General features: G+C 64.2%; 54 protein-coding genes, 2 pseudogenes and 1 other annotated feature (2 of these 57 only partly in view). Of the genes and pseudogenes, 33 read left to right on the forward strand and 23 right to left on the reverse strand.

Going from position 1 to position 56835, the window contains the following annotated elements:
- The 5 genes from VARPA_RS25570 to VARPA_RS25590 all read left to right on the forward strand — a co-directional run.
- Positions 1-715, forward strand: the 3' end of a protein-coding gene (locus tag VARPA_RS25570) for a hybrid sensor histidine kinase/response regulator (protein ID WP_013543491.1). It extends 1130 nt beyond the left edge of the window; 715 of the gene's 1845 nt are visible here — the last part of the coding sequence; the start codon falls outside the window, past its left edge; the stop codon is at positions 713-715.
- 335 nt (positions 716-1050) lie between these two features.
- Positions 1051-1398 (forward strand): hypothetical protein, encoded by a 348-nt coding sequence (locus VARPA_RS25575; RefSeq protein WP_041943050.1) that lies wholly within the window; start codon positions 1051-1053, stop codon positions 1396-1398.
- Positions 1399-1516: 118 nt separating this feature from the next.
- Positions 1517-1906 (forward strand): hypothetical protein, encoded by a 390-nt coding sequence (locus tag VARPA_RS25580; RefSeq protein WP_013543492.1) that lies wholly within the window; start codon positions 1517-1519, stop codon positions 1904-1906.
- A gap of 113 nt (positions 1907-2019) precedes the next feature.
- Complete coding sequence (locus VARPA_RS25585; protein ID WP_013543493.1) at positions 2020-2751, forward strand: hypothetical protein; 732 nt, start codon at positions 2020-2022, stop codon at positions 2749-2751.
- A 58-nt stretch (positions 2752-2809) separates the two neighbouring features.
- A complete protein-coding gene (locus VARPA_RS25590; RefSeq protein ID WP_049794554.1) occupies positions 2810-3043 on the forward strand; it encodes a hypothetical protein in 234 nt (77 codons plus the stop codon).
- Between the two features lie 117 nt (positions 3044-3160).
- Here VARPA_RS25590 and VARPA_RS30815 read toward each other — a convergent pair.
- The 3 genes and pseudogenes from VARPA_RS30815 to VARPA_RS25605 form a co-directional block, all read right to left on the reverse strand.
- Positions 3161-3517 (reverse strand): annotated as a pseudogene (locus VARPA_RS30815) (class I SAM-dependent methyltransferase); the annotation flags it as partial.
- Between the two features lie 31 nt (positions 3518-3548).
- A protein-coding gene (locus VARPA_RS25595; protein ID WP_086011057.1) for an IS3 family transposase occupies positions 3549-4792 on the reverse strand; the annotation gives its coding sequence in 2 pieces (ribosomal slippage) (positions 3549-4495 and positions 4495-4792; 1245 coding nt in all).
- A gap of 103 nt (positions 4793-4895) precedes the next feature.
- Positions 4896-5492: pseudogene (locus VARPA_RS25605) on the reverse strand (class I SAM-dependent methyltransferase); the annotation flags it as partial.
- A gap of 246 nt (positions 5493-5738) precedes the next feature.
- On the opposite strand from VARPA_RS25605, the gene VARPA_RS30335 reads away from it, so the two are divergent.
- Positions 5739-6224: a hypothetical protein gene (locus VARPA_RS30335; protein WP_144299042.1), complete on the forward strand. Its 486-nt coding sequence runs from the start codon at positions 5739-5741 to the stop codon at positions 6222-6224.
- 294 nt (positions 6225-6518) lie between these two features.
- Positions 6519-7750, forward strand: a protein-coding gene (locus VARPA_RS25620; protein ID WP_416367497.1) for an IS3 family transposase whose coding sequence is annotated in 2 segments (ribosomal slippage) — positions 6519-6810 and positions 6810-7750 — 1233 coding nt in all. Because the reading frame shifts where the segments join, the coding sequence is not laid out codon by codon here.
- Positions 6797-6913: a sequence feature (AL1L pseudoknot), on the forward strand. It overlaps the preceding gene by 117 nt.
- Positions 7751-7786: 36 nt before the next feature.
- Here the strand turns inward: VARPA_RS25620 and VARPA_RS25625 are convergent.
- The 10 genes from VARPA_RS25625 to VARPA_RS25670 all read right to left on the reverse strand — a co-directional run bounded on the left by VARPA_RS25625 (position 7787) and on the right by VARPA_RS25670 (position 15753).
- Positions 7787-8353: a hypothetical protein gene (locus VARPA_RS25625; RefSeq protein WP_144299043.1), complete on the reverse strand. Its 567-nt coding sequence runs from the start codon at positions 8351-8353 to the stop codon at positions 7787-7789.
- Between the two features lie 181 nt (positions 8354-8534).
- Positions 8535-8804 (reverse strand): hypothetical protein, encoded by a 270-nt coding sequence (locus VARPA_RS25630; protein WP_041943053.1) that lies wholly within the window; start codon positions 8802-8804, stop codon positions 8535-8537.
- A gap of 242 nt (positions 8805-9046) precedes the next feature.
- Positions 9047-9682 (reverse strand): hypothetical protein, encoded by a 636-nt coding sequence (locus tag VARPA_RS25635; RefSeq protein ID WP_144299044.1) that lies wholly within the window; start codon positions 9680-9682, stop codon positions 9047-9049.
- A gap of 185 nt (positions 9683-9867) precedes the next feature.
- Entirely contained in the window at positions 9868-10434 is a 567-nt protein-coding gene (locus tag VARPA_RS25640; protein WP_144299045.1) for a hypothetical protein, read from the reverse strand.
- A gap of 87 nt (positions 10435-10521) precedes the next feature.
- A complete protein-coding gene (locus VARPA_RS25645; protein ID WP_013543500.1) occupies positions 10522-10842 on the reverse strand; it encodes a hypothetical protein in 321 nt (106 codons plus the stop codon).
- A 163-nt stretch (positions 10843-11005) separates the two neighbouring features.
- Complete coding sequence (locus VARPA_RS25650; RefSeq protein WP_013543501.1) at positions 11006-12013, reverse strand: Bug family tripartite tricarboxylate transporter substrate binding protein; 1008 nt, start codon at positions 12011-12013, stop codon at positions 11006-11008.
- A 165-nt stretch (positions 12014-12178) separates the two neighbouring features.
- Complete coding sequence (locus tag VARPA_RS25655) at positions 12179-13171, reverse strand: Bug family tripartite tricarboxylate transporter substrate binding protein (RefSeq protein ID WP_013543502.1); 993 nt, start codon at positions 13169-13171, stop codon at positions 12179-12181.
- A complete protein-coding gene (gene pcaF, locus VARPA_RS25660; RefSeq protein ID WP_013543503.1) occupies positions 13171-14376 on the reverse strand; it encodes a 3-oxoadipyl-CoA thiolase in 1206 nt (401 codons plus the stop codon). Before pcaF ends, VARPA_RS25655 begins: the two co-directional genes overlap by 1 nt.
- A gap of 31 nt (positions 14377-14407) precedes the next feature.
- Positions 14408-15049 carry a 3-oxoacid CoA-transferase subunit B gene (locus tag VARPA_RS25665; RefSeq protein WP_167330559.1) on the reverse strand — a complete coding sequence of 214 codons (642 nt, stop codon included), beginning with the start codon at positions 15047-15049 and terminating at the stop codon, positions 14408-14410.
- A gap of 2 nt (positions 15050-15051) precedes the next feature.
- Positions 15052-15753 carry a 3-oxoacid CoA-transferase subunit A gene (locus VARPA_RS25670; protein ID WP_013543505.1) on the reverse strand — a complete coding sequence of 234 codons (702 nt, stop codon included), beginning with the start codon at positions 15751-15753 and terminating at the stop codon, positions 15052-15054.
- A gap of 108 nt (positions 15754-15861) precedes the next feature.
- Between VARPA_RS25670 and VARPA_RS25675 the strand changes: the two genes are divergently transcribed.
- A complete protein-coding gene (locus VARPA_RS25675; protein ID WP_013543506.1) occupies positions 15862-16656 on the forward strand; it encodes an IclR family transcriptional regulator domain-containing protein in 795 nt (264 codons plus the stop codon).
- A gap of 78 nt (positions 16657-16734) precedes the next feature.
- Here VARPA_RS25675 and VARPA_RS25680 read toward each other — a convergent pair whose 3' ends face one another.
- On the reverse strand, positions 16735-17742 hold the full coding sequence (locus VARPA_RS25680; RefSeq protein WP_013543507.1) for a Bug family tripartite tricarboxylate transporter substrate binding protein: 1008 nt from the start codon (positions 17740-17742) through the stop codon (positions 16735-16737).
- A 176-nt stretch (positions 17743-17918) separates the two neighbouring features.
- On the opposite strand from VARPA_RS25680, the gene VARPA_RS25685 reads away from it, so the two are divergent.
- From VARPA_RS25685 to VARPA_RS25750, 17 genes are all read left to right on the forward strand, one after another.
- Positions 17919-18419 carry a hypothetical protein gene (locus tag VARPA_RS25685; RefSeq protein ID WP_013543508.1) on the forward strand — a complete coding sequence of 167 codons (501 nt, stop codon included), beginning with the start codon at positions 17919-17921 and terminating at the stop codon, positions 18417-18419.
- Positions 18420-18760: 341 nt separating this feature from the next.
- Positions 18761-19912 (forward strand): nuclear transport factor 2 family protein, encoded by a 1152-nt coding sequence (locus VARPA_RS25690; RefSeq protein WP_013543509.1) that lies wholly within the window; start codon positions 18761-18763, stop codon positions 19910-19912.
- Positions 19879-21405: a L,D-transpeptidase family protein gene (locus tag VARPA_RS25695; protein WP_013543510.1), complete on the forward strand. Its 1527-nt coding sequence runs from the start codon at positions 19879-19881 to the stop codon at positions 21403-21405. Before VARPA_RS25690 ends, VARPA_RS25695 begins: the two co-directional genes overlap by 34 nt.
- A gap of 425 nt (positions 21406-21830) precedes the next feature.
- Positions 21831-22016, forward strand: coding sequence for a Flp family type IVb pilin (locus VARPA_RS30830; RefSeq protein ID WP_013543511.1), 186 nt, complete (start codon positions 21831-21833; stop codon positions 22014-22016).
- A gap of 44 nt (positions 22017-22060) precedes the next feature.
- Positions 22061-22537 carry an A24 family peptidase gene (locus tag VARPA_RS30835; RefSeq protein WP_234975128.1) on the forward strand — a complete coding sequence of 159 codons (477 nt, stop codon included), beginning with the start codon at positions 22061-22063 and terminating at the stop codon, positions 22535-22537.
- 76 nt (positions 22538-22613) lie between these two features.
- Positions 22614-23597 (forward strand): Flp pilus assembly protein CpaB, encoded by a 984-nt coding sequence (gene cpaB / locus VARPA_RS25700; protein WP_013543512.1) that lies wholly within the window; start codon positions 22614-22616, stop codon positions 23595-23597.
- Positions 23598-23635: 38 nt separating this feature from the next.
- On the forward strand, positions 23636-25024 hold the full coding sequence (locus VARPA_RS25705; RefSeq protein ID WP_013543513.1) for a type II and III secretion system protein family protein: 1389 nt from the start codon (positions 23636-23638) through the stop codon (positions 25022-25024).
- 32 nt (positions 25025-25056) lie between these two features.
- Positions 25057-26331, forward strand: a complete 1275-nt coding sequence (locus tag VARPA_RS25710; RefSeq protein ID WP_013543514.1) for an AAA family ATPase — start codon at positions 25057-25059, stop codon at positions 26329-26331.
- A gap of 4 nt (positions 26332-26335) precedes the next feature.
- Positions 26336-27652 (forward strand): CpaF family protein, encoded by a 1317-nt coding sequence (locus tag VARPA_RS25715; protein ID WP_013543515.1) that lies wholly within the window; start codon positions 26336-26338, stop codon positions 27650-27652.
- Complete coding sequence (locus tag VARPA_RS25720) at positions 27645-28637, forward strand: type II secretion system F family protein (protein WP_013543516.1); 993 nt, start codon at positions 27645-27647, stop codon at positions 28635-28637. Before VARPA_RS25715 ends, VARPA_RS25720 begins: the two co-directional genes overlap by 8 nt.
- Complete coding sequence (locus VARPA_RS25725) at positions 28634-29584, forward strand: type II secretion system F family protein (protein ID WP_013543517.1); 951 nt, start codon at positions 28634-28636, stop codon at positions 29582-29584. The genes VARPA_RS25720 and VARPA_RS25725 overlap by 4 nt, the downstream gene beginning before the upstream one ends.
- Complete coding sequence (locus VARPA_RS25730) at positions 29581-30561, forward strand: hypothetical protein (RefSeq protein WP_013543518.1); 981 nt, start codon at positions 29581-29583, stop codon at positions 30559-30561. The genes VARPA_RS25725 and VARPA_RS25730 overlap by 4 nt, the downstream gene beginning before the upstream one ends.
- Positions 30558-31004 carry a DUF3613 domain-containing protein gene (locus tag VARPA_RS25735; protein WP_041943057.1) on the forward strand — a complete coding sequence of 149 codons (447 nt, stop codon included), beginning with the start codon at positions 30558-30560 and terminating at the stop codon, positions 31002-31004. Before VARPA_RS25730 ends, VARPA_RS25735 begins: the two co-directional genes overlap by 4 nt.
- Positions 31005-31042: 38 nt before the next feature.
- Entirely contained in the window at positions 31043-31516 is a 474-nt protein-coding gene (locus tag VARPA_RS25740; protein ID WP_041943058.1) for a TadE/TadG family type IV pilus assembly protein, read from the forward strand.
- The gene (locus VARPA_RS30840) at positions 31513-32004 is read left to right on the forward strand and encodes a TadE family protein (RefSeq protein ID WP_013543520.1); all 492 of its coding nucleotides are present in this window, start codon (positions 31513-31515) and stop codon (positions 32002-32004) included. Before VARPA_RS25740 ends, VARPA_RS30840 begins: the two co-directional genes overlap by 4 nt.
- A 64-nt stretch (positions 32005-32068) precedes the next feature.
- Positions 32069-34135 carry a TadG family pilus assembly protein gene (locus VARPA_RS25745; RefSeq protein WP_167330560.1) on the forward strand — a complete coding sequence of 689 codons (2067 nt, stop codon included), beginning with the start codon at positions 32069-32071 and terminating at the stop codon, positions 34133-34135.
- A gap of 91 nt (positions 34136-34226) precedes the next feature.
- Entirely contained in the window at positions 34227-35657 is a 1431-nt protein-coding gene (locus VARPA_RS25750) for a sigma 54-interacting transcriptional regulator (RefSeq protein ID WP_013543522.1), read from the forward strand.
- 355 nt (positions 35658-36012) lie between these two features.
- On the opposite strand, the gene VARPA_RS25755 is transcribed toward VARPA_RS25750, so the two are convergent.
- From VARPA_RS25755 to VARPA_RS25785, 7 genes are all read right to left on the reverse strand, one after another.
- On the reverse strand, positions 36013-37590 hold the full coding sequence (locus VARPA_RS25755) for a TolC family protein (protein WP_013543523.1): 1578 nt from the start codon (positions 37588-37590) through the stop codon (positions 36013-36015).
- Complete coding sequence (locus tag VARPA_RS25760) at positions 37587-38909, reverse strand: HlyD family type I secretion periplasmic adaptor subunit (RefSeq protein WP_234974856.1); 1323 nt, start codon at positions 38907-38909, stop codon at positions 37587-37589. Before VARPA_RS25760 ends, VARPA_RS25755 begins: the two co-directional genes overlap by 4 nt.
- A 37-nt stretch (positions 38910-38946) precedes the next feature.
- The gene (locus VARPA_RS25765; RefSeq protein ID WP_013543525.1) at positions 38947-40761 is read right to left on the reverse strand and encodes a peptidase domain-containing ABC transporter; all 1815 of its coding nucleotides are present in this window, start codon (positions 40759-40761) and stop codon (positions 38947-38949) included.
- A 91-nt stretch (positions 40762-40852) separates the two neighbouring features.
- Positions 40853-41131, reverse strand: coding sequence for a hypothetical protein (locus VARPA_RS25770; protein ID WP_200861444.1), 279 nt, complete (start codon positions 41129-41131; stop codon positions 40853-40855).
- A gap of 20 nt (positions 41132-41151) precedes the next feature.
- Positions 41152-44238: a glutamate ligase domain-containing protein gene (locus VARPA_RS25775; RefSeq protein WP_013543527.1), complete on the reverse strand. Its 3087-nt coding sequence runs from the start codon at positions 44236-44238 to the stop codon at positions 41152-41154.
- A 120-nt stretch (positions 44239-44358) separates the two neighbouring features.
- Positions 44359-44862, reverse strand: a complete 504-nt coding sequence (gene pal / locus VARPA_RS25780; RefSeq protein ID WP_013543528.1) for a peptidoglycan-associated lipoprotein Pal — start codon at positions 44860-44862, stop codon at positions 44359-44361.
- Between the two features lie 81 nt (positions 44863-44943).
- Positions 44944-49053, reverse strand: coding sequence for a hypothetical protein (locus VARPA_RS25785; RefSeq protein ID WP_013543529.1), 4110 nt, complete (start codon positions 49051-49053; stop codon positions 44944-44946).
- 502 nt (positions 49054-49555) lie between these two features.
- Between VARPA_RS25785 and VARPA_RS25790 the strand changes: the two genes are divergently transcribed.
- Entirely contained in the window at positions 49556-49990 is a 435-nt protein-coding gene (locus VARPA_RS25790; protein WP_013543530.1) for a DUF1841 family protein, read from the forward strand.
- On the opposite strand, the gene VARPA_RS25795 is transcribed toward VARPA_RS25790, so the two are convergent.
- Positions 49991-50974, reverse strand: coding sequence for a LysR substrate-binding domain-containing protein (locus VARPA_RS25795; RefSeq protein WP_013543531.1), 984 nt, complete (start codon positions 50972-50974; stop codon positions 49991-49993). It lies immediately after the preceding gene.
- A 104-nt stretch (positions 50975-51078) separates the two neighbouring features.
- Between VARPA_RS25795 and pcaH the strand changes: the two genes are divergently transcribed.
- Together pcaH and pcaG are read left to right on the forward strand one after the other, a co-directional pair.
- Positions 51079-51804 (forward strand): protocatechuate 3,4-dioxygenase subunit beta, encoded by a 726-nt coding sequence (pcaH, locus tag VARPA_RS25800; RefSeq protein WP_013543532.1) that lies wholly within the window; start codon positions 51079-51081, stop codon positions 51802-51804.
- Between the two features lie 14 nt (positions 51805-51818).
- Complete coding sequence (pcaG, locus tag VARPA_RS25805; RefSeq protein ID WP_013543533.1) at positions 51819-52430, forward strand: protocatechuate 3,4-dioxygenase subunit alpha; 612 nt, start codon at positions 51819-51821, stop codon at positions 52428-52430.
- A gap of 75 nt (positions 52431-52505) precedes the next feature.
- Here pcaG and VARPA_RS25810 read toward each other — a convergent pair whose 3' ends face one another.
- Positions 52506-53201 carry a c-type cytochrome gene (locus VARPA_RS25810; protein ID WP_013543534.1) on the reverse strand — a complete coding sequence of 232 codons (696 nt, stop codon included), beginning with the start codon at positions 53199-53201 and terminating at the stop codon, positions 52506-52508.
- A 162-nt stretch (positions 53202-53363) separates the two neighbouring features.
- Between VARPA_RS25810 and VARPA_RS25815 the strand changes: the two genes are divergently transcribed.
- From VARPA_RS25815 to VARPA_RS25835, 5 genes are all read left to right on the forward strand, one after another.
- Positions 53364-54218, forward strand: a complete 855-nt coding sequence (locus VARPA_RS25815; protein ID WP_013543535.1) for an AAA family ATPase — start codon at positions 53364-53366, stop codon at positions 54216-54218.
- The gene (locus VARPA_RS25820) at positions 54215-54466 is read left to right on the forward strand and encodes a hypothetical protein (protein ID WP_013543536.1); all 252 of its coding nucleotides are present in this window, start codon (positions 54215-54217) and stop codon (positions 54464-54466) included. Before VARPA_RS25815 ends, VARPA_RS25820 begins: the two co-directional genes overlap by 4 nt.
- An 18-nt stretch (positions 54467-54484) precedes the next feature.
- Entirely contained in the window at positions 54485-55072 is a 588-nt protein-coding gene (locus VARPA_RS25825) for a GNAT family N-acetyltransferase (RefSeq protein WP_013543537.1), read from the forward strand.
- 18 nt (positions 55073-55090) lie between these two features.
- Positions 55091-56278: a vWA domain-containing protein gene (locus VARPA_RS25830; protein ID WP_013543538.1), complete on the forward strand. Its 1188-nt coding sequence runs from the start codon at positions 55091-55093 to the stop codon at positions 56276-56278.
- An 85-nt stretch (positions 56279-56363) separates the two neighbouring features.
- Positions 56364-56835, forward strand: the 5' end (the start) of a protein-coding gene (locus tag VARPA_RS25835; protein WP_041943060.1) for an autotransporter assembly complex protein TamA. The gene runs 1460 nt beyond the window's last position; the window shows 472 of its 1932 coding nt (coding positions 1-472); the start codon lies at positions 56364-56366; its stop codon lies beyond the right edge, outside the window.

Genomic DNA, 56835 nt, shown 5'->3' on the forward strand with positions numbered 1-56835 from the left:
GCGCATCATCGGCAGCCGCATCGCCGACGGCCGGCTACGGCTGTCGGTGGAGGACACGGGCATAGGCATCGCTGCCGAACACTTGCCGCAGGTCTTCGAGGAGTTCTTCCAGGTCGACAACCCGGCTGGCGACCGGCGCCTGGGCTACGGCCTGGGGCTGGCCACCGTCAAGCGCTTGAGCGAACTACTCGACCTGCGCGTGACGGCGCGCTCCGTGCCGGGGCGAGGCAGCGTGTTCGAGCTGCAGCTTCCGCTGGCCGATGCGGCCGTGAGTGAGAGTGGGCCAGACACCGCGCGCTTCGATGCATCGGCATCGACCACGGCATTGGCGATGCGCATTCTGGTGGTCGACGACGACCAGAGTTCGCTGCAGGCGCTCGGCGGACTGCTCGCTTCCTGGGGCATGGAGGTGCGCTCGGCGAGCGACGTGCAGGGCGCGCTGGGCGTGATTCAGGCAGGGCAGGCAGGAGGCTTCAGGCCGCAAGCGCTGGTGGTGGACTTGCGGCTGGGGCCGCAGGTCAGCGGCATCCAGGCGATCGAGGACCTGCGCTCGGCGCTGGGCGATGCCGAACTGCCCGCACTGATCGTCACCGGCGACGTGGGAGGCGACTACCTGGACGCGGCGCGCGCGGCGGGCCTGCCCGTCATCGTGAAGCCCGTGCGGCCTTCGCACCTTCGGGCGTTTTTGGGGCATGTGCAGGCGCTTGGGCGGTAGGGGCTTGGCGTCGTACCCAGATGCGCGCGCGCATGGTGGCAGCATCGACAAACGCCAACTTGACGGGCATTGCGCCAACCGCGTACATTGCCCTCGCCTCGTGATGAACGGGGCCGGGTTTGACAGCCCGCCGACATCTGCGACGAAAGCCGCAGCCACCGCACAAGGGTCTGCGGCTTTTTCGTTCGCGCTTCCAATTTTTAGGCGGCTCGAACGGGAGGGCTCGCGCCCTGCCGGTTTTCGCAAGATGTCCCGGTCTGTCAACCCGTTCGAGCTGCCGCCCTCGTTTGACAGCGAGTGCGTCGGTTGTAGCAAATCGACATTCTTGGAGGCCCATGGCCCATGCTTCAAACGCAGGCACCGATACCGGTTGCAATTGCGCGTCTTCTCCTCTTCTCTCCCAGTTCAAACCCTTCGAGTGGGTTCAAACCGAACGCATCGATCCTTCGCAGCAAAGCCAAGCCGCGTTCCTGAACGATGCGCGCGATGTGGTGCAAGGCGCGCAGACGTTGGTGCAGTTGCTCGATTGGGATGAAGACAGGCGTGATGCCACTTCGCCAGATTCGAATACCGCACCGATATTCGATACATGCCAGCGCGCCTCGTTGTTGCGGCTTATCGCGGTATCGCTGGGTCTGCTTCATGCACGCATTGAAGACCAGTTCGAGTCATTGACGGGGTAGGAGGCGACCGACGCGGCCCTGGCGCGTAGAGCTTGCGCGCATCTCGGCCCCATTTCGCGATGGAGGTGCGCCCAGCTACATTCGCGCAACACCGAACCTTCGACTCAACCTCCCGATCATGAAATTTGAGGGCCAGAACTTTGCGGCAGTGAGTACCCCATCCGACCGCGTCCTTGAAAGCAGGCTTCTCGCGCTCAAGAGCTATGGTCGGCATTCGTACGCATCGTTGACTGACGCTCAAGGAAACTACCTTCAGGTGGCCGGCGGAGGCGTTACCTGTATGGTTGAACGTTTCGATGTCTCTACCTCAACAAGACTGCGAGCCTTTCACGACAAGCCGAGCCCGGTGTTCCCTGACGGCACCGTCCTTGCCTTCGGCGCCGGCGAACTGCGCCTCAAGTCGGACGAATGGTTTCACGCGAGCGCCGCCTTGGAAATCTTCCTGTGCTTCAGCCATGGGCGCAGCTATCCAGACACCGTGCATTGGCGTCCGGCGCCGAAGACGTGATGGACGCGACCGGCACAATGCGGCCAGAACCCGCCCCTCACCACGGTGGCCCAGTCCCGACTATCGCAAGCTGGCAAACGACATGACGGCTGCAAAAGCATTACCGAATTCCGATGAAATTCAATGATCTTGCCCGCAAGGCCGCCAAGGGCTCCGGACCGCTGTCCTACGGTGGCTCGGTTCATCCGGAAGACTTGATTCGGTTTTCGCTGGCGTATGGCGCTGACGGCGCTGATGAGATTGAACGGCTCTGCAAGCTGCACGGATGGCACGAAGACGGCCTGCTGGAAGACAGCACAAGGGTAGCGCCGCTCTCGCGTTGGGCTGTGGCCTGCATCGCCTACGGCCACGGCGGCGTTGCTTCGCTGCAGCATTTGCTGACCGATCGGGCGCTCGCGACGTTTGCTATTGCGGTTCTTGGCGAAGTTCGCACTGAGTCTTGCGTAACGGTGCTGTTGGACTACTGCATGTCGACAACCGCCCTTTCGGACCAGCCAGACGATCCGTTCTGGCGAGCGCTTGGCGCGTTGAACGCGTTGACGAGCTTCGACGACGGTCTGGTGCCACCGCAAGAACAGCAGAAGAAGTTGAGAGACTTTGTGATCGAGACATTCGCCAGTGCCACCACGTTGCATCAGCAGACACTTTGCCTGTGTGCACTGAGAGGAGCGCCGATCGAAGGGGCACTGGAGTGGGCGGAGGCCCAGACTGTGACCGACCCTGGTGTGATGCGTGCAAAAGCCGCCGCGATAAAGTCCCTCAGGCGTCGTCTTTCCGGCTCTTACAAGCCGCCCAGTGCCGAGCAGAAACGTCATATCCGCAGGCAGCGAGCGCTTGATGTTTAGCGCTTCCGGCCAGGACCGGTCATTCGCTCCGCCCCTCCAACTGATTCGTACCCCGTATATGTGGCCATTCAAGAAAGTCGCGGCGGTCTCGCCGATAGCGGTCACTCCAACGCCGGAAATGGTTGCGGAAGCTAAGGCCAACCCCGGAGGCTGGGTCTATCAAATCGCGGGAAGCTTCGGCCCGAACGATCACATCCCTCCGGAGTTCATCAAGGGGGCATTCAAGGTCGATGAGCATGGCAACATCACGGGTGAGTTTCAGGCGAACCCGAAATATCGTGGTGAGCCCTGAGGCCCGAAAACGTACAGCGGGAAGCGGCCAGGACCAGTCATTCGACAGCTTGCTTCAATTCACACGAAGGCGCTCCATGGGGCCGTCCGCCCGTGGCGCTAATGCGTAGCGCGCCCTTCAGACCTCAGGTTTAACACCCGGCGGTGCCCGGTACACCAACACCTTCAACGACCGCTCGTCGGACACGTCGGGAAAGGTGCTTGGATTCGCCAGTCTTTCCACGAAATCCAGTTCCGGCGCCAGTGCGCTCATTTGCTCTTGCAGGAATTTTGGTCCCAGTTCTGGGGCATTGAGGCATAGCAGGACAAGGCCGTCGGGCTCCAGCAGGTCAGGCAAGCGCTTAATCAGCCGGGCGTAGTCCTTGGTCGCAACGAAACTTCCCTTTTGATAGCTTGGTGGGTCAACGATGACCAGCCCGTAAGGGCCTCCGCGCGCGATTTTTCCCCACGAACTGAAAAGGTCATGAGGGAGGAAGTGATCTTGCCCCCGTATTTCAGGACACGGGCTATTCGCAATGTAGCGTCTGCTCGATCTGAGCAAGACGCTGGTTGGCAGCGCGATGCTGCCTGAACTCCCTGGGTGATTTCATCTTCAATGCCGAGTGCGGATGCACCTCATTGAAGTGCTCGAAGGCTGCGGCCATCTGCGCCATCACCGTTCTCGCATCGGCAAGGTCCATGCGGCTGACGTAGTCGCGCTTGAACGTGTTCACGAAGCTCTCGGCGATGCCGTTGCTCTGGGGGCTGCACACGGGCGTGTTGACTGGGCTCAGGCCCAGTTGTCGAGCGATCTGCCGGGTCTCGGCAGCGATGTAGGCGCCCCCGTTGTCCGAGAGGAACTCCAAGACGTGGGTACTGGGAACACCCTCGACGCCGCCGAAGCGCTTCTCCACGGCCTCGATGAGCATTTCGCGCACCGGCTCGCCCGGCAGCCCTTTGCCCTCCCATGCCCGATAGGCCAGGATCTCACGGTCGCAGCAGTCCTTGGTGAAGGTCGCGGTCACGGTCTGCCCCGAATCACACTTGATCTCGAAGCCGTCCGAGCACCAGCGCATGTCGCTGTGCGCGACGGCCACCTTGCCCTCATGGGGCCGGCTGGACTGGCGCCGTCTCGGCGCCTTCGGTAGCAGCAATGCATGAGCCGCCATCACGCGGTAGATGCGCTTGGCGTTCACTCGCGTCGCACCGGTGGTGGCTCGATGCCGGTTCACCAACGCGCAGGCACGCCGGTAGCCATAGGTCGGCAACTCGGTGATCTGGGCCTTGATCTCGTCGAGCAAGGCCACGTCGCTTGCAGGCGCCGTGCGTCGTGTCCGGGCGTCGATCCAGGACTCGGAGCGAGCTTGCAAGCGATGAATGTTCGAGCGCGCCAACCCAAGGGCCTGGCAGACGGCCTTCACTGGCCGTCCCCGTCCAGCAAGGGCGAGCGCGCAATCCATTTTTTTTCCGCGGCGTACTCCACAGCTTCCTTGAGGATCTCGTTCTCCAGCGTCTTCTTGCCAAGCACGCGCTGTAGCTTGGCGATCTCGGCACGAGCGGCTGCCAGTTCCGAAGCCGGCACCACAGCCTCGCCCGCCGATACAGCCGTCAGCGCCCCTTGCCGCTCCAGCTTGCGCCACTGGAACAGCAGGCTGGCGGCAACGCCTTCCTGACGTGCGACGAGCGACACGCTCATGCCAGGTTCGTAGCTTCGACGAACCAGCGCGGCCTTCTCTGCAAGGGACCAGCGCCTGCGGCGCTGGTCCCTCATGATCACTTCGACGGTATCCGTATTTCTAGTCGTACTCACAGTCCTACTCCTATCTTTAAAGATAAGCGATAGACCGTGTCCTGTCATTCAAGGGGCCAGCTCAGAAGCTCGCGCCGGCGAGCACGCCGTTGGCGCGGTGGTTCTGTTGCCCCACGGCCAGAGCGCCCTTGCTCATGTCCAGGTTGGTGACGTGCCGGGCCCCTGCCTGCAATGCGACCACCGAAAACGCGCAGGTGTAAGCAAACAGGTTGAGCACCTTGACGCGCGACCGGGCGTCTGGGCGCGCCTTCACAAACGCACGAACCCAGCGCCGTCCTTCGGCCATGTCGAGAAACAGACCGTGGTTCTGGCCCCGGCCCACGTTAACGCGATAGCGAGCGCCCTCCTCGGTGACCCAATGCGGGTCGGGCACCGAACCGCCCATAAGTCGTGTGCTGCTCTGGCCTTCATGCCGGCACTGAAACACCCATTGCAGCGTTTCACCCGGTGCCAACTGTGACCAGCGACGCTCCAGTGCGGCGCCAATTGCAGCCAGTTCGCCGTCGGTCGCAGGCTTGAAGCTGGTCAACACCCAAACCGGCGGGAAAAAGTCGAGCGACAAGTGAGCGCACTCGGGATGAAGCCCACCGCGGCCGTGGAAGATGCGCTGCGCATCCACCGGTGCGGACATTGAAGCGATTGCGTCGAACAGGGGCTGCATCGGCATAGGCTCCAATTCTGACCGGATATCGCGGTGGTCCTGGCCAAGACTTTACTGGGCGAACTGGACCGCCAACGCAGCCGCCGGCTGCAGCAGACCTAGTCGGCTGCGGCACCCTTCAAACAGGCTTCACGCACATCCCGACCATCACCAATGCGGGTGCGCGGCTACAGTCGGCCACTACCAGCCAGTGACCTACTTCGGCTTGCGCGCAGGCCAGCGACTGCTCGGCAACCACTCAAACCCATGCAACGCAAAGACAGCATTCCACGAGAGGCATTGACCCAAGTATTGGGCGCGGTTTACCAAGGCTCACCCGTGGTGATGGAGGGCTATGGCGTGCCCGGCTGCGAATTGATGCAATTCGAGGACCAGCCGGCGCTCGAGCAGTTCATTGCCGCCGAACTTGCAGCCGGCCGCACCACAGCTAATCTGACGCTGCACTATCCCGAGACGGGCGGACTTGCAGTGCAGGAGCGCATCGATCTGAACAATCCCGCCACCAATGGCGCTACTTGGCGCTACACCCTCGGAGGATGGGGCCTCATACAACTGCAACTCGAAATCCGCCAGCCCGGCTTGGTCGGCTGCCGCATCGCTGTTAACAGCGCTGAACGCGCGCGTGCCTGGGCCAAAACCTACCCTCGTTTGGGCGAACCCGACTTGTGGGATTGGCCGGCGATTGAGAAGCACGCACGACGGCTGATCCGAGTGCTGCGTAAGTACGCATGATTGGCCGGGGCAACGGGTGAAGGACAGCTTTGTGCCGCTGACGTCGGGCGACTGAAGGACCGCAACGGGCCCTAAGCAGCCGATCGGCCAACTCTGAAACAGTCATTGGAAAGGTCGCAGCTTTTGACTACCACGTCTGTCACTTGCTACACGTGATGGCGAGTTCGCCTGGCCAGTTACGTCCTGACTTGTAGAACGAAAGCTCGTCGTCTACAGATGGTCTTGACTCCAGACAAATGCGGTCTGAATCGCCCCGGCTTTTGTGGAGGCTCAACACTCTGAGAGGATTGAGCCATGAAGAAGTCGAACAAGTTTTCACCCGAGGTGCGTGAGCGCGCGGTGAGGATGGTGCAGGAGCACCGCGGGGAGTACCCGTCGCTGTGGGCGGCAGTCGAGTCGATCGCACCGAAGATCGGCTGTGTGCCGCAGACGCTGAACGAATGGGTCAAGCGCGACGAGGTCGACAACGGCGTTCGAGAAGGCGTGACGACCAGCGAGGCCCAGCGGATGAAGGAGCTCGAACGCGAGGTCAAGGAGCTGCGCCGAGCCAACGAGATCCTGAAGCTGGCGAGCGCGTTTTTCGCCCAGGCGGAGCTCGACCGCCGGCTGAAGTCCTGAGGGATTTCATCGACAAGCATCGCGGCACCTTCGGGGTCGAGCCGATCTGCAAGGTCTTGCAGGTCGCCCCGTCGGGCTACCGGCGGCACGCGGCGCTGCTGCGTGAGCCGCACAAGCGCTGCGCCAGAGCACACCGCGACGATGTCCTCATGCCGGCGATACAGCGCGTCTGGCAGGCCAACATGCAGGTCTATGGCGCCGACAAGGTCTGGAGGCAACTGGCACGCGAAGGCACGGCTGTGGCCCGCTGCACAGTCGAGCGTCTGATGCGGCGCCTGGGGCTGAGAGGCGTAATGCGCGGCAAGGTGGTGAAGACCACGATCAGCGATGCCAGAGCACCATGCCCGCTGGATCGTGTCAACCGGCAGTTCCGAGCACAGCGCCCGAACCAGCTATGGGTCTCGGATTTCACGTACGTGTCGACATGGCAGGGCTGGCTGTACGTCGCCTTCGTGATCGATGTGTTCGCCCGACGCATCGTGGGCTGGCGGGTCAGCAACTCGATGCGCACGGACTTCGTGCTCGATGCTTTGGAGCAAGCGCTGTACGACCGTCAACCCGAACGCGACGGCAGCTTGATTTGTCACTCCGATCGCGGGTCGCAATACGTCAGCATCCGATACACCGAACGGCTTGCAGAGGCTGGCATCGAGCCATCAGTGGGAAGCAAAGGCGACTCCTATGACAACGCCCTGGCCGAGACGATCAACGGCCTCTATAAGGCCGAGTTGATCCATCGCCGAGCACCGTGGAAGACCAAGGAGGCGGTGGAGTTCGCGACGCTCGAGTGGGTGGCCTGGTTCAACCACCATCGCCTGCTCGAACCCATCGGCTACATCCCGCCTGCAGAAGCTGAGGCAAACTATTACCGGCAACTCGCCAGTCAGACCGCCAAGATGGCGGCTTGACTTAAACCAATCGGCCTCCATGAAAGCCGGGGCGATTCAACCAGAGACGGCTTTGACGTCTGATAGTGGCGTGTAGAGCAGACCACCGCGCTTCGGAAGGGCCACAATGACGCCATCTGGGTGGCTTTTGCTAATGGCTGCCCAGAACTCTCGGTCCAGAAAGTAGCTGCTGTCATAGTCGGGTTCTTTGCCCTTGACTAGCTGCAAGTCGTTCCACGGTACAGAGGTCGGGCTACCGTAAACCCTCTTGAGATTCGCCATTGCGACAGCCAACGCCTTTTCGGGTGATAGGCCGAGGCGCTCCAAGTCCTTCATGTTGGCGCTGTGGACCATGCTTGGGGCATCGAAGACAAATCGGAGATGCGTGTCGCCGATGTATTGAAACCAGGCGGGATATTCCACGAACTTGGTTCCATTCGGCAGCGTTCCTTCGATCTTGGTGATTGCGACAAGTGCATCGGTCTGCCTGTTCTGATTCGGTGACTCTCGCACTACGACCATCAAGTTCTCAAGGGATTGGGCAGGGACTGCTTGACCATGGGCATAGCCTGCGATGAATGTCATCAGCAAAAAGGCGGTCAAACCTCGGCGTCGTTGTGTCATTTGGTGCTGGTGATTCTCAGGCGAATGTCATCGCAGATTTTGTGCCGGTGGCGGGGCATCGACCACCGACGGAAACGTAGTGACGAAATCCTGTTACTTGCTTCATTGTTAACCGCTCCATGCTCAGCATAGCTTCGTTGTATGCCGGTGACGAAGGTCCGCTTCTGGCCGAAGGCCGAAATCAAAGCCAGCGTCGTGACGCTGCGTCAGCGTCTACATCGTTGGGCGTGAGCGATCCGATCAGGGCTGCGGAAAAGTAGAAACCAACGGCCGCAACGAGCATTTGAAGAATTTCGCCCACGGTCGGAATGAGGCGCCAAGGCAAGTTGCAGAGCACCACCGTCGCAAAGAACGAAAACAGTGCCAACCGAGCGCCTTGTCGATACAGCGTCAACGTCCGACCCAGGATGGGAACCCTGAGCATCAAATCCCCCCGAAGCTTCTGCAGCATTGACATCGTCATCCTTGAATTGAATTTGAGGGCGTCCTGAGGGACCGCTCCTGGCCGGCTGTAGCCGCATGAGTTCCCGGCGCAAAGGGTGCGTTGCAGTCCCACGGTCTGCTTCATAGCCGACGTTCAGCCAGGCAAAGCCCAGGCACAGCCCACTTGAAAGTGGCTTAGTCCGAATCGACCTTGTGTATCACCGCAAGTCATCTAGTGGCTCTCGCGTGTAAGCCTCAAATCTCACTTGCTCAGTGCGCCATCCGCGCGAGAAGCGCATTGGAAAATGCGGTATAGCTTTCGACAAAGGGTGAGCTCTTGGGCCCGGCCTCTTCTTTGGCCTCCTGCAACTTCTTGCACAGGAACTCCGACGCGAGGGCGATCTCGCCATCCAAGTACAGGACGATCGGAGCATAGTGATGAAATCGACACATGACAGGCTCTTCAAAGATCCCAGATATGGCGTTATCAATCAACAGGCGAAGGCGCGCGCGGTCGGTGTAATCCTTCATCTTGGAAAGCCCCAGATCGAAAGTTTCCATGAGAGGTTCGAAGCCACGCGTTTCGAAGTCCGCTTCAGATGCGAAGCCCCAACCGCTGGCTGTAGTTCGGTCAACCAAGTGCCGAAGGTCGGCTCCGAGCATCCCAGTTTGTGCCAACAAATCGATGCCCATCGTCTGCGCAAGAACCTTCTCGATGTCATCAAAGCGGACTCCGAGACCGAATTCCAGCCAAAAGCCTCTCGCGTCGCGTCTTGATCGCAGACTTACAAGAAGCTGAACGTCGGGCTCGATCTCTTGAATCCAGAATTCTGGCTCCAGTCGTTCAAGACCTCGGGCGTCGAGAGCAGCGGCGATTTTTTCTAACAACGCAGGTTTCACATCCAAATATGACTTGAGTTAGGACGCCGGGCCACTACTGGGCCTCCAGGCCGGATTTTGCTGCAGCACCGACGCTTGCCCCCCGATCACAGCCCCTGGCAAGCGCGCCAGAGTTCAATCACATCGCCAAGACGGAACGCGTACGTTGATGCTCGAACTGAGCACCGCCGTCGAATGACGGGTTATGGCCGTCAACGGCCAACTTGGCTACCGTGCCGAGCGAGCAAGGTCGCTACCGCGAAGTACAGGACGGCGATAACTACCACTGCCCATGTTCCCCATAGCCACCGCTCGCGCAACAGCTGAGCCTTCTCGGCATAGTCGGTGTAGGGGATGACATCGCCAGCCTGGCTGGACACGGCGAAAATCGCACCGCGGTGAAGCATGATGCGCAAATTCGGTCCCGCTCCCTCCACCGCTTGAGCCTGGGTCCTTGAGATGTCCAGCACGTCAGCGAATGGCACGTACAAAACAGGTTGCAATTTTCTGAGCATCTCGTTGCGTTCGATGTCGTTCTCTACGCCAATTCCGATTCCCGCCTTAAATCGAGTGCTGCCATGCTGTATCCCACTGCGACTCACGACGGTTTCGAGGTCGCCGATGTAGCGCAGGGAAACGTCACGCGCAGATAGCGCTTGCAGCGGCACGACTTCAAGCTCGGATCGGTACTTTGCAGCCAGTCCCGCGACCGCAAGCAAGGCTAAGAAAAGATAAATTCGGTGGTGCACCAGCCATTGCGCGACGGAGTTCTTGAGCATAAGAGTCGATTGTGGCTGGACCATCGGTCAGTGCGCACGCGCTTCGGACGCCGCGTTCGACTGGCCGGTCTCGGCCGGATTTTGCCTCTAGAGCTCGAACGTTCCCTTGAACTGCGCAGGCCAAACGACCACGTACTTCTCGCTCGTCTTCAGGCGCTTTACGACCAGCGCTTCCTTCAGCACTCCGCGAAGCTTGAGAAAGGCGTAGACACGCTCCAAAACTGGCCCCCACGTGCCCGTTGGATAGATGAAGATGTTGAACCGACCTTGGCCGATGTCGTGGCCATCGACCTCAGCGAAGCTGTTCTGAGAGAAGGCCTGCACGAGTGTTTCCTCCACATGTAGCAACGTGTCGAGGCTCGTGGACGCAGTTATGGGTAGCTGGACGATGAGCTGATTGCGAGGCATGCGAAGGATGATTGTGTGCGAACTGGAGGCTCGGGTCGAACGTCCGCTGCTGGCCGATAGTACTCATCCACGACAGCACATCAACCGTCAACAGCCAGACTTCAAGAGACATTCACTGTCACGCCGCTAATCGGCTAGCGCCGTGACCCCCGGAGCCCCTCAATCAATCCAACGAAACATTCGCCTTCTTAATCACATCCCCAAACCGCTGCGTCTCACTCGCCACAAACTGATCGAACTGCGGCCGCGTCGTCGGGAACGGCTCATAGCCGAAGCTCTTGAACTTCTCCAGCACATCGGGTTCCGCCAGCCCCTTCTCGATGTCGCGCTTGATCTTCTCGGTCACCGAAGCGGGCAGGCCCTTGGGCACGGCAATCGCGTTCCAGCCGATCACCTCGAAACCCTTGGGGCCGCCCGATTCGGCGACGGTCGGCACGTCGGGAAAAGCGGCGTTGCGCTGGGGCGCGGCCACAGCCAGAAAGCGCAGCTTGTTCGCGCGCTGCAGCGGGCCGGCGGTGGCGCTGCTGCCGAGGGCAAAGGCCAGTTCGCCCGTGGCCACCGAGGTGTAGAGCTGCGTGGTTTCCTTGTAGATGATGTGTTCCATCTGCGTGCCGGTGGCCGACTCGAAAAGCTCCGAGCCCAGGTGCACCGGGTTGCCGACCGACCATGAGCCGTAGTCGAGCTTGCCGGGGTTGGCCTTGGCGTCGGCGATGAGGTCGCCCACGGTCTTGTACTTGCTGTTGGTGGCAACGGTGAAGAAGAAATACGTCTTGAAGAGCGGCAGCAGCGTGTCGAAGTCCTTGGCGCTGTCGTAGGGCAGCTTCTTGAAGAGCGCCGGGTACGCGGCCAGGTGCACGTTGTCCAGAACGATGATGTCGTGGCCGTCCTTGGCGCCGCGCTTGAAGGCGTCGATGGCGATGAAGCCGTTGCCGCCCGGGCGGTTCTCGACCACCACCGGCTGGCCCCACGCGCGCGAGAGCTTGTCGGCCACGAGGCGGGCCACGCCGTCGGGGCCGCCGCCGACCGGGAACGGCGTGATGATGCGCACGGGCTTGGTGGGGAATGCAGCTTGTGCCGATGCGGTGACGGGCGCCAGCGCGGCGGTGGCGAGCGCGAGTGCTGCGGCCACGCCGATGGCGCGACGCGTTGTGTTGGTGTTCGTGTTCTTCATCTCTCTGATCCTCTTCTTTCGGTTCTCTTGGTTTGAAACTTGTTCTCTGCCCGTGCGATGCGGGCTGCGCGGCGACTGACTGCGTGACTGCTGCCGCTGTTGCTGTTGCTGTTGCTGTTGCTGTTGCTGTTGCTGTTGCTGTTGCTGTTGCTGTTGCTGCCGCTGCTACTGCGCCGTCGCGCCCGAGCTCTTGACAATCGCCGCCCACTTCTCGCTCTCCCGCGAGATGAGCGCTGCGTACTCGGCCGGCCCGCCGAGCAAGGGCACGGCGCCTTCCACGTCGAGGCGCGACTGGAATTCCTTGTCGCCCGCCACCTTGAGCATCTGCGCCGCAAGCTCCTTCACGACCGCATCGGGCGTGCCGCGCGGCGCGAGGAGGCCGTAGGTGAGCGTGCTCTCGAAGCCCGCGAGCTCGCGCAGGCCCGACTCGGCCACGGTGGGCACGTCGGGCAGCGAAGGCAGGCGCTTGTCGCCGGTGACGGCAATGGCGCGCAGCCGCCCGCTCTTGACGAGCGCGAGCGCGGGCGGGATGACGCTGAACATCATCTGCACCTGCCCGCCCGCCAGATCAGTGAGCGCGGGGTTGGTGCCCTTGTAGGGAATGTGATTGAGCCTGGTGCCGGTGCGCTGCGCGAAGAGTTCGCCGGTCAGGTGGCCGCCGGTGCCGCTGCCGCTCGATGCGTAGTCGAGCATGCCGGGCCGCGCCTTGGCTTCGGCCACGAGGTCGGCCACGCTGCGCACCTTCGATGCGGCGGGCACCACGAGCACGAGCGCCGATGACGCGAACATCGCGACGGGCACGAGGTCTTTGCGCGCATCGAACTTCAGGCCCTTGTAGAGCGCGGGGTTGATCGACACGGTGCCCGTGTGGCCGAGCAGGAGCGTGCTGCCGTCGGGCGCGCTGCGCACGACCTGCTCGGTGCCGAGGTTGCCGCCCGCGCCGGGCTTGTTGTCGACGATGACGCCCGACTTGCGCAGCTCGCCGAGGCCCTTGGCCATCTGGCGCGCGAACACGTCGTTGCCGCCGCCGGCCGCGAAGGGCACGACGATGCGGATGGGCCTGGCCGCATCGCTCTGATGCTGCGCATGCGCTGGCAGGCCCGCCGCGGCGAGCAGGCCCAGCAGCAGCTCGCGTCGCGCGAGGCCGACCATCGCCATCAGACGCGTTCCAGGATCACGGCAATGCCCTGCCCCACGCCGATGCACATCGTGCACAGCGCGTAGCGGCCACCGCCCTTGTGCAGCTGGTTCACCGCGGTGGTGGCCAGTCGCGCGCCGCTCGCTCCGAGCGGGTGGCCGAGCGCGATGGCGCCGCCGTTGATGTTCACGCGCGCGTCGTCGTCCTTCAGGCCCAAGAGGCGCAGCACGGCGAGGCCTTGCGCGGCGAAGGCTTCGTTGAGTTCGATGACGTCGATCTGGTCGATGGTGAGCCCGGTGAGTGCCAGCACCTTTTGCGTGGCGGGCGCGGGGCCGATGCCCATCACGCGCGGCGCAACGCCGGCGGTGGCCATGCCGACCACGCGGGCGCGGGGCGTCAAGCCATGCTTCACGGCGCTGGCTTCGTCTGCCAGCAGCAGCGCGCAGGCGCCGTCGTTCACGCCGCTGGCGTTGCCAGCGGTCACGGTGCCGTCGGGGCGCACGATGGGCTTGAGCTTGGCCAGCGCCTCCAGCGTGGTGTCACGCGGATGCTCGTCCTTGTTGACGATGAGCGCGTCGCCCTTTTTCTGGGGCACGCTCACGGGCACGATCTCGGCGTCGAAGAAGCCGGACTTCTGCGAGGCCACGGCGCGCAGTTGCGAGTTGAGCGCCATCAGGTCTTGCGCTTCGCGCTCGATCTTGTAGTCGGTGGCCACGTTCTCTGCCGTCTCGGGCATGGAGTCGACGCCGTACTGCGCCTTCATGAGCTTGTTGACGAAGCGCCAGCCGATGGTGGTGTCGTACACCGCGTTGTTGCGGCTGAAGGCGCTCTCGGCCTTGGGCATGACGAAGGGCGCGCGGCTCATGCTTTCGACGCCGCCGGCGATCATCAAGCCGGCTTCACCGGCGCGGATGGCGCGCGCTGCGGTGCCCACGGCATCGAGGCCCGAACCGCACAGGCGATTGATGGTGCCCCCGCCCACTTCGATCGGCAGGCCCGCGAGCAGCGCCGACATGCGCGCGACGTTGCGGTTGTCTTCGCCGGCCTGGTTGGCGCAGCCGTAGAGCACGTCGCTCACGGCCTGCCAGTCGACGTTCTTGTTGCGTTCCATCAGCGCGCGCAGGGGCACTGCGCCCAGGTCGTCGGTGCGCACGCTGCTGAGCGAGCCGCCGTAGCGGCCGAAGGGGGTGCGAACGGCGTCGCAGATGAAGGCGTGGTTGGTCATGTGATCTGTGTCTCTGTAATGTTTGAACGGGTCAGGCTGCGATGGGCAAACCGACGAGCTTCTCGAGTTCTTCGCGGCTGAGCCCTTCGACGAGGTCGACGAGCTTCAAACCTTGCGGCGTGCATTCGAGCGTGGCGAGGTCGGAGTACACGCGCTTGACGCAGCCAATGCCGGTCAGCGGATAGGTGCATGCCTGCACCAGCTTGCTCGTGCCCTGCCTGGTGAGCAGATCCATCATCACCCACGTCTGCTTCGCGCCGATGGCCAGGTCCATCGCGCCGCCGACGGCGGGAATGGCGTCTTTCTCGCCGGTGTGCCAATTGGCGAGGTCGCCGGTGGCCGACACCTGGAACGCGCCGAGCACGCAGATGTCGAGGTGGCCGCCGCGCATCATCGCGAAGCTGTCGGCGTGGTGAAAGAACGAGCCGCCCGGCAGCAGCGTGACGGGTTGCTTGCCGGCGTTGATGAGGTCGTAGTCTTCTTCGCCGGCCTCGGGCGCGGGGCCCATGCCGAGGATGCCGTTCTCGCTTTGCAGGATGACCTCGCGGCCAGCAGGCAAGTGGTTGGCCACGAGCGTGGGCTGGCCGATGCCGAGGTTGACGACGGCGCCGTCGAAGATGTCCTGCGCGACGCGGGCTGCCAACTGGTCTTTGGTGCGACGTGTGTATGCCATGTTCATGCTGCCTTCTTGAAACCGCCGGCTTGCGTCGCCACGCGTTCGATGCGCACCACCTGGTGCACGAAGATGCCCGGGGTCACGACGGTCTCGGGATCGAGGGTGCCGAGCTCGGCGATGTCGTGCACGGTGGCAATGGTCTTCTTCGAGGCCATGGCCATCACCGGGCCGAAGTTGCGCGCGGCCTTGCGGTAGACCAGGTTGCCCCAGCGGTCGCCGCGCTCGGCCTTGATGAGCGCCACGTCGCCGTGGATGGGGTACTCCAGCACGTACTGCTTGCCATTGATCTCGCGCGTTTCGCGGTTGCCTGCGAGCTGCGTGCCGTAGCCGGTCGGGCAGAAGAAGGCGCCGATGCCGGCGCCCGCGGCGCGGATGCGCTCGGCGAGGTTGCCCTGGGGCACGAGTTCGAGTTCGAGCTTGCCGCTGCGGTAGAGCCCGTCGAACACCTGGCTGTCGGCCTGGCGCGGGAAGCTGCAGATGATCTTGCGCACGCGGCCGGCCTTGAGCAGCGCTGCGAGGCCGGTGTCGCCGTTGCCGGCGTTGTTGTTGACGACGGTGAGGTCCTTGGCGCCCTGCTCGACGAGGCCGTCGATGAGCTCGCCGGGAATGCCGGCGGTGCCGAAGCCGCCGATGAGAACCGTGGCGCCGTCTTGGATGCCCGAGAGGGCATCGGCGACCGAGCGCGCGATCTTGTTGATCATGAAGCTTGTCTCCGGGTGAATCGAAAGGGGATCGAAAAACGGACGACTCGAAATGTTCGTATACAGAACATTTGTTCGTATAATGAATTCTAGAGAGGATCGCTCACCATGGCAACCCAGCCCCCCAAGACCAATAACACCGAAACACCCGCCCCCGGCGACAGCTATGTGCAGTCGTTCGCGCGCGGCCTGCAGGTGATTCGCTCGTTCAGCGAGAGCGCGCCGCGCCAGACGCTGAGCGAGGTCGCCGCGGTCAGCGGCCTCACGCGGGCGGGTGCGCGGCGCATCCTGCTCACGCTGCAGGCGCTGGGCTATGTGGTGACCGACGGCAAGCTCTTCACGCTCACGCCGCGCATCCTCGACCTCGGGTTTGCATACCTCTCGTCGATGCCGATCTGGAACCGCGCCGAGCCGGTGATGGAGGCGCTGGTGCAAGAGGTGCAGGAGTCGTGCTCGGCCGCCGTGCTGGATGCGACCGACATCGTCTATGTGCTGCGCGTGCCGACCAAGAAGATCATGCACATCAGCCTGGGCGTGGGCTCGCGGTTGCCTGCTTACTGCACGTCGCTCGGCCGGCTGCTGCTGTCCGACCTTGAAGACGACGAGGTGCGCGCGCGGCTCGAAGCCTCGAACATCGAGGCGCTCACCAAGCACACGGTGACCGACATCGATGCGCTCATGGCCAAGGTCGCACAGGCACGCAAGCAGCAGTGGTGCCTGGTGAATCAGGAGCTCGAAGAAGGCCTCATCTCCGTGGCCGCGCCCATCGTCAACAAGCAGGGCCAGATGGTGGCCGCGCTCAACATCAGCGGGCAGGCGAACCGCACGAGCGCGAAGGTGATGCAGGAGACGATGCTGCCGGCGCTGATCGATGCGGCGAAGCAGGTGTCGCGGCTGCTCTAGGTGCTATGAGGCCGGCCTCAGGTTGAGGCCGTCGTGCCCTCACCCTAGCCCTCTCCCAGAGGGAGAGGGAACAAGGCATCAAGCCTCGGAGTGGATGCCCTTCATGATGATCACGCCGCCCAGCCGCGCCGTGTCCGCGCGCATGCGGCGGGCCAGCGCCTCGGGCGTGCCGGGCTGTGCCTGCCAGCCGGTCTTGAGCAGCGCCTGGGTCACGTCGGGCATGCTGGTCACTTCGGACAGCGCCGCACTCAGCCGCGCCACCGCGTTCTTGTTCATGCCCGCGGGCGCGGCCAGCGCGGTCCAGATTTCGAGGTCGGCGCCGCGCACATCCGCATCGCGGATGGTGGGCAGTTCGCTCGCGAGCGGGCTGCGCTCGGGCGAGGTGACGCCGATCGCCTTCAGCTTGCCCGACTTCAGATGCGGCAGCGCCAGGCCTGGCGGCAACAGGGCCAGCTGGATCTCGCCGCCGAGCAGGCCGGCGATCACCTGCGGGTTGCCGGTGTAGGGCTTGTGCTGCGCGGTGATGGCGGCGCGGCTCTTCAGAAGCTCCATGCCCAGGTGCCCCACGGTGCCCACGCCGGGCGTGCCGTACTTGCCGCCGGTGCCGAGGTTGCGCGCCCACAGCAAGAGGTCGGCCGGCGTCTTGCCGGGGGCGTTGCCAGACACCGCGAGCACCAGCGGCGCGGTGCCGACCATGCCGACGGGCGCGAAGTCTTTTTCAGGATCGAACGGGATCGCGGGGTTCAGCAGTTTGGCGATGGTGAGGTTGCCGTTGATCAGCGCGCCGATGGTGTGGTCGTCGGTCGCCTTGGCCACCTGGTCGGCCACGAGGTTGCCGCTGGACCCGGGCTTGTTTTCGACCGTGACCGGCTGGCGAAGGATCTTCGCGAGCGGCTCGGCAATGGCGCGGGCCGCGAGGTCCGGCGAGGCGCCGGCGGGAAAGCCCACGAGGATGCGCACGGGCTTGGTGGGCCATGCGGCTTCGGCAGCGGCCGGCTTCGGCTGGGACCACGCGCCGGGCGCGAAGAGCGAGGTGGCAAAAGCCGCGGCGCCGCCTTCCAGCAGGCGGCGTTTGGTGATCGTCAAGGGAGACTCCAGAGCAATGAAAGAAGTGATGAAATGTCACCACATTGTTTCAAACGTTACTGGATCATGCTGTACCGCGCAAGTCCAAAGTCCGTCCGCGCGGGGCCATCAGGATGGCCCGCCCGCGCGTCGCACATGGCGCCGCCGCGAGGCAGCCAGAGGGAGATTCAGCACCGATGATCGAGTTTTTCCATACCAAGGAACGCCTTCGTTTTCTGTTGTACGTGGGCGCCATTGCGACGCCGATCCTGCTCATCTCGGCCTGGGTCGTGAGCAGCATGGAATCATCGGCCGCCGCCAAGGGCGAGCCCAACGACAAGGGCGGGCTGCACTACCGCATCCAGGAAAAAAGCGGCGCCAAGGAACTGCCGCCCGCGCTGGCGGCGCTGGTCGCGGTGCCGCCGAACACCGCGATGACCGACGTGAGCGTCGACACCGACGGCGCCGGCCGCGTGACGAGCGCGGCGGTCAAGGCCTTCAGCACCGACGACTTCAAGACGGTCGCGGCCTTTTACAAGCCCACGCTCGCCCCGGTGACCACCGACAGCGCGGCGTCGCTCGAGGGCGTGCGCGACGGCTACGAGATCCGCATCTCGCACGAGAAGAAGTTCTTCGACAACGATCCCTACAAGGACCGCACGAAGATCGAATACACGATCAACCCCGCGAAGAAATAGCCGCGGCCGGCGCCATCCGGCAGGTGGTGCGGCACTTGTTCAGCAGCGAGGCGAAGCGGCCGACCACCTCGGCGCAGTCGCGCAAGAAGGCCTGCCCCATGTCGCCGAGCCGAACCACCCGCGTGCTGCGGCGGAAGAGCGGCGCACCTGGTAAATGCGAGGGCCTGCTTTTTTTGCCTCCGGGCACAGGCCGCCTGGCGCCCACGGGGAAAGCCCCGGGGCTGGCGCGTTGCGGGCACGACGAAAGACCCGTTATCCCTGTTTCGGAGGGTTACCCGCCCACTTACAATGCCTGCCGCCCAACCTGCAGCGTTATCCACCCCTACGAGGTCTTGTCCGCAATGCCCAAGAGCCCCCGGCCTCGCGCCCGCTTCTCCTTTTCTCCCACCGTGCGCGCACTGCTGCTGGCCGTTGCCGCCTGCGGCGTGGCACTCCCGGCACTGGCCGCGATCGAGCATGAAGACGTCGACCGCCTCATGCAGGCCGGCAAGCTCGACGAGGCGATGGCCAAGGCCGATGCATTCCTGAAGGACAAGCCCCGCGATCCGCAGATGCGCTTTCTGAAGGGCGTGATCCAGCTGGACACCGGCAAGCGCGCCGAGGCGATCGCCGCCTTCACCCAGCTCACGCAGGACGCGCCTGAACTGCCCGAGCCGTTCAACAACCTCGCGGTGATCTACGCGAGCCAGAACCAGTTCGACAAGGCCCGCAGCGCGCTGGAAAGCGCCATTCGCACCAACCCCAGCTACGCCACCGCCCAGGAGAACCTCGGCGACGTGTACGCGCGGCTCGCGAGCCAGGCCTACAGCAAGGCGCTGCAGCTCGACCAGAACAACACCGCGGTGCAGCCCAAGCTGGCCGTGATCCGCACACTCTTCACGCCGACGCCGGGCGCCAAGACCGCGACGCTGGTGGCGGCAGCGCCCGAGGCCGCACGGCCCGCGCCCGCCGCGAAGGCGCCCGCCCCGGCACCTGCCGCTGCACCTGCACCCGCGCCGGCTCCTGCTCCCGCCAAGGTGGCGGCAGCGCCCGCACCCGTCGCAACACCGGCACCCGCACCCGCGCCCGCTCCGGCTCCCGCCAAGGTCGCGGCTGCGCCGGCCGCCAAGGCGCCTGAAGCCGCTCCGGCGCCGGCACCTGCTGCCGCACCGGCCTCCAGCGCCGAAGTCGAAACCGCGGTGCGCGGCTGGGCTTCCGCCTGGGCCGGCCAGGACATGGACCGCTACTTCGCCGCCTACGGCCCCGACTTCGCACCCGGCGGCGGCCAGAGCCGCAAGGGCTGGGAAGAAGAACGGCGCGCCCGCATCGTCGGCAAGTCGAGCATCAGCGTGAACATCGAGAACCTCGTGATCAAGGTCGACGGGCAGAACGCCACGGCGAAGTTCCGCCAGATCTACCGCGCGGACAACCTCAACATCTCGAGCCGCAAGACGCTGGACATGCAGCGCTCGGGCAACCAATGGCACATTCGCAAGGAAAGCGTCGGCGGCTAGTGGCAGACCTCGTCCGGCGCGGCCGGCTCAAGAATCCTCCGTTTCCGCGCCGCGGAAACCTGCTCGCAGCGCTGATGACCGCATCGGCGCTGATGCTGGCAGCACCCGGCGCCGCCTTCGCTTCATCGAACAAGACGGGCAGCGCAAAGACCAGCAGCGGCGCCAAGGCCGGCAGCAGCGCCAAGGCCGGCAAGAGCAGCACCGGCAGCCGCAGCGCGGCGCACGCCTCGTCCGGCAGCCGTGCTTCCGCCAAAGAAGCCCGGGGCGGCGCCGGCAAGTCGTCGGCGCAGGCCAAGGGCAAGAAGGCTGCACTGGCAGAGACCCGGACCGCATCCGCAGCCAAACCCGCCCGCAAGGCCGCACCTGCAGGGTCGATCCAGGAAGCCAGCAGCGCCGAAGCCCGCCTGATCTCCGTCTACGAAATGTTCGGCCGAGGCCAGGCCCGCCCTGCGCTCGCCAAAGCGCGCGACCTGGTGCGGGACTACCCGAACTTCCAGCTCGCGCAGCTCGTCTACGGCGATCTGCTCGCGGCGCAGCTGCCGCCCACGAATTCGCTTCCCGACACGGCCGGCATCGCCAGGATGCGCGGCAACCCGGCCATGTCCGAACTGCACGAGGAATCGCGCCGCCGCCTGCAGGCCCTGCGCGAGCGGCCGCCGGTGGGCACCGTGCCCTCGCAGTTCCTGTCGCTCTCGACCAGGAGCCGCTACGCCATTGCGGTCGATGCCTCGCGCTCGCGCCTGTACCTGCTGGAGAACTCCGACAAGGGGTTGAAGCTGGTGGCCGACTACTACATCTCGGTCGGCAAGTCGGGCACCGACAAGCTCGCCGAGGGCGATGCCCGCACCCCGCTGGGCGTGTACTACATCACCAGCCGCCTCGACCCGAAATCGCTGAAGGACTTCTACGGTGCGGGCGCCCTGCCCATCAACTACCCGAACCCGTACGACGTGCGGCGCGGCCGCACCGGCAGCGGCATCTGGCTGCACGGCACCCCGCCCCAGCAGTTCGCCCGGGCGCCGCTCGCGAGCGACGGCTGCGTGGTCATGGCCAACCCCGACCTGAAGCAGCTGTTGCGCAAGGTGCAGATCGGCGCCACGCCGGTGGTCACCGCCCGCAGCCTGCAATGGATTTCGCCGCCGCAGGCCGAAAAAGAAGCCCAGACATTTACCAATGCAATTACCGCCTGGAAAGATACACGGGCCAGCGGAAATGAAGCGCAATTAAAGAAATTCTATTTACCGGATTTCCAGCGCAGCAGCAAAAAACCCATCGACGGTAATTCGGCTCCGCACGACGAAGTGGAATATGCCCAGGGCAAGCGCGTCCAGTTCAAGGACATGTCCTACCTGCACTGGCGCGACGGCGACGACACCATGGTCGCCACCTTCGGAGAAGTCTTCGAAGGCGAAAAGAGCGGGCGCACCCGGCGCCAGTACTGGCTGCGCCAAGGCAGCGAGTGGAAGCTCTTTCACGAAGAAATCCTGGGCTGAACACCCTGTCGAAGCCCTGACGACGATGGGGGCACCCCCCAAATCTGTGATTTTTTGCGCACCGAAAGTGCCTATTTTGGGTGTTACAACTCGCCTTCCGAGACCCCGTGCTACGTAACACGTAACGCGTTTGTTCCCGTAACACCCCCCTCCCGCGCGTTCCCGCCACCGTAACGTTCCCTCCCATCTTCATGGGAGGTCGGACGCGGTTTACAGAGGGAAAAATACGTCTCTAGATTGTTAACAACCCTGACCAGGATCGTCCTGGACTGGGTGGCAGGAGGCTGGCCGCCATCCTGCTATGTACTTCCCCATTAGCACACCGAGGACCTCACCCCTGGGGGTTTTCAGTGTTGATACAGGGAGTTACTCTGTATAACATTCGCTCTGCCAGTCGTTGTTCAACTCTCCTCAAGGGGTAAATCATGTTCAGTTCTATTACTCGTTTTATTCGTGATGAAGAAGGTGCTACCGCAATTGAATACGGAATTATTGCGGGAATGATGGCCGTTCTTTTGGTCGCCGTATTCAGCCCATCCGGAACTCTTTATGGCGCAATCGAAGGCGTTTTCGGAAGAATTTCAACCGCGCTGGACACCGTCACCCCGTAATCAAGGCCTCGACTCTGAAAGCCGAGATTCCGCTCCTGATCTGGCTGCTTTTCGTCACCGTCTATGACTTTCGAAAACGGCGTGTTCCGAACTGGCTTGTGCTGTCCGGGGCCACTTTGGCCTTGGCGGCACTCGCCTTCGGTTTACAGCCATTCGGGAACTCTTGGAGCTCTGCACTTATTGGCAGCGCGGTCGGCTTCGGATTTCTGCTGCTGTTCTACGCTGCTGGACTCATGGGAGCAGGTGACGTGAAGTTCGCAGGCGCTCTCGGACTGTGGGTGGGCGCCTCAGCACTGGTGCCGATATGGATCGGCGCAAGCTTGCTGGCCGGCGCACATAGCGTGCTTTGGCTGGTGTTGCAGCGCTGGCCGTGGTTTCCACGGCTCTCGCTGATGTTGTCGGGCAACCCATCTGCTGGCACCGACATCAACGGTCCGCGCCGACGTGCGCGCTTTATTCCTTACGCGGCCTATCTTGCATTGGCCACCGCGGTGTGGATGGTTTGGGGCCGACAGAGATAGCTAGCGCTTCCCCTGCCACCGCGGGCTGCTCATCGTCGAACACGGATCGTTTGCCCCCTCCTTCAGCACGCCGCTCATGATCAACCTCACAAAAATCATTGCCGCCATCCTGGTGCTCCTGGCCATCGCGCTAGGGGGATATGCCTGGATGCTCAGCCGCCAAGCGCCTGCACCACGCCCTATCGCGACAACGCCCAACACAGCGTCGGCGAAGACACAGCAAGCTGTCACCTACCCCGTGGTAGTAGCAGCCAAGGCCTTGCCTGCAGGACAGATCATCCCCGCCGACGCCCTGCGCGTGGAGCGACTGACCATCAATCCGTCTGGCGCATTCCAGGACACAGCCGTGGCGACCGGACGCGTGCCAGTCTTGGATCTCGGCGAAGGCACCCCCCTGCTTGAAGGTCAACTGGTTTCCGGCCTGGCTCTGAAGATCGCCGAAGGCGAACGTGCCGTGGCAGTCAAGGCTGACGAGGTCATGGGCGTGGGCAACAAGGTTCAACCTGGTGACTTCGTCGATGTTTTCATCCTGCTCAAGTCCGATGGCAAAGACGTGGATCGCAGCCAGGCAAGGCTGCTGCTCTCCCGGAAACGAGTACTGGCCTTTGGCAACGCCTCTGTGGACGGCTTGACTTCGAAAACCGCAGACAAGCAGCAGCCTCAACGTGCCGAACCCGCGCGAACGGCGGTGCTTGCAGTCCCGGTAGATGACATCAATCGACTCACGCTGGCCGAATCGAGCGGCCGCCTACTGCTGGCGCTACGCAATCCAACCGATATGCAGGAGCCTGACCCAAAGCTTTTTGCAGAATTGCCGACAGCGTTGCAGCCTCCGCGCACCAAGGCCGGAGAGCCGCCTCGCGGCCCCTTGGAAGGACTGGATCGGGCACAGGCCGGCCTGACTGCCGTCGACTTGGTCACCGGCGGCCAATCCGGCGCTCGCCCCCCGACGGCCGCCGCTCGGCCCGTCGTGACCGGTGCCCGCGCTGGCAGTCCCGCGCGAGCCGGACTGCAGGTCGAGGTGATTCGCGGCGAGAAAAGCGAAACACTGAACTACTGATCCAACAGCCAGCAAGCGCCCAGTCCAAGAAAGAAAACATGCCTTACAAGTTCCGTACGAAGTCGGTCAGCGTCACCCGCAGTCCAAGAGCTGCAGGCTCTCTTTTGCTTCGCCCGTCCCTGTTGGTGCTGTGCCTTTTTGCTCCTGGCATCTGGCCCGCTGCTTCTGTGGCTGCCAATGCAACGCCACCACCGCGCCAATCGCAAATTCCGTTGGTCGTTGGCGCCGGTACTCAGCAAGAACTGCTGATCCAGAAGGGCATCGATCGCTTGGCCATCGCCGACGAAACCGTGGCTGGCGTAACCATCACCCGCAAGACCCCAAATTCCCCGGCGGCACGATTGATCATCACCGGCAAGACCGCGGGACGGACCACGCTGATGGTCTGGGAAAAAGGGAGTGCCAGCGCCACGACCTATGCGCTGGAAGTCCGGCGCCGCGCCTCCACGTTGACAGGCACGCTGGACAGCATGGTCGAACACCAGCAGGCACGCGATGCAGCCTCCGCCGGCGCCGGCGACAAGACGCCCCTCGTCGACCGCTCGATCGTGAACGTGCGCAGCAACACGGTCCAGGTCGAAGTGAAAGTCGTGGAATTCAATCGCAGCGTGCTCAAGCAGGCTGGCCTGAACATCTTCAGCACTCGCGCAAACTCCAATGGCTTCAGCTTTGGCGTCTTCTCGCCGGCCGGTCTCAAGTCCTCGACGTTTGCCTCTGACGGGTCGATCAATGGCGAATACAACAATCCGCTGGCACAGGCGTTCAGCCTACTGTTCAATTTCGGCAAGGCCGGCATCGGATTGAACGTAGGGTTTCTCGAAGGCAACGGCATGGCGCGAGTGCTTGCCGAACCGACCCTCGTCGCGATGTCGGGGCAAAGCGCGAGTTTCCTGTCGGGTGGAGAACTGCCTGTTCCTGTGCCCCAGGGTCTGGGCACCACAAGCATCGAATACAAGCCTTTCGGTATCGGCCTGACGCTGACGCCCACCGTCCTGTCGAATGACCGCATCGTGCTCAAGGTGGCGCCCGAAGCCAGCGACCTGGACTACACCAATTCGCTCAGCATCAACGGTATCGCAGTGCCGGCCATCAGCACGCGGCGCGCAGACACCACTGTCGAACTGGGCGACGGCGAGAGCTTCATCATCGGCGGCCTTGTGAGTCGCACCACCACGTCCAACGCCGACAAAGTTCCACTGCTCGGTGATCTGCCGATCCTTGGCTCGTTCTTCAAACAAAACAAATACCAGATGAGCGAGAAGGAACTCGTGATCCTCGTGACGCCACATCTGGTCAAGCCAATCGCTCGTGGTACCGACCTGGCGCCCTACCTTCCCGGCACGGCAGAACAGCGCGACGGTGCCGTATGGCGTTCGTATTTCCTTGGTGGAGCAGCCGGTACGGCGGTTCCTGGTTTCTCACGTTGACGAAGACGGACCACGCGCCGCCGATTCGCACCATGAACGCTCCACGCGACAGCATTCCGGAAGTGGGCGCAGAAACCTATCTCTTCGCCTCGATTGACGGCGGCCACATCACTTGGCTGACCGATGCGCTTGCGCGCCTGGGCTCTGTGGTGGTGCTCGGACCAGACACTCAATCGATTGACGAGCGCATCACGCTCCTGAGTCCGGTTGCAGTATTCATCGACTTCTCGTCCGAGCAGAGTGCCATCGCCGCCTCGCTTCACCAGCGACTCAAGCGCGACTGGCCGGCCCTGCCCATACTCGCCACCGGTGTCTCTGCCGAACCCGCAGCCATGCTCGCGGCACTGCGCGCGGGCGTCGACGATTTCATCGACATGGCGGCGCCTCCCACTGATGCGGTGAGCACGTTGCGAACCTTGCTTGAACGGCGCAGCAGCCAGCAGGTGGGCTCCCGCGGATGCACTCTGACGCTGCTCGGCGCCCGGGCGGGACTGGGCGTCACCACGCTGGCCACCAGCCTCGCATTGACATTGCATGACCTGCTGACCCAGACGCCCGCGCGCCCTCCAGGCCGGGTCTCGCGGCATGGGGTGGCACTGCTCGACCTGGGATTGCCCGCGCGTGACGGCCTTCTATACCTGGACACGCAAAGTGGTTTCAGCTTCGTTGACGGCGTGCGCAACCTGCGACGGCTCGATCAGACCCTGCTGCACACCGCACTGGCGCATCACGGTAGCGGCGTTGCGGTGCTGCCATTGCCCGCCAGCCTCACGCAGGTTCGCGAGATTTCGCATGCCGATTCGGTAGCGCTCATCAAGCGTCTGAGCGACTTCTTCGATTTTCAGATTGCCGATCTTGGCGGTTTCTCGACCGTCGATTTCATCGCGCAGACCGTGCGTGAAGCGCAGCGAACCTGGGTCGTCTGCGATCAGAGCATTGGCGCCATCGTGTCGACCGCCCATCTGCTCAAGGAACTGCGTTCGCGCGGCGTGGAGACTGAGGGCCTTTCGCTGGTGGTCAACAAGTTCGACAACCACGTGGGACTCTCCGCCAAGGACATTGCCGAGCGCCTCGAACTGCCTCTGCGCCACGTGCTGCCCGCGCGCAGCGCACAACTGCTGACCGCTGCGAGCCGCGGCGAGATGCTGGTGCGCTCCGCGCGCACCGACCCCTATTCGCAGGCAGTCTCGGTCTTAGCCCGCAGTCTGCACCAGGAATTCATGTCTCCAGCGGGCCAACCGCCGGCCAAAGATCCTCGCTGGGGCGCGCTGATATCGCGCTTCCGGAAGAGCCCAAGTGAAGGTTGAGCCCATGTCCACCGATATCGAATTTGCCGACGACGACCAGACGTTCATCAACTCGCAGCAGTTCCAGGACATCAAGAGTTGGACACACGACCATCTGCTGAGCCGCATCGAAGAGTTGGGCGCGGAGTTCGGCCGCTGGTCGCGCGCCTCGATTCAGCAGTTCGTCGAACTCGAGGTCGACAGCTTCGTGCGCCTGCGCCGCGTGCCGATCAACGACCGCGAGATGCAGCTCATCGCCGATGCGCTGACCAAGGAACTCGCGGGCTTCGGCCCGCTGGAAGATTTGCTCAACGATCCCGCGGTGGAAGACATCCTGATCAACGGGCACACGAATGTCTATGTGTCGCGAAACGGTATCCTGGAACGCGAGACCTTGCGGTTCGCCGACACTGAACATGTGATGCGCATCGTGCGCCGCATCCTCGCGCCGCTCGGTCGCCGGCTGGACGAAGCCAATCCGATGGTCGACGCGCGGCTGCCCGACGGCGGGCGGATCAACGTGATCATCGAACCACTCGCGATCGACGGTTTGTCGGTGTCGATACGGAAGTTTCGCAAGGAGCCGCTCACGCCAGCAGATCTTGTGAAGCTGGGTACCTTCGATGCCGGCATGGCACAACTGCTGGAAATCGCTGTACGGTCTCGCTGCAACATCCTTGTGAGTGGCGGTACGAGTTCGGGGAAGACCTCGCTGCTCAATGCGCTCGCGAGCTTCATTCCCTCAAGAGAACGCGTCATCACCATCGAGGACACAGCCGAACTATCCCTTGGAACCAGCCACGTGGTGCGACTCGAAAGCCGGCCCGGTGGTTTTGATGGGGCTGGCGTGGTCTCAATCCGCGACCTGTTGCGCAACAGCCTGCGCATGCGGCCCGACCGAATCATCGTTGGCGAGGTGCGCGGCGCAGAGGTCATCGAGATGATGCAAGCCATGAATACCGGCCATGAAGGCTCCATGGGAACCATCCACGCAAGCTCGCCACGCGAGTGTCTCTACCGGCTTGAGATGCTTGCTGGGTTTGCGGGCTATCAGGGAAGCGAGACCAGCCTGCGCCGGCAGATCGCCAATGCGATCGACTTCATTGTTCAAATCGGGCGCCTGTCGGGCGGTCAACGGCGAATTCTTTCGCTCAGTGAAGTCACAGGCGTCAACGACAACATAGTCGCCATGCAGGAGCTGTATCGGTACGAGCCCATCGTCTCGCCCGATGGCGAGGAGCGCGATCGCTGGGTGTCACTAGGTATCGCGCCGCATTCTCCGAAGATCACGCGCTTCCGCCAGACTCTGGCGCGGCCGCAGCCTGGAGAACACCGTGCGTGAAGCACTGGTCGTTGCGATTGGCATCGCGTTGCTGATGGCAGCCGCGGGGCTGCTGTTGTGGCAATGGGCCAAGAATCGCCAGAGCAAGCAAACAGCGGATCGGCATCTCGCGCAGCGAATCGAGGCCAGCCTCGCAGCTGAAGTGCCTGTGCCAATGCCATTGCGCGAAACCTCTCTGGGCAGCGCTCCCTCCGAACTCACGTCTGACCCATGGCTGGAGACGGGCCTGGATTTACCCACACTGCCACGCAAGAGTCGCATTGAGACTCTCTTGCCGGACTGGCTGGTGGGGGTAGTTCGAGCACGCACTGCGGTGATCGCTGCGGTCCTCATCCTGATGATGTGTGCATTGGTCGGGTCATTCGCCGGATGGCTTGCTGCGGGTGGCGTTCTACTTCTGCTCGTACTGGTGGCATCTTTCGCACTCTGGCTGCGCCTCCAGAAATTCCGTCGCCAACTGGTCAGTCAACTTCCAGCCTACATCGATTCCATGGTGCGATTGATCACCATCGGAAACTCCACGCAGGCAGCCTTTCAGCTAGCTATTGCAAACTGTGAGCCACCGTTGCGGGGTTATCTGGATCGCGCCGCCAGTCTGGTCAGGGCGGGCGTCGATCTAGACCGTGCACTGCACCAGACGGCTGTCAGCGTACGCATCGAAGAGATGTATCTGCTGGCCTCGATTTTGGGCCTAGGCGTCCGCTACGGCGGCAGGGCCGACCTTTTGCTGGAGCGTGTCGCCAATTTCATGCGGGATCGTGAACAGGCCGAGCACGAGCTGGTGGCAATGTCTTCGGAAACGAGGCTCTCCGCTTGGATCCTTGGGCTGTTGCCCGTTGGCGTTTGCACGTTCCTGATGATTTCCAATCCCAGCTATTTCATGGGACTCTGGAACGATGGCACGGGGCGCATGTTGATCTTCTCCGCAGTAGGACTTCAGCTACTCGGTGCAGCGTTTCTCTATCGATTGGCGAGACTCGCATGACGCTTACCTCCGCTCAATTGGCAGTTGCCAGCCTTGTACTGCTGGCGCTTGGATTGACGATTGCAGCCGGTGCGCTGATTGCGACTGAATTGCGGCGCGCACGCAGCGGACACGCGATTGGGCGCGCCATCCGCCGGGGGGTAGAAACGCAGATCGAACCCGCGTCTACAGCAGAGCCTGAGGTGCCCCGATCCGACATCGAACTGCCCTTTCACTGGCTCGATACGCGAATGGGACGAGCGCTTGTTGCAGATGAAGATCGGCAACTCATCGATCAATGCGGCTTGCCATCGCAGCGAGCGCAACTGATCTTCCTTGTTACTCGCATCGCATTGGCGGTGCTCCTCCCATTGCTCGTGTACGCACTCTGGAGTACCGGACATTCGCAGCGCACTGTCATCGCTGTGTTGGTGGTCGCCTTTGTGTTTGGATTCATGGTGCCTAAATGGGTTCTGGGCCAATTTGCCGCCGCCCGGCGGGAGCGCGTGGCGCAGGAACTTCCCCTTTTCATCGATCTTTTGAGGCTGCTGCAGGGCGTGGGATTGAGCCTCGATCAGAGCTTGCAGATCATGGCAAATGATTTTTCGCACGTGCTCCGCGTACTTGGCTACGAGTTGGCGTTTGCCAATCGCCAATACAGTCAAGGGCGCACGCGCGAGCATTCACTTCAACGCCTTGCGACGCTTCACAAGAACGAGAACCTTGGGGGTCTTGTTTCCCTGCTCGTTCAGGTCGATCGCCACGGCGGTGCGATTCAGGAGCCGTTGCGTATCTTCAGCGACCGCCTGCGCGAGCATCGTCGTTCTGAAATGAAGGATCGGATCGGGAAAATCACCGTGAAGATGACCGGCGTCATGGTCACGACACTGTTGCCCGCTTTGATCATCGTCACCGCAGGACCGGGATTCATTGCGATCATTCGTTCACTGGGGTCCATCAGCAAATGAAAAAACGTGGCCTTCCCCCTCTGCGCGCAGCCATCCATCCGATGGTTGCAAGACGAATCGCGGCATGCGCCGCTGCAACTGTGCTTGCATTGGCGACCATTGGCTGTGCCAACGTCAAGGATCAATACGCAGCCAGCGCCGACGCGCAGCAGCGACAGGCGGCAGAGGCGGCCACCGATACGAGAGCCAGCGCCAACGTCGATACGCAAGCAACCTATCTCAGGCTGGTCGAGCAGATGCAGCAGGAAGGTCTGTGGTTCGCTTCGCTGGCGCACATCGACGCTCTTGAGCAGCGCTGGGGCGTCTCGCCCGAGTCCAACCGGATGAGGGGCGACGCGTTACGGCAAACGGGCCAGGCTGCAATGAGCGAGGATGCGTACAAGCGTCTGATGGGGACGCCACTGGAGGCGGCGGGATATCGCGGTCTCGGCCTCTTGGCAGGTGCCCGCGGCGACTACACGTTGGCTGTTCAGATGCTGAAACAGGCACAACGCCGCACGCCGACCGACGCACTGCTGCTGAGCGATTTGGGCTATGCCAGTCTCCGTGCTGGTCTGATGTCCGAAGCGCGCCTTCCGCTGATGCAGGCTCTGCAACTCAAGCCCGACAGCCAGCAGGCTCAAGCCAATCTCGCGCTGTATCTGGAACTCAGCGGTCAGACCGCACAGGCGAACTCGTTGATGGAAACCTCGCGCATGCCGGCCGCCACCCGCGCCGGTGTCGTGGAAGCAGCACGACAGTTGCGCTCGGGGCAGCCCGCAGTTTTTGCATCGACGATCACTCAACCGTTTTCTCTGGCTTCTGGAAGTCAGAACAGCCCAACGCGCACCGACGAGACGGAGGCTGCGCCTCTCGCTCTCAAAGCCTCGCGCTGGTCCGGCGTTGGCGGCACACGCTCCATCGGCCGCTTGAATCCGCCGCAGGCTGATCTGGGGCCCGCATCGTTATCTAGCCCGACTTCACAAGGTACGCAATGAAGCACAACCCAATCCGTCGTCCCGCTGCCTTGTCTGCTCTCGGACTGGCGCTGACTCTTGCCACTGCATCTGTTGCAACGGCACAGGAACCAGCGACTAAGCCCGCCACCGGCACTCGCGCAATAGCCGAGGCTCCTGCGGACGGCAAGAAGCCAACAGACCTGCATACCGCAACACCTTTGCCAGACCGGCATGCCGCGGACGACATGGCACAAGCCGAGTACGAGTATGAGATAGAGCCTCCCCTGCAAGTGGGTGATGCCACACAGGGCTTGTTCGCTTGGCAACGTAGCGGTGAGTTGGCTTCTGCAACGCCTCGTCCAATCGCAGGAAGCGTGGCGAACAGGAGCTACGAGCGCTATTTGAAAAGCTTCGAGTTCCCGATACCTGAGCGCATGAGTTCGATTGTGAAGTCGGCCAACGGGAGCGGGAGCGGTAAGTAGCCGCCGCGTCCTTGTATCGACCAAGCTGCAAGAACATCATGACGATCCCGCGTTCACATTCAGCCGCACACGGCCAACGCGGCATCTATGCAATCGAATTCGCGATTGTGTTCTTGCTTTTTTTCGCTCTGCTGTACGCGATCGTCTGTTACGGCCTCGTAGTGGCGCTGCGCTTCGGCTTGCAGAATGCGGCTGAAGATGGAGCGCGAGCTGCGTTGCGCTATCAATTGAACTTGCCGGCCCGGCAGGTTGAGGCAGAAGCCGTCGCATTGCTTCGCAGCAATTGGATGCCGGCAGTGGTAACGCGAGACGCCGATGCCAATGTATGTCAGGTCGCCACCAATAACTGCACTTCACCAGTTTGTGGTGTCGCGTGGGAAGACCGATGCCAGATGGTGGTGACAATTACCGCAACCAACATGCGACAGCTGTTGCCGCCGCTGCCGAGCTTCGCCGTACCTAGCCAATTGATAGGTCAGGCCAGCATGCTGCTCGACGGGAGAAAGCAATGATTTCCGGTGGCTCCAGGCACGGCAATGGCGGAGTGCGACGCTTGCAGCGAGGTTTGGCGGCCATTGAGTTTGCTTTGGTGTTTCTGGTTCTTTTTCTTTTCATTTACGGCCTTGCCACGGTCGGCTCAGTGTTCTACGTGCAGCAAGCTGTTTCGCGCGCGGCCGAAGATGGCGCAAGGGCGGCACTACTCGTCAGTCACGACATTGCAAGCAATGACTCACGCGTTCAAACCGTTATTTATGAATCGCTCGCATCGTCACTTGTTACGCCTGCCAGTGCAGGCACGACACCGGCATCGAGGCTCGCTTGGTTGCGAACAAAAGTTACGCCCGCTTCATTCGAAGTGAATATTTCCAATCCGGCACAAGTCACGGTAAGGGTCACCTACCCCTATAGAGCAAATCCGTTGTTGCCTCCCATGCCTATGACAAGAGACCTGATACCCAACAACCTGCTGGGAAAAGCGATCGCCTCCAGGCCTTCGTGATAAGGCCAATATGCATTCAATTTTTCCTAGACCTAACACTCGCAGCTGCCGGCAACGTGGTTCCGTGCTGGTCAACGCAGTTATCGCATTGAGCCTGATCGTGATAGTTCTGATCGGCAGCGAGCTAGGTTATCTGTTTTATCTGAAACGGGAGTTCCAGAAGTCGGCAGACCTCTCTGCGCTCGCTGGTGCGCAGGCGCTCGTTCCGGACAACTGCACAAGTGCGACGGCCGCAGCTATTGCCAATGCATCGCAAAATCTTCCGAGTGGATTCCAAATGACCGCAGCAGATGTAGTCTGCGGTCGCTGGGATCCAGAGAACCAGCCATCTCCGAGGCATTTTTCGCCGGGCATGCAGCCATTCAACGCGGTCAGTGTGTCCATACAGAGAACGCCTCCCCTTTTGCTGCCAAGCCTTCCCGGCAATCAACCCCGGGTTCTCTCGCTTGAGGCCTTGGCTGCCAAAACCGATCCTTCCGCCGCATTTTCCGTTGGCTCCAGACTGCTTCGATTGAGCGGCGACTCGACGCTTGGTGCTTTGCTGAAAGCCATCGGACTCAATCTGGACAATACGATCGTTGCAGGTTACGAGGGCTTGGCAACGGTTTCGATCACGCCTGGGGGCTTACTGTGCACTCCACCTCTTGAGGCCGTTGTCTGCCCCGCAGCCAATATCACGGTGGGCGGATTGAACGATCTGCTGAACAACAATGTCACGCTGGGGCAATTGCTGGATGCAGTGGTGGTCGCCGGCGGCCACAATGAACTGCTGGGGGCGAACGTAGCACTCATCGACGCACTCAAGGCCAAGCTGGGGGTTCAGAATCTGAATCTGCAGCTTGGCTCCGCAAACAGCAATTCGGGGCTATTTGCGCTAATCAGCACACAGAGCGCCAACTCGGCATTAGATGCAAAGATCAATGCGCTAGACCTGATTCAAGCGGCAATCGGCATCGCATCTGAGGGGCATGCAGTTAATGCCGCACTACCGGTCGATCTATTAGGATTGGTGACGATATCTTCTAAGGTTGGCATTGTGGAGCCCCCTTCGATCGCTATCGGATCGAGGGGCATCACGGCCTATACCGCGCAAGTGCGCACGTATATTCAAATACAAACTAGCGGGGCGCTGGCCGCACTGGTGAAACTGAATCTACCTATCGTGATCGATCTGGTAACCGCGACGGCGAAGCTAGAGGAACTATGTACGCCTGCGCTGGTTTCTTCGACTGGAAAGCAGAGAGCGTCGTTCGATGTGCAGGGCACCATCCTCAAAGGATGTATCGGAAAAATAGCGAACAGCACTGGAACCCAGGATTGCTCTTTAGCAGCTAGCGATGCAAAGCATCAAGCGTGTCTTGATAACTTGTTGTTCTCCAAGAAAGATGCTTGCGAGCAGAACCTGTACGACACGGAATTGTTAAATGTCCTGGGCTTAGCTAGAACCACTAACAGTACCTCACTGAATGTTCTACCGCTTCGTGAACCAACGCTCATCGTTCTCGAGGAGGGGCAGACCGGAACCGCCGGCAACGAGTTGTCCGTTGGCGCAACGGTTATCAATTTGGTCAACACGATTTCAGACCTCCTGTTTACCGCCCCGCCACCCCCGACGGACGCTGCGACGGCAGCTGCCCAAATCTGGGCAGCAACCGGCGATTCCGTTGCGAATGGCGGCGCCGGTTGTACAGCCGACACCACTGCGTGCCGAGAAAAGCGGCTGAAGAACGCACGACAACGGATCGAAGCCAATGCTGCGCAAAGCGGATTGATCGATGGCCTACTAACCGGCATCGGCGATCTGCTAGGAGCAGTCGGGGGCATCGCTGCTGGTGATGGCTGTAGTTACACGGGGTTATTGGGTGGCGTGCTCAACCCTACCTCCAATTCAAAGTGCATCAAGCTTATCGAGGGCACTCTCAATAAAAATTCTCCCTCTCTTCTGGGCGGCCTTGTCTCAAATGTTTTGGCAGTGGTTACTGGGCTTCTCAAGCAGCTCCAGCCAGTACTTGACGCGATCGGAAACAGCTTATTGACTCCATTGCTCCGAGACTTGCTCGGTATTCACTTGGGTGAAGTAGATGTCAAGCTCCAAACTCTTCAATGCAACAACGCCCAACTGGTCTATTAGCACTCAATTCATACGCTACAGCTTCAAGCGATTCCAGTTCCATACCGGTCATGGCCGATTGGCTCGCTAGCTACTAGCCCCCCCGCCCGACATGACACTGTCCCCCACCCATTTCGACGAACTCGACCTCTTTGTCTGGGAAGGCAAAGCCGACATCCTTGACCGCATCGCGCGGTGCATGGCGAGCTTCGACGTGGAAGTCACACGGGCCGATGGCCTGCCGCCTCCGCAGCAGGAGCGCGGCGTGGCGATGCGGCCTGCGGTCGCGATCATCAGCGTCACGGTCATCGACAGCGGCGGTCTCGCGCACGCCACCGAGTTCCTCCAGGGCATGCCGGTGATCTGGGTGGCCGCGGGTTCGCGCGAGCGCGATTCGCGCACCTATCCGCCCGAGTACCTGCACGTGCTGCCCTACGACTTCACCTGCGCCGAGCTGCGCACGCTGGTCGCGAAGCTGGTGCGGCAACTGCGCGCGCGCGAGATCGCGCCGCAGGCACCCGATGTGCTGGTGGCGCATTCCGAAGCGATGAAGGCGCTGCTCGCCGAAGTGGGCGCCTTTGCCGACTGCAACCATCCGGTGCTGGTGCGCGGCGAAACCGGCGTGGGCAAGGAGCGCATCGCGCAGCAGTTGCACCTCGGGCATCAGTCGTACAGCAAGGGCGCGTTCGTGGCAGTGAACTGCGGCGCGATTCCCGATGGGCTTTTCGAATCGCTGTTCTTCGGCCACACGAAGGGCTCGTTCACCGGCGCCGTGCATGCGCACCGCGGCTACTTCGAACAGGCCACGGGCGGCACGCTGTTCCTCGATGAAATCGGCGACCTGCCGCGCTACCAGCAGGTGAAGCTCTTGCGCGTGCTGGAAGACAACGCGGTCACGCGGCTGGGGGCCACATCGCCGGTGCGCGTGGACTTCCGGCTTGTGGCGGCGACCAATCGCAACCTGCGCGAGATGGTGGCGAGCGGCGAGTTTCGCGCCGACCTTTTCTATCGGCTCGCGGTGATCGAGCTGCATGTGCCGAGCCTCGAAGAGCGCGGCGAGGTCGACAAGATCGCGATCTTCAAGGCGCTGCTGGGCAACGTGCTCGGCGACGAACTCGAGACGCTGGGCGAAACGCCGCACTGGCTCAGCGACGCCGTCGCTGAAACCTACTTCCCCGGCAATGTGCGGCAGTTGCGCAACCTCGCGGAGCGCGTGGGCGTGATCGCGCGGCAACTGCGCGGCTGGGACCAGAACCTGATCCAGCGCGCCATCGCACTCACGCGCGGCACGCCGGCGCCCGCGATCGCCGCCGACAGGAATGGCGGCGGCGGCAGCAGTGGTGGTGTCGCGCTCGACAGCAACGGCGATCGCAAAGGCTGGAACAGCAGCGAGCGCAACCGCATCATTGCGGCGCTGGAGGTCAACGACTGGAAGCGCCAGGACACCGCGCAGCATCTGGGCATCAGCCGCAAGGTGCTGTGGGAAAAGATGCGCAAGTACCAGATCCTGGACGGCGAACCCGGCATTCCTGAAGACACTTGAGGCTTGCCGAGGGCGGTGCGCAGCCCTTCGACAAGCTCAGGACGAACGGGAGGGATGACTCAGGGCGAACGGGAGGGATGACTCGGGGCGAACGGGAGGGATGACTCAGGGCGAACGGGAGGAATGACTCAGGACGAACGGGGAGGGATGACTCAGGCCGAACGGGACTGGTGGATGATTTCTCTTTTCTCGGCACCTCCACCACCGTTCGGGCTGAGCTTGTCGAAGCCGGGGCGCAGTCCTTCGACAAGCTCAGGACGAACGGGGTGGTGCGACGAGCTCAGGACGAACGGGGTGGTGCGACGAGCTCAGGACGAACGGGGTGGTGCGACAAGCTCGGGACGAAACGGGAGTCTCAGCGTTCGGCCAGGCGCGGTGTGCGGCGCAGCGGTGGATTGGCACTTGCGGCACCCGGCGAGCGTTCGACCACGGGCTCGGTGGGGCAGGCCGAATTGCTCGAGATGCACATCTGCGAGAGCAGGCCGTCTTCGGTGATGACCGCGCGGTTCGGCGGGCCGAAGATGCGGTCGATCCAGTTGTTGGTGCCGTCGGGGTCGATGCGCAATTCGCCGGTGGTGCGCGCGAGGCGCAGCTCGGAAATGCGCAGGTCGAAGACGCCGTCGACGTAGTCGAACAGGAGCGTGTAGTAGTCCAGCTGCGCATCGAGCACCTTGGGCAGCGTCTCGCGGCCGAATTCCATCAGGCGGCGACGGCCGCGGAAGGCCAGGCCCGAGGTGCTGACGGCTTCCATCAACTGCTTCTCGCGCTCGCGTCCCGACATGGTGCGGGCCCATGACGCCGAGGTGAGTTCGAAGAGGTTGTTCCGCACGCCTTCGAGCTTGGCTTCCTGGTTGGCGACTTCGGAGAGCGCGCCCTTCAGTCGCAGTTGGCGGTCGAAGCCGTTGCCGAAGTTCCAGTTGAGTTCGAAGGCCGCGCGCGTCGGGTCCTGCGGCGACACGCCGCGCGGGTCCTTGCTCTTCACGACCACGGCGTCGAGCGTCGGGTAGAGGCTGGACTCCTGCTGCTCGACCAGCGCCCTCGCGCGATCGATGCGGCCCTGCGCTTCGGCGATCTCCGTGCTGCGGCTCTCGGCGCGGCGCAGCGCCTCGTCCTGCGAGCCGATGCGCCACTGCAGCGGCGCCGCGAGCACGGGCAGCGATTCGGTGTTGGGCGTGAACTTGAAGTAGTTGCGGAACTTCGCGAGCGCCTCGTCGCGCTGGGCTTCGAAGTCGGACTCGCGCGCAGCCACGAGCGCGCGGCGCGAGGCGGCCATGTTGAGGTCGTTGTCGCCGGACACGCCGAGCGCGACGCGGCGCGCTTCCGCCTTCGAGAGCTCGGCCGTCACCTCGGTGGCGCGGTGCGCGATCTGCTTCTTCAGGTCGAAGCGCTGCACCTGGAGGTAGGCGGTGAGCGCGTCCAGCACCACCTTCTGCGAGGTGGTGATGACGGCTTCGTCGTCGGCCTTGTTGCCGGCCTCGGCGGCGCGCTGCGCGGCGCTCATGGCACCGCCATCGATCAGGCTCACGCGCGCTTCGGCGGTGAGCACGGTGTAGCCCTGGGTCTTGGCGTTGTCGGCGCCGCTGTTGTAGTTGCCCGACGAGGTGCCGATCTTGAAGCGCGGATAGCGCGCCTGCTTGGCGGCATCGACGCTGTAGCTGCTGGTATTGGCGGCGGCCTGGGCCGACTGCACCTCGGGGTATTCCTGCGAAAGCGCGATCAGCGCCTGCTTCACGCGCTGCGCGTAGCTCGCAGCGCCGAGTGAGGGCGTCGAGAGCCGGCGCGAGAGCGAAAGCGATGGCGGCGGGCCGTCTTGTTGTCCCGCGGCGTCCTGCGCAAAGGCGGCCTGCGGCGGCAGCGCGAAGCTCGCGCACAGTGCTGCGCACAGCACCCCGGTGCCCGTGCGGCGCCGGCTTGTGGCGTTGCGCTCCTTCATGGTTCGCGGAAGGCTTCGCGCCGCAACTTGAGCACTGGACGAAGGATGTACCAGATGAACGGATCGGTGCCTACGCGCAGGTCGACTTCGGACTCCATGCCGGCGGTGATGCGGTTTTCGACACGGCCCACATGCGACTGCGACATGCTGATCAGCAGGCGGTAGTACGGCGCGCCCTGGGCGATGGCCGCGTCGCGATCGGCGTCGGCCGCGACCAGCATCACCTTGCCTTCGACAGCGCCGTAGCGCAGGTAGTCGTAGGCGGTGATCTTCACGCGCGCCGACTGGCCGATCTCCACGAAGCCGCGGTCGTTCGGATTGAGCCGGGCCTCGACCATGATCTCGTCCTTGTCGGGCACCACTTCGAGAATCGATTCGCCGGGCTTCACCACCCAGCCCGGGCTGGAATTGCGCAGGCCCTTGACGATGCCGTCCGAAGGCGCCTTCACCACGGTGCGCGAACGCTGCGTGCGGGCGCGTGCGAGGTCTTCGCTCAAGCTGGCGAACTGTCGCTCGACGGTGGCCAGTTCGTCCGAGGCGCGGCGGCGAAAGCGTCCTTCGGCCTCGGCCATCTTGGCTTGCGATTCGGTGATGGCGGCGTTGGCCGAAATCACGCCTTGGCGCGCCACCGCGAGTTCGCTGCGCACGCCCTCGGCCTGGCGGCGCTTCTCCAGCACCTCGACCTGGCCGACCAGTTTCTCGCTGAACAGTTGCTCGGAGATCTCGAGCTCTTTCTGCATCAGCTCGAGCCGGTCGCTCAGGCCCTTCACCTTGGCTTGTTGCTCCAGTTGCTTGCTGCGTGCCTGCTCCAGGCCCGACACCGCGCCGGCCATCACGCCGCGCTGTTCGAGCGAGCGCGCCTGGTAGGCGCCGAGTTCGCCTTCGAACACGCTCTCGTCGATGTCGGTGGCAAAGGACTGGCGGCTGAGCGGCTGGCCGCGGCTCTCGGCCATGAGGCGCACGCGCGTGGCCTGCGTGGCGGCGTACCGCGCGGTGAGTTCCTCGAAGTTCAGGCCGCTGCCGCCCAGGTCGATCTCGACCAGCGACTGGCCCTGCTTGACCGATTCGCCCTCCTTCACCAGCACGGCGCTGACGATGCCGCCTTCCAGATGCTGGATGGACTTGACGCGGTCCGAGGGGATCACGCGGCCCGGCGCGACGACCACGGTTTCCATCGGAAAGCCGAGGCCGACGAGGGCCAGCACGGCGACCGCGCCGCCGATGATCCATTGGCGCCGCCGCCCTTTCGGCGAGGTCTGCGCCGCGCGCTTGGTTTCTTCATCCTGAAGAATCTGCGGCAGGTCTGATTTCAAGTTCACGATCCCCAATCACTCGTCATGAGTCAAGCAGGCAGCATCACGCCATGGAGCGGGAAGCCGGAGCCCCCGCGTTGTCTTCGTCGCCCACCGCCACCAGCGGCTTCTTCACGCCGAAGAGCTTGGGCACCATGACCGCGGCGGTGCCCACTTCGATGTCGCCCTGGCCCGTCACGTGGTAGACCGCCGAGGCGGCCGAGACGATGCGCAGCGAGTGCGTGACCACCACCACGGTGCGCACCTTGGCCACCGCGAGCAGCGTGGCGAGCAGGTTGCGCTCGCTCTGAAAATCCAGGTCGTTGCTGGGCTCGTCGAGCACCAGCACCGAGGGCTTGCGCAGGAAGCTCATGGCCAGCGCGAGCTTGCGGCGTTCGCCCACCGAGACGCCGGTGCCGCCCTCGCCGACCATGGTGCGGTAGCCGTCGGGCAGCCGCGAAATGAATTCGTGCGCGCCCGAGAGCTTGCAGGCCGAGACGATCTGTTCATCGCTCTGGCCGGGCGCGGCGCGGCGCATGGTGTCGATCAGCGTGCCGCCGAACCAGTAGACCTCTTGCGAGAGGTAGCTGATCCAGCGGGAGAGCTCTTCGCGGCCGAACTGCGAGAGGTCGTACTCGCCGATGCTGATGATGCCGCGCGTGGGCGTGTAGAGACCCGAGAGCAGCTTCACCAGCGTCGACTTGCCCGCGCCGTTGCGCCCGACGATCACATGCAGGCCGCCCGGGCCGATGTCCAGATTGACGCTTTCGAGCACCGGCTGCTGCGCGGTCTCTGTGAAGCTGAAGCTCACGTCCTTGAGCGTGATGCGGCCGAGCGGCTGCGGCAGGGTCATGCCCGTGGGCGGCTTCTCGACCGGCTCGCCCAGCACGGTTTCCAGGCGCTTGGCGGCTTCCTTCGCGGTGGCCAGCGAGCGCCAGTTCGACACCAGCCCGGCCACCGGCTGCAGCGCCTTGAGCGCCAGCATGTTGGAGGCCACGAGGCCGCCCACCGTCATCCATTGCTCCATCACCGAGATGGCGCCCACGGTCACCACGACGACCGAGAACACGGTGAGCAGCACCGTGGTGCCGTCGCGCGCGGTTTCGATCTGGCCGTTCTTGCTGAAGCTCTCGGTGAGCCAGGCGTTGTAGGTCTGGCGCCACATGTCGCTGATGGGGCCGTCGTTGGCCTGCGTCTTGAGCGTTTCGCGCGCGTTGCAGATCTCGAAGGTCATGCGGTCGAGGCCGCGTCCGCGCTGCACTTCTTCCACGCGACCGGCGCGCACTTCGTCGGCCCACCACCAAGCCAGGAACGACATGATCGCGAGGAACGCAGCCACCACCGGCAACACCGGCAGCGCGACGATGCCGATCACCACGAGCGCGAAGACGGCCATGGGCAGGTCGAAGATCGATTGCGCGAGGCCGCCGGTGACGGTGCCGCGCACCGAGCCCACGTCGCGAAAGTACTGCTGCCACACCGAAGCCGGCCGCGCTTCGAGCGCGCGCAGCGGACGCGCGAGCATCGATTGCAACAAGGCACCCGAGACACCGTGGTCGATGATCGCGCCCGCGTTGCGCAGCATGCGCGAGCGCCGCGTGCGCAGCCAGAACTCGATGCACAGGAAGAAGAGGATGCCGCTCACCAGCGCGGCGAGCGTGGAGGTGCCGCTGCGCGAGAGCACGCGGTCATACACCTGCAGGAGAAAGATGGAGGGCAAGAGCCCGAACAGGCTGATGGGCAGCGAGCGCCATGCCGCGCTCTTCACGAGCGGGTAGGCCGCGCGGAACGCCGTGTTCAGCGCCTTTGCGTAAGGACTGGCACCCGGCTCGTCCGGCGTTTCGGCAACCAGTTGGCTGGGCAAAAGAAACTTGATCATGAGAAAGGGCCGATCCGTCGTGCAATGACGCGTGCGTCATTATCGACTGTTACCCAACTGTTACAAGGCAAAAATTCGCGCTTTGTGCACCTCAGCATCGAGGCACGCTTGCCTTTGTCGAGTCGACCTGTCGCTCATGTCTCGTCACATGTCCCATCTCATGTTTCGCGTCGCGTCGCGATGACGTTTGCGTGGCCGTGCAGCCGGCCTGCCGGTCCACCGTCGCCTCCCCTCGCACTGCGGGCAAACCCTCGGCCAGCACCAGCGCGATGTTGGCGCACAACAGCATGCACAACACCCATGCGAACAGCAGTTGCAGCCAGCCAAGCCACCAACGCCGCGGCGCCTCCACGTCGCGTTCGTAGGGCATGTGAATCAATGCGTTCCATCTCATGGCAGTGCTTTCAAAACCCGGGCAAGCCGGGACAGGCCGACGCCCGCGGAACTCTTGGCCAGCACCCAGTCGCCCGGTTGCAGCAGACCGCCCAATGCGGTCGACAGGTCCGACACATCCACGAACCAATGTGAACGGACCTTGGTACGAATGCTTGCGTGCAGCGCCCGCATGAGCGGACCGCACAGCAGCACCCGGTCGGGCTGCGACGCCAGCAACTCGGCTTCCAGGTCGAGGTGATGGCGTTGCGCCGCAGGACCCAGCTCCTGCATGTCGCCGAGGATGGCGACACGTCGCGCAGGTTCGCAGGGGGCTTGTGACAGCAATTCGAGCGCCGCCCGCATCGAGCTGGGGTTGGCGTCATAGGTTTCATCGATCAGCTTGAAGCTTCCGCCGCCGATGTGAATGGTGTGCAGCGCACCGCGTCCGCCCGGTGGCTCGAAGTGCGCGAAGGGCTCCACCGCCGCGGCCAGCGGCAGGCGCAGCGACTGCAGCGCGCCGAGCGCGGCCACGGCGGCGGCGCCCATGTGGCGGCCCGGCGCGTTGAGCCGCAGTTGAAAGGGCTCGCCCGCCACCTGCGCCTGCACCTCGCCGTGGTCGAAGGCCAGGAGGCGCACGTCGGCGTCCTCGTGCTCGCCGTAGGTCACGATCTGCAGTTGGTGCGCCGTCGCGGCTTCCGCAAAGATCGGGAACTCGGGCATGTCGCGGTTGAGCACCACGTTGTCGCCGGCGGCCATGCCCTGGAAAATCCGCGCGTCCATGCGCGCGGCGGCGTCCGAGGGACCGCGGTGCTTCTGCGATGCGGCCGAGAGCCCGGTCACCACCACCAGCGAAGGCCGCACCAGTTGCGACGACGCGGGCATGTGCGAGGTGCCCATCTCCAGCACCCAGTAAGCCGCATGCCGCGGCATGCAGGTGAGGTTCCACGCAATGCCCGAGGGCAGGCTGATGTTGCCTTCGGGCTGGCCGACCTCGCCCCACACGGTGAGCGCGCCGGCCATCATCGCGGCCACGGTGCTGCTGCCCGTGCCGTGCCCCAGCACGCCGCAGACGCGGCCGGTGAATTCGGTGCGCGCATGCTCGCCCAGTTGCAGCACGGCCTGCAGCACGTTCGGCACCTTGAGCACCGGCACGCGCTTGTCCAGGTGCGGCTTGGGGTCGGTGCACAGCACGGCCGCGGCCGGCTGCAGCACGCCCTTGAGCGTGACGGCCGCGAGCGGCGTCTTCGACGGGCGCGTCTGGTTCTCGAACACCACGCGGCCCTTGCGCATGAAGGAGCGCTGCGTCACGCCGCTCGCGCGCCAGCCGTCTTCGGGGCGCACCACCCATTCGCCGCCGGTCACGCGCGCCATTTCGCTCGCGGTCCAGCTCGCGCCGTCGTCGCGCGGGCTGCTGGCGGCGCCGCTCATCGCGCCCAGCGGCACGCGGCGCTCGATGAGGTAGCGGTGGTACGACGCGAAGCCCGAGACGTACTGCTCCACGTCGTCGATGCGCACCCGAAACGCGTGGTGGCGAATGAAGAACGAGCCGACGACGGTGGACGGCCGCCGGAAGTACATCGCCATCTCCGGCCAGAAGAAGCCGTTGAGGAGATAGTGCGCGCGGTAGTCGAGCGCGCGGTAGAACTTCTCGGTGTCCAGCTCGTCGAGCAGGTGCCGCATCGCGGGCATGCTTTCCAGGCGCTGGAGCATCTGCTGCGCGGCGAGCATGAGCCCGAGCAAGGTCGGGAAGGTGGTCTTGCGGTCGAGCACGAAGTCCAGATAGCCCGCGACGTTCTGCAGCCCGAAGCGGAAGTACTTTTCCTGCGGGCTCCAGTGCGTGAGCTCGTTGACGCAGCAGCTCAACCAGTGGTCGTGCGCCTGCCAGTGCTGGCTCGCGATGAAATGATCGAAGGCCTTCTCGACCGCCGCCAGCCAGCGCGCATCGCGCGTGAGGCCGTAGAGCCGCATGAGGCCGTAAGCCGCCTCGCCGTCGTAATAGATGACGCGCGACGCCTGCTTCACCGCGAGGTCGGTGGCGTGCAGCACATGGTTGAAGCGGCCGGTGGCCGGGTCCTGCAGCGACACGATGCCCAGCGCCAGCTTCTCCAGCAACGGCAGCCAGCGGCGCGTGTCCATGAGCTCGCAGTACTTCACCAGCGCGAGCACGCAGGCCGCGTTGCCGCCCAGCTTGATCTCCCCGCCGGTGTCGACAAGAAAAGCCACCTCGCGGCCGTCGGCGAGCTGGTAGTCGCGGATCAGCCAGTTGGTGAGATGGTCGAGCGCGCGGTCGATGGCCGAGCGCAGGGTTTCGTCGCGCGTGACTTCCCACGCCTCGAGCATCGCGTGGATCGCGCTTGCATGGCGCATCGCGTCGTAGGTCGGGATGCGGCGGTCGAAGCACGGGAAGTAGCCGTACACGAAGAGCCCGTCGCTCTGCACCTGGCGCGCGAGGTAGGCCGAGCCGCTGCGCACGAGGTCCATCGCCGACTGCGGATTGAGCGCCGGCATCTGGCGGCGCCCCGCATCGAGCCCCGTGCCGATGAGCTTGTGCACCACGCCGTCGGGCTGGCAGAAAACACCCACGGTCGCGAGCAGGTAGACCGGGTGGTCCGTCGGCATGTCGAGCGCGAGCGTGCGCTGGAAACGCGCCTGGCCGTAGGCCTCGAAGTTGCGCGGGTTCATCACCGCATGCGCAACGGTCGAGTCGCCCGCGAGCATCGCGTTGGCGTTGAGCTCCTGCTCGGTGAAGGCGATCTCGAAGTCTTTGTCGAACGCCAGGCCGAGACGGAAGTAGTTGCGCTTGACGGCGGTGAGCTGGGTCTTGAACTGCGCCCAGTCCATCGGGCTCGCGCCCTCGACCCAGTCGATGCGAAGCCAGGGCGACACGACACCGTGGTCGCGCACCCAGCGCTCGACGATGTCGGCGCCTTCGCTCCATGCGGTCTCGAACGCGGCGGCCCGCGCATGCACGACGTGCGCACGCTGCGAACCGTCGCTCACCGAGAAGAACAGCGTGAACGCGGGGTAAGGCGCAGGCAACGCCGCGCACACCGACGCAAGGCGTTCGTGGCAGGCGTGGAGCTGGTCTGAAAAGGACATCATTCGGCCCCGATCGAGTGCGGGAGACCGGCCGCGTCCGTCATCTATCTGCTCTCGCTGCTAGAACGACGGAATCGCTGACCGGAGACTGTTGCCTTCGACGTCATCGCTTGGGCTCCGGTTTCAGCGGTAGCTGAATTCGGCGCGGCGATTGAGCTGGTAGCCCTCCTCGGTGGTTTCCATGGACGCGGGCTTTTCGATGCCCCAGCTGATGGCCTCGACACGCTCGGCCGGGACGCCGAGCTGCGTGAGCGCCCGTTGCACCGACTCCGAACGGCGCTGCCCCAGCGCGAGGTTGTATTCGCGGCCGCCGCGCGAGTCGGTGTGGCCTTCGATGACCACGCGGCTCGTCGAGCGGTTCTTCAGGAAGCTCGCATGCGCTTCCACGATCCGCTGGTCCTGTGGACGGATGTTGTATTTGTCGAAGTCGAAATACACGATCTTCGGCACGCCCGCCGGGCCGTTCTGCACCGCTGCCGGAGGCGGCGGCTCCACCTTGGCGACCGCGGCCGCGCCCTTGTTCGAGTAGTAGTAAGTCGCGTCGTCGCGGCCGCTCTTGGGCGTGCTGCAGGCAGCGAGGCTGGCCCCGAGGGCCACGATGGCCAATATCCGGAAATTCTTTTTCATATCGATCCTTTCGCGGGACAGGCCGGTGGCCGGCCTGTCCCTGTGCTGCGGTTTCCCTCTCTCCTTCGCTTGCTCTTTTGCTTAACCCAACAGGCCGTGCAGGACGTTGGTCACTGGCGACAGCGTGTGTTCGACCAGGCTGGTGATCGGGGTCACGACCTCGGTCACCAGCGGGGTGACTGCGTGGTCGACGGTGTTCACCACCGTCTCGACCACCGGAGTCACCGTGCCCGTTGCGCCGGCCAGGATGTCGGTCACCGGTGCCACTGCGCCGGAAACCGTACCCGTCACCGTCGAGACGATCGGCGCGACGGTGTCCGTCAGGCCGCTTGCCACGCCGGAGATCGGCTCCAGGATGTTGGCGAGCGGGCCGTCGCTGCCCAGCACGCCGCCGAGCAAGCCACCGACCAGACCGTCCTGACCCAGCAGGCTGCCGACGAGACCGTCGTTGCCCAGCAGGTTGCCCACGAGGCCGTCGTCGCCCAGGAGGCCACCGACCAGGCCGTCGTTGCCGAGGACGCCACCGAGGAGGCCGCCGTCACCGCCGAGGACGCCGCCCAGCAGGCCGTCGTCACCCAGCACGCCGCCGAGCAGGCCACCGTCGCCGCCGAGGACTCCGCCCAGGAGGCCGTCGTCACCCAGCACGCCGCCGAGCAAACCGCCGTCACCGCCGAGGACGCCGCCCAGGAGGCCGTCGTCACCCAGCACGCCGCCGAGCAGGCCGCCGTCACCGCCGAGCAGACCGCCTACGAGGCCGTCGTCGCCGAGGATGCCGCCGAGCAGGCCGCCGTCACCGCCGAGCAGACCACCTACGAGGCCGTCGTCGCCGAGGATGCCGCCGAGGAGGCCACCGTCACCGCCGAGGACGCCGCCCAGGAGGCCGTCGTCACCCAGCAAGCCGCCGAGCAAACCACCGTCGCCGCCGAGGACGCCGCCCAGGAGGCCGTCGTCGCCCAGCACGCCGCCGAGCAAACCGCCGTCACCGCCGAGCAGACCGCCCACGAGGCCGTCGTCGCCGAGGATGCCGCCGAGGAGACCACCGTCGCCGCCGAGGACGCCGCCCAGCAAGCCGTCGTCACCCAGCACGCCGCCGAGCAAGCCACCGTCGCCACCGAGCAGACCGCCTACGAGGCCGTCGTCGCCGAGGATGCCGCCGAGGAGACCGCCGTCGCCGCCGAGCAGACCGCCCAGCAGGCCGTCGTCACCCAGGACACCGCCGAGGAGACCACCGTCGCCGCCGAGCAGACCGCCCAGCAGGCCGTCGTCACCCAGGACACCGCCGAGGAGGCCGCCGTCGCCGCCGAGCAGACCGCCCAGCAGGCCGTCGTCACCCAGGACACCGCCGAGGAGGCCACCGTCGCCGCCGAGCAAACCACCCAGCAGGCCGTCGTCACCCAGAACGCCACCGAGGAGGCCACCGTCGCCGCCGAGCAGACCACCCAGCAGGCCGTCGTCACCCAGCACGCCGCCGAGCAGGTCGCCGTCCAGCAGATGCGCCACGCCGTCGGTGAGGAAGTCCACTTGCGTGTCCACCGCATTCAGCAGCGCCGCGGTCGTTCCCGCGCCGAGCAGCTGGTCGGCCAGCGGGCTCACGAGGCCGCTCACACCGTCCGTCACCTGGTCCACCACGCCGTCGACCGGGTCGAGGACGTTGGGGTTGTTCGGGGTGAACACGTCGCCGAAGATCGGCGCCAGCAGGCCGTCGACCACGTCGGTGACGTTGTCGGTGAGGCCGACCACCGGGGTCAGCAGGTCGCCGAGGCCCAGGTCGCCGAGCACGCCGTTGTTCAGGCCGCCGACGATGCCGCCCACGATGCCGTCGGTCGGATCGAGCAGCGCCGGACCGCCAGGGGTGCCGGGGTTGCCGATGCCGCCCAGCACGCCGCCGAGCAGACCGCCCAGGAGGCCGTCGTCGCCGAGCAGGCCACCGACGATGCCGTCGTCGCCCAGCAGGCCGCCGGCCAGGCCGTCCGGTCCGAGCAGGCCACCGACCAGACCGTCGTCGCCGAGCAGGCCGCCGACGATGCCGTCGTCGCCCAGCACACTACCGAGGAGGCCGTCGTCGCCGAGCAGGCCGCCCACGAGGCCGTCACCGCCGAGCAGACCGCCGACCAGGCCGTCGTCGCCGAGCACGCCGCCCAAGAGGCCGTCGTTGCCGAGCAGGCCGCCGACGATGCCGTCGTCACCCAGCACGCCGCCGAGGAGGCCGTCGTCGCCGAGCAGGCCACCCACGAGGCCGTCGTTGCCAAGCAGACCGCCGAGCACGCCATCGCTGCCGAGGAGGCCGTCTTCACCGAGCAGGCCGCCTACCAATCCATCGTCGCCGAGCAGGCCGCCCAAGAGACCGTCATCACCGAGGAGACCGCCGAGCAGGCCGCCGTCGCCGCCGAGCACGCCGCCCAGCGGGCCGCCTTCGCCCAGCACGCCGCCCAGGAGACCGTCTTCACCGAGCAGGCCGCCCAGGAGGCCATCGGAGCCGAGCAGGCCGCCGACCAGACCGTCTTCACCCAGCAGGTTGCTGAGCACGCCGTCTTCGCCGAGCAGACCGCCGACCAGGCCGTCGTCGCCCAGGAGGCCGCCGAGGGCGCTGTCGTCACCGAGCAGGCTGCCCAGGAGGCCGTCCGCACCGAGCACACCGCCCACGACGCCGCCGAGCAGGCCGTCTTCGCCGAGCAGGCCGCCCAGTGCGCCGTCGTCGCCCAGCAGGTTGCCCAGGAGGCCGCCCAGCGCGCCGTCGTCGCCGAGCAGGCCGCCGACGAGGCTGTCGTCGCCCAGGAGGCCGCCGATCAGGCCGTCGTCGCCCAGGAGGCCGCCAACGAGGCCGTCTTCGCCCAGCACGCCGTCGAGCAGGCCGCCGACGAGGCCGTCTTCGCCCAGCAGCTCGCCCAGGCCGAGGCCGGCGGTCAGGCCGCCCAGCGGGCCTTCACCGCCGAGCAGGTTGCTCAGGCCGTCGGTCACGTAGTCGACCTGGCCCAGCAGCGAGCCGAGCAGCGCATCGGTCACGCCGGCGCCCAGGATGTTGTCCACGACGGGGCTGATCGTCTCGCCCAGCGGATCGAGGATGTTGCCCACGGCGGTGTCCACCGGATCGAACTCGTTGGGATCGTTCGGCATGAATTCGGAACCGAGTAGCGGAGCGAGCACGCTGTCGACCACATCGGTCACACCGTCCACCACACCGGACACGGGTGCCAGGACACCGCCCAGGTTGAGGGTGTCGTCGATCGCGTCGATGGCACCGCCGACGAGGTTGTCGGCTGGATCGAGCAGGTGGTCTGCGTCGGCATCGGCGTCGGCATCGGCATCTGCGTCTGCGTCTGCATCGGCATCGGCATCTGCGTCTGCATCAGCATCGGCATCAGCATCGGCATCTGCATCTGCATCAGCATCGGCATCGGCATCGGCATCTGCATCAGCATCTGCATCAGCATCTGCATCGGCGTCGGCATCGGCATCAGCGTCTGCATCAGCGTCGGCATCCGCATCCGCATCGGCATCAGCGTCTGCATCGGCATCAGCGTCGGCATCCGCATCGGCATCGGCATCGGCATCGGCATCCGCATCGGCATCTGCATCTGCGTCGGCATCGGCATCGGCATCTGCATCTGCGTCGGCATCGGCATCGGCATCTGCGTCGGCATCGGCATCTGCATCTGCGTCGGCATCCGCATCGGCATCGGCATCGGCATCCGCGTCAGCGTCCGCATCGGCATCACCGTCGGCATCGGCATCCGCATCCGCGTCGGCATCCGCATCCGCATCGCCGCCATCGCCGATGCCAGGAACCAGGAACGGCACGCCGCTGCTGCCGCCATCGCCACCACCGCTCAGTGCGGCACCCAGTGCCGCGGCACCCAGCGCGCCCAGCGCGAATTCGCCGAGGCCAATGCCGCTGCCGGCAGCGAGCTTCTTGGTCACGGCCAGCGCGGCTGCGTCTGCGTCGCTGTCGGGCGGGGTGACCTGCAGGTCACCGGAGGCCACATCCACATTCACTTGTTCGAGGCCGCCGGGCAGCTTGGTCGAGCCGATGGTCGCATCGGTGCCGCCGGTGAAGACGCCGGCCAGCGGCGCCTTGTTGGAAGCCGAGCCGGGGAACAGCACATTGGCGGAGCCGTCCTGCGGAACGATCACGCGGTCACCCGCGATCAGGGTCTGGTTGCCGTCCACCGGGATGCGGACACCGTCGCGCATCACGGCAGTGCCGGGCGTAGCATTGGACAATGTCCCGATGCTGGCAGGCCCGGAAGGGGCGGCGGAAGCCGCCGAACCCATCGCGGCAGGACTGCCTAGCGGGGTGACGGTGGCTTGGGCGAGAACCACAGGAGCTGCGCTGGATGCGGCAAGTCCTTCGGTCGATGCGGTCGATGCTTGTGGAGCGTTCATGGCAGCCTCTGTGACAAAAGATGCATGTACAGGGGCAACTTGCGTGCCGCTTTTTGCAAGCCTTGCCAACGAGGCGCCAGAAGCGATTCAAGTCGTTGATTTACATGAGAATTTTTTTGAAAAACGTCGGCGCGGCCGCACATCGAAACAGCGCGTAAGGAGGTCATTTCGCGATTCGTTACGTAACGATGTAACGCCCCGTACCCGGAACGCCGGGCGTGTTCCGGGTGCTGCGAAGGCCGGCGCGCAATGGCACTTCGAGCGACTTCCTCCACGCGCTTTCTTCCCTCTCTTCTTCTTATCTATATATATGTTCAACCCCTCCCAGGAAGACGTGCGCCGCTTCTTCTGCGATGTGTACGCCAAGCACCGGCAGGGCCTTCCGATGGAAGCGCTCGAGACCATCGCCGCCGGCTGGATCGACGAGCACCCCGAGTACCACGAGGACCTGGCCGATGCCGATGCCGCGGTGGCACGTGTCTACGACGGATCGAACGGACGCGAGAACCCGTTCCTTCATCTGTCGATGCATCTGTCGATCAGCGAGCAGTGCTCCATCGACCAGCCGCGCGGCATCCGCCAGGCCGTCGAGCTGCTGGCCGCGCGCCGCGGCTCGCTGCTGCATGCGCACCACGAGGCGATGGATTGCCTCGGCCAGATGATGTGGGAGAGCCAGCGCGCGGGGCGCCCGCCCGATGGCGATGGCTATGTGGCGTGCGTGCAGCGCCGCGCCACGAAAGATTGATCAGGGTTTCTGCCTACTCCGGGCCGGCAAGTCGCCCTGCTGCCTCGCGCCTTCGCGCAGCAACGCGGCCATCGCAACGCGCAGCGACGACGCGTCGGCATCGCTGCGCAACAACAGGCCGACCGGCTCTTCGGTGCCCGCGGTGTCGATTCGCAAGCGCACGAGCCGGCCTTGTGCCAGCTCGCCGCGCGCGGCGCCGAGCGGTGTGATCCAGACGGCATCGGACACCGCCACCAGCGCGCCCGCCACGCCGACATCGAGCGTCTGCAGCGCATGGGTCGGCAGCACGAGGCCGCGCGCCGACAAAAAGCTCTCGGTGTTGTGGCGCGGGATCGTGCCCTCGCCGTAGACCACCAGCGGATAGTCGAGCACGGCCTGCACCGGCGCCGGCTTGAGCGCGAGCGGATGCCCCGCGCGGACGGCGAACACCAGGGGCTCGGTGTAGAGCAGCTCGAAGCTCAGGCCGGCCATGAGGCGCGGATCGCTCATGCGGCCGACCACCAGATCGAGCTCGCCGGCGCGCAGCTCGTCGAGCAGTACCGCGTTGGCGGCGCTCTTCACGGCGATCTGCGCGGCGGGCCAGTGGTCCCGCAGGCGCGCGAGTGCCGACGGCAGCAGCGCCGGCGCCACGCTCGGCAACGCGCCGATGCGCAGGCGCTCGATGCGTCCGCCGGCGGTCGGCGCCACCGCCTCGGCGCTGGCATCGAGCGCTTCGAGCACGCGCAGCGCATGCGCCAGCAGTTGCTCGCCGGCCGGCGTGAGCCCCTGGACGCCGCGGCGGCCGGCCTGGCTGCGGTCGACCAGGCGCGTGCCCACGATGGCTTCCAGTTCCGAGAGCGTCTTCGACACCGCCGGCTGGCTCAGCGCGAGCCGCGCCGCCGCGCGCGCCAGATGGCGCTCCTGCGCCACGGCGACAAAGGCGCGCAGGTGCCGCAACTGCACGTTGCGGATGAAATCCTGGCGAAGATCGGCGGGCTTTTTCAATGACTGTTGGTTATGAAAACTGGAGCAATCTTCAATTTACATCATTGAACTGCGCTTCTAAAGTGGCGCCTCGAGAATTCGTCCCACGACAGGAGACAACGCACATGACGACCCCCACCAAGGGCACCCTTCCCGCGCTCACCCCGCGCGACTGGGACTCCCATCCCGCCTACGTCTACCCCGGCTACAAGTCGACGGTGAAGCGCGGCCCGCAGAAGCCGCTGATCCCGCTGAAGGCTTCGCTCGGCGAGCTGCAGCAGCCGGTGTACGGCCACGACAGCATCGGCGAGTTCGACCATGACCTGACGCGCAACGCGCGCAAGAACGGCGAGCCGCTGGGCGAACGCATGATCCTCACCGGCCAGGTGCTCGACGAGCGCCGCCGCCCGGTCGCCAACACGCTGGTCGAGCTCTGGCAGGCCAACGCCTCCGGGCGCTACGTGCACAAGGTCGACCAGCACGATGCGCCGCTCGATCCGAACTTCCTCGGCGCGGGCCGGTGCCTGACCGACAGCGAAGGCCGCTACCGCTTCCTGACCATCAAGCCCGGCGCCTATCCGTGGGGCAACCACCCGAACGCCTGGCGTCCGCAGCACATCCACCTGTCGCTGTTCGGCCAGAGTTTTGCGAGCCGCCTGGTCACGCAGATGTACTTCCCCGGCGACCCGCTGATGCAGTACGACCCGATGATCACCGGCACCCCCGAGCGCTACCGCAACCGGCTGATTGCCGACTTCAGCCTCGACATCACCGAAGAGGGCTACGCGCTGGGCTACCAGTTCGACATCGTGCTGCGCGGCGCCGACGAGACGCCGTTCGAGAACCGCTGAAAGAGGAATTCCCCATGCCATTGATGACCGCACAGGAAGCCGACTTCGGCCAGACGCCTTCGCAGACCGTGGGCCCCTACTTCGCCTACGGCCTCACCGCCACGCAGTACGGCTACGACTTCGACCAGCCCTTCGACGCCGTCGTGGCGCTCGACGGTGCGACCGGCCAACGCATCCGCCTCGAAGGCCGGGTGATCGACGGCGACGGCAATGCGATCGGCGATGCGCTGGTCGAGATCAGCCAGCCCGACGGCGAAGGCCGCTATCCACAGACGCCGGAGGAAGCGCGTGCATTGGGCTTTCGCGCCTTCGGCCGCGTGGGCACCGGCACCGATGCGCAGAACCGCTTCGTTTTCCACACCGTCAAGCCCGGCGCACAAGCGCCCGGCGAGGCACCGCACATCAACCTGATCGTGCTGATGCGCGGCCTGCTGCTGCATGCGTTCACGCGCGTGTATTTCAGCGATGAAGCCGAGGCGAACGCGAAGGACGCGGTGCTGCAGAGCGTGCCGGCCGAGCGCCGCCATACGCTGATCGCCGAGCGCGTGGAGCAAGGCGGCGCGGTGAGCTACCGCATCGACATCCGCATGCAGGGCGCGGACGAGACGGCGTTCTTCGACGTCTGATCTCAGGGAAATCCCCAAACAAAAGCCCGCATCGCGCGGGCTTTTTGTTGGAAGAAACACGAAGCGCTGGAGTGCTTACTGCGCTGCGTGATGGATGCGCGACTCGGGCACCGTCTTCAGTTCGCCGGGCACCGTGGCGATGTAGCGGGCCAGCGTCTTGAGTTCGGCGTTGGTGAACTTCTTGGGTTCGACCTGGCCGGCCATCACCGCGTTCGAGCGGCCGAGGTGCACGTTGTTCTTGACGCGGTACGACTTGAGCGCCACGAAGAGGTAGTCGGCATGCTGGCCGGCCAGCTTGGGCACGGTGCCGTCGTTCGGGGTGTTGAAGTTGGCGCCGTGGCACTTGGTGCAGCTGTTGTCGGGGCCGTTGCGGCCGACCAGCGCGGTGATGTTCTCGGGCATGGCCTTGGCGAGCGCGGCGGGCGGTGCATCGCCTTCCTTCACGCCCAGCTGGCTGTAGTAGGCGGCCACGTCGGCGATGTCCTGCTCGGAGAGCGAATCGGCAATGGCGCGCATGGTGGGGTGCTTGCGGTCGCCGCCCTTGTACTGGGTGAGCGCGGCGGCGATGTACGTGGCGCTCTGGCCCGCGATCATCGGCACCTTGTGGATTTCAGGGAAGCTGGCCTGGTAGCCAATGATGCCGTGGCAGCCCACGCACATCTGAACCTTCTTTGCCCCGTCCTGGGCCTTGCCAGTGACTTGTTGGGCTTGTGCCGAGAGCGTCACGCAAGCGACAGCAAGGGCAAACATCGTGGTCAACAGCTTGTTCATTTTGCGCGCACAATCTCGTGGAGATACAGTTTTTCGAATCAACATTCGATTATATGCAAGGGTCCTCCGGGAACCCCGCAGAGCTGCCCAAGAGGCTGTGCGATGCGCGTCGAGTGTGTTCTTTTCTCCACCCCGCCTTTCCACCTCGCTTCTCGTTCACTCATGAAATTCCAGGGCTCAGACAACTACGTCGCCACTCAGGACCTGATGCTGGCGGTCAACGCCGCCATCACGCTCAAGCGCCCGCTGCTCGTCAAGGGCGAACCCGGCACGGGCAAGACCATGCTGGCCGAGGAAGTGGCGCAATCGCTCGGGCTGCCGCTCCTGCAGTGGCACATCAAATCGACCACCAAGGCACAGCAGGGCCTGTATGAATACGACGCGGTGAGCCGCCTGCGCGATTCGCAACTGTCCGACGTGGACGGCGGCGAGCGCGTGAAGGACATCCAGAACTACATCGTCAAGGGCGTGCTGTGGCAAGCCTTCACGGCCGACGAGCCGGTGGCCCTTCTCATCGACGAGATCGACAAGGCCGACATCGAATTCCCGAACGACCTGCTGCGCGAAATCGACCGCATGGAGTTCTACTGCTACGAGACGCGCGAACTCATCCGCGCCAAGCACCGGCCGGTGGTGTTCATCACCTCCAACAACGAGAAGGAACTGCCCGACGCGTTCCTTCGCCGCTGCTTCTTCCACTACATCAAGTTCCCCGATGCCGAGACGATGAAGCACATCGTCGCCGTGCACTTCCCGGGCCTCAAGCAAGAGCTGCTCACGGCCGCGATGAAGACCTTCTACGACGTGCGCAACCTGCCGGGCCTGAAGAAGAAGCCCTCGACCTCCGAGCTGCTCGACTGGCTCAAGCTGCTGGTGGCCGAAGACATTCCCCTCGAAGCGCTGCAGAGCAAGGACGACAAGGTCGCCGTGCCGCCGCTGGTGGGCGCGCTGCTCAAGAACGAGCAGGACGTGACGCTCTTCGAGAAGCTCGTCTTCATGCAGCGCAACAACCGATGAGCGAATCACCGCGGCCGCATTCCACCAGCCAACTGCTCAAGCTGGGCGTGGCCCAGGCGGTGCTGTTCGTCGCGGGTGCGCTGCTCGGCCGCTGGGTCGGACTGCTGCTGGGCCTGGATGCCTTCGGCGCCGGCGGCTACGGCAACAAGGAGATCTTCGGCATCCTCTTGATCGGCCTCGGCGGCGGTGGTGGGGTGCAGATCGCACGCGCCTGGTATGTGCGCAAGTACGGCAATCCGAGAAGCTGAAATTCAGAGGTGTTTGAGATGGCGTTCGTCGAACCTGTCACGCTGAAGGCCCGCGGCATCGCGCTGGTGCCGCTGTCGCTCGATCACGAAGAGGGCCTGCGCGCCGCGGCCGCCGACGGCGAACTCTGGAAGCTGCGCGTCACCTCGGTGCCCGAGCCCGAGAACACCCGCGCCTACATCGAGACCGCGCTGAAAACTGCCGACCGCTTCGCCTTCGCCGTCACCGAAGCAGCCACCGGCACCGTGCTCGGCAGCACCAGCTTCCACGACATCCTGCCGGGCGTGAAGCGCGTCGAGATTGGCTACACCTGGTACGCCGCGCGCTGCCAGCGCACCCACGTCAACACCACCTGCAAGCTCCTGATGCTCACGCATGCGTTCGACACGCTCGGCTGCAACGTGGTGGGCTGGCGCACCGACAACTTCAACTTCGCTTCGCAGCGCGCCATCGAGCGGCTGGGCGCGAAAAAAGACGGCGTGATCCGCGGCCACGCGATGCGTCGCGACGGCACCATCCGCGACACCGTCATGTACAGCCTCCGTTCGGGCGAGTGGCCCGAGGTGAAGGCGCAGTTGCTCTACCTGCTCGACAAGCCGCGCGACTGACTCACAAGGAGCGACCCCATGCTCATCGATTTCTTCTACACCCTGCGCTCGGCCAAGCTGCCCGTGTCCGTCAAGGAATACCTCACGCTGCTCGAGGCGCTGCAGGCCGACGTGGTGGGCCCCAATTCCGACGGCGCCTATGGCATCGACGACTTCTACTACCTCTCGCGCACCGCGCTCGTGAAGGACGAGAAGCACTACGACAAGTTCGACCGTGCCTTCGCCGCCTACTTCAAGGGCGTGGAGATGCTCACCGATTTCACGAAGGAAGTGCCGCTCGACTGGCTCAAGAAGACGCTGGAGCGCGAGTTCACCGCCGAAGAGAAAGCCAAGATCGAGAAGATGGGCTGGGACGAGCTCATGGAGACGCTCAAGAAGCGCTTCGAGGAGCAGAAGGAGCGCCACGAGGGCGGAAGCAAGTGGATCGGCACCGGCGGCACCTCGCCCTTCGGCAACGGCGGCTACAACCCGCAGGGCATCCGCATCGGCGGCGCCGGCAAGAACAAGAGCGCCGTGAAGGTGTGGGACCAGCGCGCCTACAAGGACTACGACGACACCCAGGAGCTGGGCACGCGCAACATCAAGGTCGCGCTGCGGCGCCTTCGCAAGTTCGCGCGCGAAGGCCACGAGGAAGAGCTGGACCTGGACAACACCATCCACTCGACCGCGGCCAACGCCGGCTACCTCGACATCAAGATGCGGCCCGAGCGCCACAACAACGTCAAGGTGCTGCTCCTGATGGACGTGGGCGGCACGATGGACGAGCACATCCAGCGCGTCGAGGAATTGTTCTCGGCCGTGAAGACGGAGTTCAAGCACCTGGAGTTCTATTACTTCCACAACTGCGTCTACGACTTCATGTGGAAGAACAACAAGCGCCGCTTCTCCGAGAAGTTCGCGACCTGGGACATCCTGCGCAAGTACAACAAGGACTACAAGCTCATCTTCGTCGGCGACGCGACCATGAGCCCCTACGAGATCCTGCAGCCCGGCGGCAGCGTCGAATACAACAACGAAGAGGCCGGCGCCGAGTGGATCCAGCGCCTGACGCACACCTTCCCTAAGTTCGCGTGGATCAATCCCGAGCCCCAGGGCGTGTGGCAATACAGGCAGAGCATCGCGGTGATGCAGCAGCTCATGTCCAACCGCATGTACCCGCTCACGCTGCGCGGCCTGGAAGACGCGATGCGCATGCTGTCCAAGTAATGCGCAAGTAGGACACCAGGAGGACAGCGCCGTTCTGTATCCGGAAGCTTCAGGAACGGACAAATCTTGCTGTCAGAATCCGCCCATGGTCAGGGTGGTTTCCGTTTCTTCGCCGGCGTGGTGGCCGGCTTTGCTTTTTTGTGGCGTCCTTCTTTTGCAAGGCTGCAGCTTGCTGCCGAAAAAAGAAAGCACCGAGGGCAAGCCCGTGACCGGCCTCGTGCGCAGCGGCGATGCCGACAGCACCGCCGCCAAGGACAGCAGCAAGGACGAGAAGAAAGTCGACAAGCGCGACGCCTTCACCGTCGACGTGCGAGGGCCTGAAGCGGTTCGCGACTACCTCACGCTTCATCTGGAAATCCAGCGCTACCGCGAACTCGACGACCTCGGCGCGACGGAAATCTCCCGCCTCATGGTCGCCGCCGAAGCCAATGCGCGCGAACTGCTCGGCACCCTCGGCTACTTCACCCCCACGCTGACGCTCGAACTCAACGAGACACCCGAGAGCACCAAGGCCCCTCGCGAGATCGTCATCACCGTCGCGCCCGGCGAGCCCACCA

Source organism: Variovorax paradoxus EPS, from assembly GCF_000184745.1.
Classification (GTDB): domain Bacteria; phylum Pseudomonadota; class Gammaproteobacteria; order Burkholderiales; family Burkholderiaceae_C; genus Variovorax; species Variovorax paradoxus_C.

Excerpts from the sequence above, each read along its gene's own strand:
- VARPA_RS25765 (WP_013543525.1), bottom strand. The coding sequence starts at position 40,761 with ATGATCAAGTTTCTTTTGCCCAGCCAACTGGTTGCCGAAACGCCGGAC.
- VARPA_RS25730 (WP_013543518.1), top strand. The coding sequence starts at position 29,581 with ATGAAAAAACGTGGCCTTCCCCCTCTGCGCGCAGCCATCCATCCGATG.
- VARPA_RS25790 (WP_013543530.1), top strand. The coding sequence starts at position 49,556 with ATGTTCAACCCCTCCCAGGAAGACGTGCGCCGCTTCTTCTGCGATGTG.
- VARPA_RS25670 (WP_013543505.1), bottom strand. The coding sequence starts at position 15,753 with ATGATCAACAAGATCGCGCGCTCGGTCGCCGATGCCCTCTCGGGCATC.
- VARPA_RS25630 (WP_041943053.1), bottom strand. The coding sequence starts at position 8,804 with ATGCTGCAGAAGCTTCGGGGGGATTTGATGCTCAGGGTTCCCATCCTG.
- VARPA_RS25575 (WP_041943050.1), top strand. The coding sequence starts at position 1,051 with ATGGCCCATGCTTCAAACGCAGGCACCGATACCGGTTGCAATTGCGCG.
- VARPA_RS30335 (WP_144299042.1), top strand. The coding sequence starts at position 5,739 with ATGCAACGCAAAGACAGCATTCCACGAGAGGCATTGACCCAAGTATTG.
- cpaB (WP_013543512.1), top strand. The coding sequence starts at position 22,614 with ATGATCAACCTCACAAAAATCATTGCCGCCATCCTGGTGCTCCTGGCC.
- VARPA_RS25740 (WP_041943058.1), top strand. The coding sequence starts at position 31,043 with ATGACGATCCCGCGTTCACATTCAGCCGCACACGGCCAACGCGGCATC.
- VARPA_RS25820 (WP_013543536.1), top strand. The coding sequence starts at position 54,215 with ATGAGCGAATCACCGCGGCCGCATTCCACCAGCCAACTGCTCAAGCTG.
- VARPA_RS25695 (WP_013543510.1), top strand. The coding sequence starts at position 19,879 with ATGGCACATTCGCAAGGAAAGCGTCGGCGGCTAGTGGCAGACCTCGTC.
- VARPA_RS25655 (WP_013543502.1), bottom strand. The coding sequence starts at position 13,171 with ATGGCGATGGTCGGCCTCGCGCGACGCGAGCTGCTGCTGGGCCTGCTC.
- VARPA_RS25705 (WP_013543513.1), top strand. The coding sequence starts at position 23,636 with ATGCCTTACAAGTTCCGTACGAAGTCGGTCAGCGTCACCCGCAGTCCA.
- VARPA_RS25650 (WP_013543501.1), bottom strand. The coding sequence starts at position 12,013 with ATGAAGAACACGAACACCAACACAACGCGTCGCGCCATCGGCGTGGCC.
- pcaF (WP_013543503.1), bottom strand. The coding sequence starts at position 14,376 with ATGACCAACCACGCCTTCATCTGCGACGCCGTTCGCACCCCCTTCGGC.
- pal (WP_013543528.1), bottom strand. The coding sequence starts at position 44,862 with ATGAAAAAGAATTTCCGGATATTGGCCATCGTGGCCCTCGGGGCCAGC.
- VARPA_RS25625 (WP_144299043.1), bottom strand. The coding sequence starts at position 8,353 with ATGACACAACGACGCCGAGGTTTGACCGCCTTTTTGCTGATGACATTC.
- VARPA_RS25585 (WP_013543493.1), top strand. The coding sequence starts at position 2,020 with ATGAAATTCAATGATCTTGCCCGCAAGGCCGCCAAGGGCTCCGGACCG.
- VARPA_RS30840 (WP_013543520.1), top strand. The coding sequence starts at position 31,513 with ATGATTTCCGGTGGCTCCAGGCACGGCAATGGCGGAGTGCGACGCTTG.
- VARPA_RS25645 (WP_013543500.1), bottom strand. The coding sequence starts at position 10,842 with ATGCCTCGCAATCAGCTCATCGTCCAGCTACCCATAACTGCGTCCACG.
- VARPA_RS25665 (WP_167330559.1), bottom strand. The coding sequence starts at position 15,049 with ATGGCATACACACGTCGCACCAAAGACCAGTTGGCAGCCCGCGTCGCG.
- VARPA_RS25735 (WP_041943057.1), top strand. The coding sequence starts at position 30,558 with ATGAAGCACAACCCAATCCGTCGTCCCGCTGCCTTGTCTGCTCTCGGA.
- pcaG (WP_013543533.1), top strand. The coding sequence starts at position 51,819 with ATGCCATTGATGACCGCACAGGAAGCCGACTTCGGCCAGACGCCTTCG.
- VARPA_RS25685 (WP_013543508.1), top strand. The coding sequence starts at position 17,919 with ATGATCGAGTTTTTCCATACCAAGGAACGCCTTCGTTTTCTGTTGTAC.
- VARPA_RS25815 (WP_013543535.1), top strand. The coding sequence starts at position 53,364 with ATGAAATTCCAGGGCTCAGACAACTACGTCGCCACTCAGGACCTGATG.
- VARPA_RS25715 (WP_013543515.1), top strand. The coding sequence starts at position 26,336 with ATGTCCACCGATATCGAATTTGCCGACGACGACCAGACGTTCATCAAC.
- VARPA_RS25770 (WP_200861444.1), bottom strand. The coding sequence starts at position 41,131 with ATGCCCTACGAACGCGACGTGGAGGCGCCGCGGCGTTGGTGGCTTGGC.
- VARPA_RS25810 (WP_013543534.1), bottom strand. The coding sequence starts at position 53,201 with ATGAACAAGCTGTTGACCACGATGTTTGCCCTTGCTGTCGCTTGCGTG.
- pcaH (WP_013543532.1), top strand. The coding sequence starts at position 51,079 with ATGACGACCCCCACCAAGGGCACCCTTCCCGCGCTCACCCCGCGCGAC.
- VARPA_RS25825 (WP_013543537.1), top strand. The coding sequence starts at position 54,485 with ATGGCGTTCGTCGAACCTGTCACGCTGAAGGCCCGCGGCATCGCGCTG.
- VARPA_RS25690 (WP_013543509.1), top strand. The coding sequence starts at position 18,761 with ATGCCCAAGAGCCCCCGGCCTCGCGCCCGCTTCTCCTTTTCTCCCACC.
- VARPA_RS25830 (WP_013543538.1), top strand. The coding sequence starts at position 55,091 with ATGCTCATCGATTTCTTCTACACCCTGCGCTCGGCCAAGCTGCCCGTG.
- VARPA_RS25640 (WP_144299045.1), bottom strand. The coding sequence starts at position 10,434 with ATGCTCAAGAACTCCGTCGCGCAATGGCTGGTGCACCACCGAATTTAT.
- VARPA_RS25675 (WP_013543506.1), top strand. The coding sequence starts at position 15,862 with ATGGCAACCCAGCCCCCCAAGACCAATAACACCGAAACACCCGCCCCC.
- VARPA_RS25725 (WP_013543517.1), top strand. The coding sequence starts at position 28,634 with ATGACGCTTACCTCCGCTCAATTGGCAGTTGCCAGCCTTGTACTGCTG.
- VARPA_RS25710 (WP_013543514.1), top strand. The coding sequence starts at position 25,057 with ATGAACGCTCCACGCGACAGCATTCCGGAAGTGGGCGCAGAAACCTAT.
- VARPA_RS25580 (WP_013543492.1), top strand. The coding sequence starts at position 1,517 with ATGAAATTTGAGGGCCAGAACTTTGCGGCAGTGAGTACCCCATCCGAC.
- VARPA_RS30830 (WP_013543511.1), top strand. The coding sequence starts at position 21,831 with ATGTTCAGTTCTATTACTCGTTTTATTCGTGATGAAGAAGGTGCTACC.
- VARPA_RS25590 (WP_049794554.1), top strand. The coding sequence starts at position 2,810 with ATGTGGCCATTCAAGAAAGTCGCGGCGGTCTCGCCGATAGCGGTCACT.
- VARPA_RS25785 (WP_013543529.1), bottom strand. The coding sequence starts at position 49,053 with ATGCGCGACGGTGTCCGCATCCCGGTGGACGGCAACCAGACCCTGATC.
- VARPA_RS25775 (WP_013543527.1), bottom strand. The coding sequence starts at position 44,238 with ATGATGTCCTTTTCAGACCAGCTCCACGCCTGCCACGAACGCCTTGCG.
- VARPA_RS25755 (WP_013543523.1), bottom strand. The coding sequence starts at position 37,590 with ATGAAGGAGCGCAACGCCACAAGCCGGCGCCGCACGGGCACCGGGGTG.
- VARPA_RS25750 (WP_013543522.1), top strand. The coding sequence starts at position 34,227 with ATGACACTGTCCCCCACCCATTTCGACGAACTCGACCTCTTTGTCTGG.